Origin of the sequence: Micromonospora sp. NPDC049801 (assembly GCF_040656575.1) — a bacterium.
Taxonomy (GTDB): Bacteria; Actinomycetota; Actinomycetes; order Mycobacteriales; family Micromonosporaceae; genus Micromonospora.
Genome location: NZ_JBFAMS010000012.1, coordinates 170,218 through 227,888, shown reverse-complemented (window position 1 = coordinate 227,888; position 57,671 = coordinate 170,218). Strand labels below are relative to the sequence as shown.

The window sequence follows — 57,671 nt, the reverse complement described above, 5'->3', positions numbered from 1 at the left end:
CCCGCCACGTGATGCGCAGATCGCCGGGATCGGCGCCGACCGCGACACGGTGCAGGCCACCAGGGGCGTACGCGGCAGCAGAATCGACTTTGCCGGGGGGCACTAGGTGCGGGGCGCGGTGCAGCACCGCCTCAGCGATCGCGTCGCGCAAGGCCTGGGCTGAGACGGGTGCCCGGCCGCAGGCCGGCATGCACAGGTAGACCGGTGGGCATCCGGGGAGCTGCACCAGGATCATCGGATGGTCACAGCTGTGGCAGGCCAGCAGCCCTGGCGGTACCGGGGCGGCCGGCACCGCTCGTGCCCGCGCCACCCATTCGTCGATGGTGGCCGGTGACAGCCCGCGCTCTCGAGCCACATCTTTGATCGCCGGTGGCAGGCCGTGCTCGACGGCACGCTTCAACGTCGCGGCCACCGCATCGGCAACAAACGCCGGCGTCCACGAGGCAAGCGGCGGGGTCCTCGACGGCATGGCGCACTCTTTCTTCCTGCTCGTGGGTATGCCCGACGGTGGTTCGTGGGATGTCATGCGGCTGGGCGGGTCGACGAGTCCCAGTTCGGTTCGACGCGCGGATGCAGAGGTGGTGGCGGCGGTTCGTCATTCGATGCGCCGGGGGGTTCCCACCACCGATGAGACGAGTGGGTGTGGGTGAGATAGAGGAAGTAGTTCTCGACGTGCCAGCCGGTGGGCGTACGGCGGGCATATTCGTAGGCGAGGACCTCGCCGGTGCTGGGGTGCAGGATCAGGAGATCGCGGTCGTTGTTGCCGGTGGCGGTGATGCCGATGCCGCTGCGACCGGCACGGTCGATCACCCGCGAGTAGTAGGTAATCGGCTGGGTGTCGCGCAGAACGGCGATCGTGGTGGCGCGTTCGACGCGCCGTGGGCTGTACCAGTTGGCGAGCGAGGCAATTCCCCGCAGCACCGCCTGGGGCTCGGCGATGTCGCCATAGCGGCGGTTTATCCCGTCGCGCACTGCCCCGCTGTCGGTGAACGCACTACCCGGTTCGACGAAGAGGATTTCGCCGGGTAACCACCAGTCCTTGGTCACCTCGACATACCCGCGGGGGTAACTGGTGAGAAGCTGCGCGCCCGACCGGTCATCGGCGCGCCAGCGGATGATGTCCCGCACCATGATTGGGTCGCTGCGCCAGAGGCGAAGGTGGATCACGTCGTACGTGCCCGCCGTGAGATCGCAGCTGCTGGCGGAGACCTGGCCGATCAGCTGATGCAGTCGTGTCGCGGGCGGGTGGGGGTACCACAGCCGGGTCGGCCCCGCGATCCGCGTGCTATCGACCACCTGTTGCAGCTGGGCGGTGGACGCGTTGCGTGGTGTCGTGCACGGCCCTGCGTCGGGACGGGCTGATCCGGCAGATCGGATGGCACAGCCCGGCAGCGGACTACCGGCCAACAGCAGAACCGCGATCTTGACAGCGGTGTGGCCAAGCAGCGTGCGAGGTCGCAGGGCGCCTGCGAACCGGGAAGCCGGCGTCCGGGTGTCGGCCAGCGGTCCCGTTGTCGCACTGACCGGCCGGAGGCACCTCGGGCGGTCGGCGTCGATGCTTGTCATGGCCACCTCGCCTGGGTGCAGACGGCGCGATGGTTCGAGCTGGTGGGCGTCCCCGCGGTGTCGGTGATGCGGGCGCGGAGAGGATCGCCGCTGGGCAGGTACCTGTTGGCGATGGTCGTGGCGGCGGCGAGGCAGCGGTGGGCAACGTCGGGCCATCCGCAGTCGCGGTAGAGGAACGCGAGTTCGGTGAGCGTGGTCAGGCTGACTGGTGCGTCGGGGCCGTGCCGGTGCGCGGCGGTGGTGTAGACGTCGGCGAGGTCCCGGATCGCCTGGTCACAACAGCCGACGCGGTGGCGTGCCCGGGCCAGGCCTGCGCGGGCGTACAGGGTCCGCTCGTGGCTGGCGCCGAGGTGCGCGGTGGCGAGGTCGACCAGGTCGCGGTAGGCGGCCACGGCCTGGTCGGCGTGCCCGTTCACGGCGGCCAGGGGTGCCAGCAGCGCCGCCGCATCGAGTTGTTCGGCAGGTGGGGTGGCGCGGTGGGCGAGCGTGCGGGCGTAGACGGCCCATTGGTAGGCGTCCGTGAGGTCGCCGAGCGTCTGCCGCGCCACGGCGTGGTCGATCGCCCTACGCGCGGGCGTGTGGTGTGGCCCGCACGCCGGTTCAAGTACCCGGGGCCTCGGCGTCCGCGTCGGCATGTCCGTTCAAGCTCCTATTCATGTTCGGTCTTGGGGAAAGGGCTGGTGTGGCCGACGGCGACAGTGGGGGCCTATCGCCGTCGGCCACGTCGGTCGCCGCGGCCCTTCCCTTTCATAGGCGGGCGACCGGCTTGTGCGCCCCAGCGCGGCTCAGCGAGACTGGCAGGCGATAGCGCGCGACGGTGATGCGAAGACGCGGCGTGATGGCTGAGCTGTCGCCTCCGCGTAGGCATCCGGCTCACTGGGGGGCGACGGGCCTCGCGAGCGTCGGGGCGACGGCGGTGGGGTTGGTGGCGTTGAGTTGCCCCGATTCGTGAGCTGGGCGTGGGGCGCGGTGCATCAAGGTCACCGTCGGCCCGTCGGGGAGGGTGAGCGCCGGTCGGGGAAGGTATCCGTGTCGGAGGTACAGGTCCTGGGTGTCGGGAAGGGTCTCGGTCCAGGCGGGCAGGTTGATGCGGTCGAGGCGGGCTTCGTGGTGGGTGAGCATCGCCGCGCCGAGGCCACGCCGCTGGGCGTCAGGGCGCACGGCGAGGATCGCCAGGTGGTGGTGCGGGTCGGTGGGCCGCTGGTTGGTGAGCAGTTGGTCGAGAATGTCGAAGCGCTGCGCGTGGGTGCCGGCGGCGGTGTCGATGCGGCTCCGGTAGTTCGCTGGTGGCGCGATGGGCCGGTAACGGTGAAAGGCGACGGCGGTAGCGCTCAGGTCGTCAGTGATCTGGATGTCGCCGTGGAACATGGCGTGCTCTACCCAGATCGCCGCGACGTCAGCCAGGACGCGGCGGCGCGCGGCCGGGTCGGGCACCAGCCACTGGGCGAGTGCGGTGGGGTAAACGGCATCGGCGATAAGTGCGGCGACCGGGCCTTTGTCCACCCATCGGGCAGAACGGATGCGCGGAATGACGTCCATGGATTCTCCAAGCACGGCGGGCAGATGGATAGCTGCCGGTGGTGTCCGGGGTCAGCGGTATGCGGCGGTGGCGAGATCCCCCACTGCGGCGTCGACCGTCGCGGTGATGTCGCGTACCGGCTGGTGGTGCTGTTCGGCGATGGTGCGTAGCTGTGCGGCGAGCACGGTGGTGTCGTCGGCGAGGTAGAGATGGTTGAGCAGCCCGAGGGTCGTGACCAGCCCGGCGAGAGCGGCGGTGTGGTTGTCAGGCTGGTTGCGGCCGGTGGCGATGTAGTGCAGCCGGGCGCGAGCGACGACCGGCCACTTGACGTCCAGGAGCAGGTAGCGGTCGGTGCGGGCGAGCCCACCGAAGCGGCGGCGCTGCTGGTGGCGCAGGATCCCACCGGCGACCAGGCCAGCGCGGGTGCGCTCGTACAGGCCGTCGGCGAACCCTCGCACCCAGCCGCGCAGGGATGGGGCCGGGCGCGCGTATCGGATCGAGGAGAGCGCGCTGTCGGCGATCAAGTCGCCGACCGGCTCGTGCAGGCGCAGCCACAACCGCCGCTCTGCGCCCGGCTGGCCGTCGCCCTCTCCGGGGTCGAACGCGACGCGACCGGCGAGGAACAGGTCGATCAGGACCGCGCCGGCGAGGCCGAGGGCAAGGGCCTGACGGTGGATATGCAGCTGGCCGGTGTCGTCGTCGTGCCCGAGCAGGAACAGGTCATCGCGCAGCGGCAGGCGCGGGATCGACGCGGTCATCGGCGGGGCTCCTACCGCAGCCCGGCGGCCCGTTGCCGCAGCCGGGCGTGCACGCCGTCGTGGACGGACTGCGGCTGCGGGAGCAGCCCCTTGTCCACCGCGGCGAGGACCGTGTAGTTGGGATCGCAGACGTTCCCAATCGGTGCCCGGCCTGCCTGCGACACCAACTGGTAGGCATCGATTTCGTCCAGCTCGGTGAGCTGACTCGTCCAGGCGACGAGGTCGCGGTGAGCGATCCGGTAGGCGTCCTCCAATGGCCGGGCGCAACCGATCGACATGATCTCCCGATCGGTCTCCAAGCGGGGCCACACCGCCGGAACGCCCTTGATGACCTCGACAACCAGGGTGGTGGTCGTGGCAATTTCCACCCCGACCCCGCAGGCCTCCCCCTCGCCCTGGCGGGCGTGTCCGTCGCCGAGGGCGAGCATCGCCCCGTGCACGTTCACACCCAGGTACAGGGTCGATCCGGCGCGCAGCTCAGCGGTATCCAGGTTCCCACCGTGGATGTCGGGGACGATCGTGGAGCGGGCCTCGAACCCGCCGGGCGCCACCCCGATAGTGCCGATCATCGGGTCAAGCGGCAGGTCGATGGAGTGGTCGCTGGCCGTCGCGTGGAAGCGGACCGTGCCGGCCTGCCGGTCGATGTCGTACACCCACACCCGCTCCTGCAGCGGCGGCTGCAGGGTGGCGGTGTGGGACGTACCGGTCAGCGCCCCGAAGTGCGGGAACGTCGAGGAGACGCCCCAGTCGCGGGCGGGGGTGATGGCGGCGAGGTGGACGGCGAGGGTGTCGCCGGGTTCGGCGTCCTCGACGAAGAACGGCCCGGACACCGGGTTCAGGTACGGCATCCGGCACACCTGCGACGGCAGGTCCGCCGGCCCGCGGACGAGGCCGCCAAAGCAATCCTCGGTGTACACCTGCAGGATGTCGCCGGAGCGGACGTGGGCCACCGGCATCCGGCCGCCGAAGGTGTAGGCGAGTTCGTCGCGGGCGGGACGGTACGTGATCGTGTCCATGGCGGTCACACCCGTTCCACGTGGCGGGCCTGCGGCTGCGCGGGCGCCAAACCCGACAGCGCGGGCCGGCGGCCAGCCAGGTACAGGCCGGCGAGCACGACCACGCCGAGGGCGAGCCACGCCAGACCGAGGCGCTGCGCGGCGATGTTCGCGTTGACCACCACGTAGGCGAGGATCGCGAACCCGATCCCGGGCATGACCAGGTGCGCCCACCAGTTCCCGCTGCGCTGGCGGATGAGGTGGTGCACGACCACGGAGACGTGCAGGACCAGGAACGCGACCATCGCCCCGAAGTTGATCAGCGACGACAGCAGCGTGATCCCGTCCGCGCGGGTGGCCATGTACAGGCCGAGCACCAGGGACACGGCGCCGGTGAGCAGGGTCGCGTTGATCGGCACGTTCCGGCGGATCGACACCTTCGCCAAGAAGGCGGGCAGTTGCCGGTCCCGCGCCATCGCGTACAACAGCCGGGACGTGGCGACCTGGGCGACCATCGAGTTCGGCAGCCCCCACGCGATCGCGGTTGCTACCGCGCACAGGGTCGCCAGCCAGCCTCCGCCAGCCACCTGCGCGGCGTCGTAGAAGGCGGTGCCGTTCGGATCCCCGTCGCTGAGCAGCGAGGCCGGCTCGGGGACGAGCATCGCGGCCAGCCAGGTCTGGGCGATGAACAGCACCCCGGCCAGGATGAGGACGGCGGCCATGGCCCGGCCGATCTGCCGGGAACCGCCCTTGGTCTCCTCGGCCAGCATGGAGATGCCGTCGAAGCCGAGGAAGGACAGCACCGCGATCGACACCGCACCGGCGACAAGCGACCAGGTGAACGTGTCGGAGTTGTAGAACGCGTCCCAACTGAACCTGCCCCTACCCGAGGCAAGAGCCCAACCGGCGACAGCGAGAAAGACCGCCAGGACGACCAACTCACCAACCAGCATCACCCGGGTCACCATCGCGGTCATCCGCATCCCGACAGAGTTGACGACCGTGTTGACCGCGACGAACCCGAGCAGCCACAACCAGACCGGCACCGCCGGGACGGTGGCGTGCATCGCCACCGACGCCACCAGGTACAGCAGACCCGGCACGAGAACGTAGTCGAGCAGGATCACCCAGCCGGCCAGGAACCCGACCGGTGCGCTGATACCCCGGCCGGCGTAGTTGTAGACGCTGCCCGACATCGGGAACGCCTTCACCATCTGCGCGTAGGAGAACGCGGTGAACACCAACGCCACCACACCGACCGCGTACGCCAGGGCCACCATCCCGCCGGAGCCGGCGTACACGCTGCCGAAGATCGCCATCGGCGCGATCGGCACCATGTACACCAGCCCGTACGCGACCAAGTCCCGAAACCGGAGTTGCCGGCTCAGTTCCTGTCGATATCCATATCGGGAGAGGTCATTCTGAAAACTCATCACACTCCTCAAATGTCTGCGTCCTGGCCAATCTCGCGACTCGCAGCTGACTCGTCAGCGAAGGCAACCGCTTCGTCGGACCTGAACCGCTGCTAATGATTTCGACCAGCAAGCGGACAGGTATCTCAGCAACGAGATTTGCTCACCGAGACAGATGAGTCGATAGCGCTGATGCGGACACACGGTGTTGTCCGCATGCAACTGTCCGCGTAGCGTTCGACCACGTACGGTCAGACCTTTCCAACTGCAGCAGTGACGGACAGACAGCACTCAGGAGTACCGGTGGCGCAAACTCCACGACGGCTGACCCCGCACCGATCGGCGCTGCATGGATTCGGTGCCGCGCTTCGGCAGTGGCGCGAGCGCCGCGGGCTGTCCCAGCGCGCTCTGGGCGGGCTGGTGCACGTCAGCGGGGACCTCATCGGCAAGGTGGAGAAGGCCGAACGTTGGCCGTCCGCCCGCTTCGTCGAGTCGTGTGAGGGCGCACTGCAGACGGGTGGTGAGCTGGTCCGCTTTCTGTCAGACCTCGAGAGTGGGCGTCGCCTCACCAGCGTCGGCTACCGCTTGGTCGACGGTGCGGAGGGCCAACTCCGGGCCTCCATCGATCATCCCGACAGGCCCTACCTGCTCCGCTCGTGGCACGAGCAGCTCGCCGGTCTGGCCATTGCCGGAAACCGCACCGGATACGCCGGGATGGCGTCCACCGCCCATGCGCAGATCAGCATCGCGGCCGCGGTCGGGCGGCGGAGCCGTTCAGGCGATCGCCGAGAGATACTCATCGCGCAGGCACTGTGGGCGGAGTTTCTCAGCTGGATCGACGAGCAGGGCGACGCCGCCGAGGCTGACGCCTGGCTGCGACGCGCCCAGCAGCAGGCCGTCGAAGCCAACGCGCCGGCGCTCGCCAGCTACGTCCTGATGAGGCAGAGCCAACGCGCCCTCGAACGCTTCGATCCACGTAATGCCATTGCCTTGGCGCAGCGGGCGCTGGAGGAGGTCCGGCTACCAGGCCGTATCCGCGCTCTACTGCTGATCCGCCAGGCCCAGGCCTACGCGATGGGAGGTGACCAGAACGCCTGTGCAGCCAGCATCGACAAGGCGCACAGGGTCGCCGGCAGCGCCGAATGGGGCTCGGAACTGCCGATCGATGTCGGCGTCCACTGCGACGCGGTGTACGTGGCTGCCCACGAAGCGCAATGCCGTCTGCTCCTCGGCCAACCGGCGGCTGCTGCCGATCTCTACGAGCAACTCCTGCGCCACTGGCCAGCTCAGTGGCGCGTCGACGAGGCCCTTTGGCGATCGGCCCTGTCCACCGCCTACCTCAACAGTGGCGACGTCGAGCGCGCGGCGACGGAGGCCGCCAACGCCCTGACCTTGGCCACTGGTACCTCCTCCGCGCGGGCTCTGCGCTGGTTGAACCCGACGGCGGTGGCCCTGCGCCAGCAGACAGCCATCCCCGAGGCCGCGACCTTCGTGCTCGCCTATCGGCAGGCGACCCTCGAAGCGTGCAACCATTAGCCCGTGGATCTCATCACCACGGCAACGAGCACCGACGAGTCCGAACGAGCAGCGTCCGTCGCGGTCCTCCCAGTCGGGAGTTTCGAACAGCACGGCGCCCATCTCCCGCTGCTGACGGACACCATCGTGGCCTGTGCGATCGCGAAGGCAGTCGCCGAACGCTACGGCCTCTTTCTGCTGCCGCCCGTGACGATCTCCTGCTCCCACGAGCACGCCGCGTGGCGTGGAACGGTCAGTATCAGCGCCACCACCCTCGCCGCCGTGGTCGGTGACATCGCTGACTCCCTACGTGAATCGGGCGTCGATCGGCTCGCCGTGATCAACGGACACGGCGGGAACTACGCCCTTGCCAACATCGTTCAGGAAGCCAACGTCGCCGGACCGAGGATGACTCTGTTCCCCGCTCGGGCCGACTGGGACGACGCTCGCGTTGCCGCCGGCCTGCACAGCACAGCCCACCAGGACATGCACGCTGGCGAGCTCGAAGTTTCGCTGCTTCTGCACGTTGCGCCGGAAGTGGTACGTGATGGCTTCCAGCATGCCGACCACCTAGCGGACGACCGACGTCACCTCCTCACGCGGGGCATGAGTGGCTACACCACCAGCGGCGTCATTGGTCTGCCGTCCCACGCCACCGCGGCCAAGGGCAAAGCCGTACTCGAAGACCTTGTTCGCTCATTCGCCGACCACTACGGCCTCCTGCCGAGACCCTAGGCAGGATCAGGAATGATGCTGGACGAGGCTTTCGTTCGCATCGACATTGCCCCTGGGAGAGCGCTCGGGCGGACGCGGTTGACGAGCCCGCCGTCGTCCGGCCCGCGTGGAAGTTGTCCGAGGAGGACCTGTGAGGCTGGGCGACAGGATCGCTGAAGTGTCGGTGGACGACGCCGTCCGCGCCTCAGTGAGTTATGACCAGCTGCGTACCGGTGATGACGGCCTGTACTGGCTGGAGACTCACCCCGACGCCGGCGGGGGCACGACGGTGACACGGTGGCGGCCCGGCGAGGGCAAACGTGACATCAGTCCGAAGGGCTTCGATGTCGCCAGCGGCGTTCACGCGTACGGAGGCGGATCGTTCGCTGTCGCCGAGGAGACGTTGTGGTGCGTCGGCCGAGATGGCCTCTACCGGAGCCGCCGTCACGGCGACGAACTCGAATTGGTCAGCCATGGATCCCTCGGTGACCTGACGATCGGCGACGGTGAGTTGCTGGCTGTGCGGGAGTCGGAGCAGGGTGACCAACTCGTCGCGGTGTCGCTCACCGGTGATCCGCAGATGCGAACTCTCGTCTCGACCCGGGGGTTTCTCGGCGCGCCTCGGCCGGGTCCGGGTTCGTTGGCCTGGACCGCGTGGAGCGAGCACGACATGCCCTGGGACGCGTGTGAGGTGTGGGCCGCCGCCTACTCACCGCACGGTGGGGTCGAGGACCCAGTGAGGCTCGCCGGGGGCCCTGATGAGTCTGCGGTGGAGCCGCGGTGGGGACCCGACGGGGCGTTGTACTTCGTGTCGGACCGCAATGGCTGGTGGAACCTCTACCGGTGGAACGGGCTCAAGGTGGAGGCGGTGGCGCCGATCGCGGGCGAGTGCGCCGCGGAGCCATGGGAGCTGGGTTACGCGTCTTACGGCTTCCTCGACGACGGTCGGATCGTCGTGGCGGTGCAGGAGGGGCCGCGACACCGCCTCGTCATCATCGAGCCCGACGGCACTATCCGCCCGATCGGCCTCCCGTACACGTCGATCAAGCCGTACCTGGCCGTGCAAGGGACGACGGTGGCGTTGATCGGATCATCGCCGACCGCGGCCCCGCAGGTCGCGCTGATCGACCTGGCTGACGCCGATCCCCAGGTGGAGGTGCTTGCCAGGTCGGAGCACGCCGGACTCGACGGGGCGCGAGTATCGGCGCCGACCGAGCTTCGCGTTCCAGTGGCCAATGGTCGGGAGGTGCTTGCCCTGGTATATCCGCCGACGAGCGCGGCTGCGGACTGGCGGGCACCGGTGATCGTGCGGGCCCATCCTGGGCCTACCGCCTCCTGCCTGCTGCGCCTGGACTGGCAGGCGCAGTTCTTCACCAGTCGCGGGTTCGCCGTCGTGGATGTCGACTATCTGGGTAGCACCGGGTACGGCCGGGTGTTCCGGGAATCGCTGTACGGCCGGTGGGGTCTGGACGATGTCGATGACTGCGCGGCGGTGGCGGTGCACCTGTTGTCGGCGGGGCAGGCGGTGCCAGGGCAGGTGTTCATCCGTGGTGCCAGCGCCGGCGGATACACGGCGTTGCACGCGGTGGCCCAGGACGGCCCGTTCACCGCCGCCACCGCCGTGTCGGCGATCGTGGATCCCGAGCGGTGGGCGAAGACGGTGCCCCGGTTCCAGCGCGCGCACGCGGTGCGGCTACGAGGTGGCGCCGGTCGGGTCCGAGCCGCCGATGTCCAACGGCCAGTGCTGCTCATTCACGGCACCGCCGACGAGGTGGCCGTGGTCGAAGATGTGCGCGAACTCGCCGAGGAGCTAACCTCTCGCGGCATGGCGCCCGAGGTGCTGCTTCTTGCTGATGTCGGCCACTATGTGGCGTCGTCCCGTCGAGCGGGCGCGGCGCTGGAGGCGGAGTTGGCTCACTACCGCTCGGTGATGGCGGATGCAGCCAACGATCGACAGGGGTTACACAGCCGCCAGCGGTAGTCGGTGACGCACGTACTCGCCGAACTCGCGGACCTCGGGCTCACACCGATAGGGCTCGAGGTCGACCTGTACCTCGACGATGCGCTGCAGGCAGCGGTGTGAGGTGGTTCGTGCGGCGTAGTCGACTGCCTCGCGTGCGGCGGCGCAGGCTTCGTCGATGCGGCCGGCGGCGGCCAGCGACGAGGCCAGGAGCGCGGTGTCGATGGCGAGTCGCCGGACATGGGTGGGACTCAGCGCGGTGAGGGCCTCGCCCAGGTGCTGCTGGGTGTGCTGCGGTCGGCCCAGGTCGTGGAAGCAGTGGGCGATCTCGTCGGCGAGGTACGCCGCGTCGAAGTACCGGATCCACGGAGGCTCGTCCTCGGGCTTGCTACGGGCCAGTTGCTTCTCCGCGATGTCGAAGTGGGTCAGGCAATCGCGTTCGCGTCCGAGGCGGGCGTGCGTGCGTGCCACCACCGCGTGCAGTGCGGCTGCCACAGCGGGAGTCGCCTGGGTCTCGCTCCCTCTCACCGCCGTCAGCGCCATCCTGCGTGCCGGCTCGGGGTGCCCGCAGTGCAGCGCGAGGTGACCGATGTTCACGGCGAGCAGGTAGCTGCCGTACGGGCGGTCCTCGGCAGCTTCCGTCAGACGCAGAGCGCGAAGGTAACGGCGCTGGGCGAGGCCGTGGGCGCCAGTGTCAACCGCCTGGTACCCGCAGAGCTCGAAGAATCCCGCCGCCAGCGTGTAGAGATGGCGACCAACAGCGTCAGAGGTGGGGGTATTCGCCAACAGCCGGTTCAGCTCGCCCTCGACGTACCGCTGCACCTGCGCGTGGACTCGTCCGGCGCCGTGGGTGTGGTCCAACTGCCGGAACATCGCCAGAGCGGTCTCCGCCGAATGAAGATCCTCTTCGTCAACATGGTCAGGCGAGCCGAGTCGTCCGGCCACGGGCGGCCGGGGTCCCGCCGCAGCGTTCAGCCAGTCAAGGGCGGCGCTGTCCAGGACGCCGGGTTGGAACGGAACCCGAGCGACCATCTCAACCAGCCCCAACGTTCCTGTCGGGCGATTGGACAGCGCGCTGCTGAGGCCGCCGCCGGCCGGTGAGGGGGTGCTCGGCTTGCCGTCGCTGGTCCGGTTACTGCCGAGCAGCGGTAGCAGGCGCATCAGGGAGCCGCCGGTCACCAGCGCCTTGTCGCAGGCCTCGACGAACTCGCGGGAGGGAAACCGGTCGGCCGTTTCCACCCGACGCACGAGATCGGCACTAAAGCGGATCATGGTTCCGAGCCGCGCCTGCGAGAGGTTGGCGCGCTCGCGCAGTCGGCGCAGTTCGGCGCCGAAGAAGTGGCGCTCGGACAGGGATGGCTGGAGCGCTCGCGGGGTCTGGCCCATGACACCGCCTTTCGGGCTGTGCGTCGCCGATGGCATTGAGCAGCGTGGACATCGCGCACATAGGGTCACCCAGTGTTCAGCGCGGCGCAACCAGGATCGCCGGGGACTGCGCTACATGACCGTCGACCCAGAAGGCGCGCCGCATGCGGACAATGCCTTCGTCCGCATGCTCGGCATTCACGACGGCAACTTTGAGGGCGAGTGTGAGGAGAACGGGGCGCGACCACTCGTCAGATCCGCCCTGGTTCTCCACGACCCTGGGAGGTGCCAGTGGAGCACGAAGTCCGCGTCAACATGCTCGTGCCAACTGCGATCGTCACCCAGATGACCCCCGACCAGGCCGCCGGTCACCGCTGCCTCCTCGGGCGCTGCGGTGAACCGGAAGAGGTGGCGGACACGATCATGTTCCTGCTCTCACCGAAGGCGTCGTACACCACCGGCAGCACGCTGCAGGTCCACGGAGGACTGGGACTGCGATGACGACTACCCACGGCGGCATCACCGAGATCGATTACGCAGCCATGATCCGCGCCCTGAACCAGGTCCACTACGCGGGCGAGACGTCGTTCTACAACAACGCAAGGCTGCGCCCCTGCGAGGAGGCGCTCTACCACCGGCTCGGCGTGGGGGCGCGAATCCTCGATGTGGGATGCGGTGCCGGTCGCGTCGCCCAAGCGATAACCGCATTGGGCGGCGACATCGTCGGCGTCGACATCAACGAGGCGGCCCTGGCCGTTGCCCGGGCCGCGTGCCCGAACGGCACCTTCGTGCACGGCAGCATGAACGCCCTGCCACTACCAACGGACACTTTCGACCAGGTGTGGTGCCTCCGATTCTCCTTCAACGCGCTGGCAACCGAGGCCGAACGTGTGGAGACCCTGCACGAGATGTGGCGGGTGTGCGCCCCGGGAGGCACCGTCCTGGTGGAGACGTTCAACTGGTACTACGCCGGCCGGCTCGGGCTTGTCCGTATCGCCAATCTGCTGGACCTGGCCGCCCGCGCCGCGCGATGGCGGGGGCAGCGCCGCACCGGCTCGCGGCCCCTGCCAGCGCGCGACATCATCTACCTCGCCAACAAGACCAGCGGAGCGGCACCCGGCTACGCCCACCTCACCACCGCCCACGAGCTGTACCTCCTCGCGGCGACATGCGGGATCCGGCAGTACGCGACTGTGACATCGGAGGAGGGTGTCCTGTCGGCCCCCGCGCCCCCGGTACGCGGCAGACACCGCCGGTACTCGATGTGGCTCGTCCTCCGCAAGCCCGGGGAGCGGTCATGAGCTTGTTGAGAGTCGGCGACCACGCGCTGGAGATCCGGATCGCTGAGTCGGCACCACGCTGCCTGCGGCGGTTCGTCGCCCGACTCGCTGACACGGAACTGCCGACCATGCCTGCCGGGCAGGTCATGCAGGTACGTGACGGGCACCGAACCCGGCTGACCGTCGACGTCAGTAGAGGTGAGGTCCTCCTGGAACTGGCCCCAGAGCTGGCTGGCGATCCACCCACGTTGGAGATCGGAGTGCTCCAGGCCGCGGCACGCTCGTTGGCCGTCATGGGGGACGGCGAGCTGACGCTCCTGCACGGGAGTGCGGTGACCATAGACGACGGACGGTCGGCCATAGCGGTGCTCGACGGCGGACGCGGGCAGGGCAAGACATCACTCGCGCTGGGCGTCGCCGCTCACGGAGGCAGCCTCCTGGTCGACGAGTTCGCCTTCACCGCATTCCCCTGCCGTCAGCCCTGCGTGGTACCGATGCCCACCCTGCCCTGGCACGTACGCGCCGACATGGCGCCGCTGCTGGCACCTCACACCGCCGAACGGCTCCTCTACGCGGTGGATCTTCCCACCCCCACCACGACCGGACACCGCCCGCTGCCGCTGAGCCTCATCGTCATTCCGGATCAGGGCCTCGCGGCGGGCGAACTGCGCGAGACGCCTACTCCCGCAGCCCGGGATCTGCTGCGCGCGGCGGTGACCGACCACGAGGCGAAGCTACGCGACCCGACTCTTGACCACGTCTCGATCTTCTCATCGGCTGACGAGGTCACCATCAACCGCAGTCTTCCCGCATTCAACTTCGGGGAGAAGGCACTCGACGCACTTGCCGCTGTACCGGTCATCCGCGTCGGCATCGGCAAGCCAGACGATTTGCCCACCAGTGTTGCCGCGGTGATCCGTCGGACAAGAGGAGATTCGTGATGCGGCAGCCGGCCGCACCACCGATGCTCCTCCTCGCCGGCACCAGCGAGGCCGGAAAGTCGAGCGCAGGCGAGTACCTGGCCGCCCTCGGCTCCCGCCGCGTCAAGATCAGGACAGTCCTCGTGCAACTCAGCTCAGGCCGGCAGGCCTACCACGAGGGCGTGGAGACGCGGGAAGGCTTCGGGTACGACGAGTTCGTCGCGAAACTCCTCGCACTAACCGACCGCGGCGAGGCCCCCTTGGCAGTCGAGAGCTTCATCGATGCCGCTTTGGCTGTGACTGTGAAGCGAACGTGGCCAGCACCATGCTCGATCATCTTCATCACCGCACCAGAACTCGTCCGCGTCAGACGCCTCGCGCGGGCCCGAGGGCTGACCGCCGACGAGGCCCGACGCATCATCCGACGCAAAGACGAGCGGAAACGCGTCCACGAACAGCTTCCGGCCTGGCGCGCGATTGCCGATCACTGGATCGACAACACTGCCAACATCATCACCTTCAGGGCTCGTCTCCGGGACGCGTTCCAGACCATGCAGACATCCTCAGGAGGCATCCAGCCATGACTCGTCGATACGCCTCCGCCGGTGCCGTCGTCGCGACCGACGACCTCAGCTCTCCACAAGTCCTGCTCCTCGATCAGGTCCGAAAGACCGGTGAACGACAGACCGTCGCGCCGAAAGGCCGACTGGAGCCAGGCGAGGCACCACTCCTCGCAGCCAAGAGGGAGGTGGCCGAGGAAGCCGGCCTCACCGACACGCACTACAGCGCGTATCTCGGGCAGGAGGCTTACACGTTCACCGACAACGACGGCACGCCAGCGGCGAAGATCGTCGACTGGTTCCTCTTCTCGACGTCCACCACCACCACAACGCCGGCCCGGGACGAAGGCTTCGTCCAGGCCCGCTGGCTCGAGGCTCCCGCCGCCCGGCAGGCCGCCAGCCATCCCCAGTTCCAGCAGGTGCTGGATCGCGCCCTTGCCGTCATCACCTGGCGTGCCGCTAATCCCCTGCCGTTCAGCCGAAAGCTCAGTTACCTGGTCAACCAGGTGGCGGCAGAGGCCGAGGCCGTCATCGCCGGGCATCCGGATGCCGGGGTGGGGCTGTGCGGATCGGCCGCACGAGGAGACTTCATCGAGGGCTGGAGCGACGTCGACTTCATCGCTTGGAACCTGCCCCCCACCTCGTCCGCCGCCACGTCGCTCCACGAGATCGTCAGTGAAGCGGCCCGACGCCACGGTTCTCGAGCGTCGCTGCACCTCGCCGACAGCCACGGGGGCGACGCCCGTCGCCTCGGTCCGCTCTACGACATGAAGATGCGGGAGGTGCTGCGTCGTGTAGGGCTCGACACCGCCGTGATCGCAGGTGCCACCGCCCCTACGCCGGCCGCCACCTCAGAACTGACCGATCTCGCTGGTGATGTTGGCGTACTGCACGAGTTTGCCGTCGCCCGTCTGGCCGCCAGCCACCACACAGAATCGGAGCGCGAGGACACCGCACGCCGGGTGTTGTCGGTGCTGTCGAGCGCCGGTCGGCTGCTTGTCGCGCATCGAGCGCCAGAGGTCGGCCTGCGGCTTCCCGAGGTGATCGAGGCGCTGCGCGACTGGCCGGGCACCGAACTCAGATCGCTCCTTGAAGACTACGACGCCTACCGCCGTGCAGGCGCAGACGACGCAGCACAGGCCGATCGGCTCGCTGTACGGGTGCCAGGTGCGCTCGTGGCCGTGAGGAGCATGCTCGAAGAATCGGCATCCCTATGATCATTTTCGTCGACGGGATCGACGGCAGCGGGAAGACCACTCTCATCGGACACCTTGCCGCCGCCCTGAACCGCAGCGGCGCCGAAGCAGTCGTCTCCAGCCCACTGTGGCGTTATCTCCCCACGATCGCCGCAGCGGAACAGTTCGCCTCCTGGGTCGTCAGTACCACTGGTCTGGACGTCGCAGAAGCGCTCATCACTGCAATGATTGATCGCCTCGACGACCTCCGCGACCTGAGCGTCGCACAAGACCACGTGCACCTGGTTGATCGCGGACCGAAGACCGTCTACGCATCCGCCCGCGCCCACGCTTACGAACGACGCACGGCAATCGAACCACTTCGGGAACGTCTGGCCACCTCGGTCCGAGCGCTCACCGACGTCCACCCGTGCGTGGCGATCGAACTTGGGGACGGCGTGGAAGCGCTCCGGACGGCCCTTCCGCGCCTCACATCGTCTCAGACCGTGACGCCCGGATACCTGGGGTATTTGCAAGCATTGGCCACAGAGATGCATACCTTCGGCGACTGGCCGGGCCTGCCAACGCAGCGACTTGACATTTCCATGTCGACCGAATCCAACTGCGCGGCGATCCTCGAGTCTCTCCGCCTCCCGAGTCCCAGGAACGGCCGCGCCGACGTAGGAGCAGGAGTGTCCGCAAACAGACGGGACTGGCGGACATGAAGCCAGCGCAAGGCCCGCTGTGATCGACCGCGCCGTGCCGCCATCACTCGACACTTGGGTTTTCCATTCGGCGTCGAGATCGTCACGCTGCGGCAGATCCTCGACGAACGCGTCGACCAAACCGCCGCCGAGGTCCTGCGCCCGCGATCAACGCGGCCCACCGCCTCCTCGACCTCGTCGAGACCGATACCGGCGACGGGCTGACACGGGGCGGTAGGCCCCTAGGAACGCCAGGTAGTTTCAGCTGTCGAGCACTTCTACTGTCATCGATTGGGGATGCCGGCCACGTGTCGCACATCGAGAAGATCACCGGTGAACTCCGCGCGTTGATGACCGGGGTCGAACGCGCGCAGGGGTTGGCAGCCGCCGCCGACAGTCAGGCGCAGGAGGTGGCGTTGCGGGCCGCGGGCGCGGGCTTCGTCGCCGTGGCGGCGGGTGTGGCTCGGGTGCGTAACGCGATCACGGGCATCCAGGGCGGCCTGGGAAGTCTTGCCGGGTCGATCGGTGATGCGACGAAGGCGACCGCGGCGGTGCCGAACGAGGCCACCCCGCAGGAGACGATCGCCGGGCTGGCGCCTGTGCTGAGCGCCGTGGACGCTGCTCGTGAGGCGGCGGCCGCGGCCATCACCGGAGTCGGTGAGGCGCAGCAGCTCGTCGCCGTGGTCCTGCAGGGTGGGCAGCCCGGGCCGCTGTTGCAGGCTCTGGAGGCCATCAAGCAGGTCCTGGTGCTGGTCGTTCAGCGCACCGGCGGGGCCCGGCAGGCCATCGAAGGGGCGATCGCGCAGGCCCGGCAGTTGGGGTCGTCGGGAAACTGACGGGGGCTGGCGGTCATCCACCGGCCAGCCCCGCCCCTGCTACCACCGGCAGCCCATCCCCGACGACCCCCACCCTGGGCGGAACTGTCTTCACAGAGACTGACGCGTCAAACCCGTGGACCAGGCGTCCCACCGGCGTCGTCGGCGGGTCGCCTACCGGACGCCGAACCCGGATCTCCGCGAACGAGAAGCCACGGGAGCGCCGTGCCCTGGAGTTGGAGGACGAGTGTGCCGACAGGGTCGCCGGCAAGGGGTACCGGGTTCACCAGAACCCCACGAGGCAGGAGGTCGCGGACGCGCGACGCGAGACCGGGGATTCTGGGAGGCCGGAAAAGGCACCCGACTTCCTCATCGAGGGGCATGTCTTCGACTGCTACGCGCCCACTGCTCCCGTGCCGGCCCGCGCCGTCTGGAGCGCGGTGTCCAGGAAGGTCGACACGGAGCAGACCCAACGCGTCATGTTGAACCTCCACGACTGGCGGGGCGACCTCGCCGCCCTGCAAAAGCAGTTCCACGACTGGCCCATCACAGGGCTGAAGGAACTGGCAGCGGTAACGCGCGACGGTGCGATCATTCAGATCATCCGGCGAGACTGATGAAGGGGTGCAAATGGCTGTCGAGTACCGGCTGACGCTGGCGGGCAACATCCCACTCAAACAGGTAGCGGAGCTTGCTGCTCCCGGAGCGGTCGAGACGTCCACGGCGTCCGGCGGCACGATGCTCAGTGCCGACCTGAACGACGAGCACGGGTACGTCGTGGACATCACCGGCGGCCGGCACGGCTACTACAGCGCCGAGGACGACGGTGGTGCTCTGTGGCAGTGGGAGCCGGAGACCTACGTCGACGTCAGCTTCTACATGCGCAAGGACACCCTGGTCGACAAGGGCAAGCCCCACATGCTGGCGACCGTGGCCGCGATCCTCGCCGGCAGAGCTGAAGACGCGGCCCTGACCCTCAACGGCGACGTGCTCATGCTGACCCGCGTCGCGGGGACCATCCAGAAGCACAATACCGACGGCTGGTACGACGAAGACTACGACAGGATTCTTCACCTCTGACGGGCGTGCGTCCCCGGCTGGACCCACCACAGCCACTCCCCCGACCAACCCGACCGGAAGTGCCTCAGTATGCGCAGCCACGACCTCACGCCCGGACGGATGATCGGCGTCACCTTCGATCATGGCGAGGACTTCTTCACCGCCCTCGCCGACGCCTGCCGCACCAACGGCATCCGGCACGGCTACATCCCAGTCTTCATCGCCGGGTTCAGCACGGTCGAGATCGTCGGCACCTGCCAGCGTCTGGACGACCCCCAAGCCCCGGTCTGGGACCGGGTGCACCTGACCAACGTCGAAGCGCTCGGCGGCGGCACCATCGCCTACGACGAGGCCCACGACCGGATCTCGCCGCACATCCACGTCAGCGTCGGACTCAAGGAGCACAGCGCGACCGGCCACACCAGTCACCTGCTCGCCGCTACGGTCCAGTTCCTGACCGAGATGCTGATTATCGAGGTCACTGCGCCCGTCATGCGTCGTATCCCCGAGGCGAGCCTCTACGACGTGCCGCTGTTGCGGATCGGCGACAACTGACGCTGGTTATGCTCGAACCTGAAGAGCAGATGAGCGGCTAAGCAGTCGACGACCCATCCGAGCTCAACAGCGAACTGACGGCGGCCATCACCATCATTGGTTCAAGACTGTCGAGCACCAGGTCAGGTTCGTAGGCAGTCAACTCTTGCCGTCCAATTCGGTGAGCGACAACGGCGACATGAAAGTCGGCATGGCGCGCGCAGGCGATATCGTTGGGCGCATCCCCGATGACGATGACGCGCGCAGGATCGAGCTGATCACCGTAGATCGCGGAGTAGCGTCGGGCGACGACTGCCGGAAGCTGAAAGCGATCGCGCTCGTCTGAACCGAACCCGCCGATGCGGAGATCAAGAAACTCATCCAAGCCCGCCACGTGCAGCTTCACCTCGGCGGCCGAACGCAGATTGCCGGTCAGCACGGTCTGGATGAAGCCTCGGTCGTGCAACTCCGCGATGCTCGCCGCAGCACCTGGATACGGCGGCTGGACCTCAGCGAACTCCTGCCGGCCCTCTTGCATGACCGCGGCGATGGCCTGACGGAAGGCGGGTATGCCCGCCTCCGCATCTGACGGGTCGACGCCCGAAGCGATCGCCGTGTCGACGGCGATCGACTCGTCCGTATAGCCATGCACCTTCTTGTCAGGAAAGTTAACCGCGGACTGCGCGAGACCGTACGCGCGAGCGATGGCGCGCGTCAGCCAGCGCAAGTCCGCGGGGATGAGAGTCCCGTCAACGTCCCAGATCACCAAGCCGGCGCTGCGGTGGTTCACAGAACCATCGTCGCACGATGGGCGAGTGAGGCCGATGACGGTACCGAACTGGCTGCCGAGCGTCGGTGGTCCTCATTCGGGGTTGCGCGCGGCGGCTCGATCGCCTACCGGGCATGGCGTCTGACCCACGATGAATCGGAGGCCGATCTCGGTGCCCGCGCGTTCGGGCCGTACGGAAAGAACGCCGCAGCGGTCATGACCGGAACAGATCCAGGTATGGGACCAGCGGACTCGCCGCGGGCCAAGTCCGAGTTCGCCTACTGGTCAACAGGCACCAGTCCCGGGATGCCCACGCCGGAGAACGTAGCGGTGCTGGCAGAGACTCAGGTCTTCTTACGATCTCCTCGCTGGCGGCGAACTGGCCGCCCTCAACTGGGCGAGCCACCCCCCTCGTTGGTCAAGTACGTAGTGCACCCGTTTGAGGCCTGAGGAGCGACACATGCGCGTGATCGCCGGAGATCCGCTTGACGGTTTTCCGTGGTTCCGGCATGTGGGATGCCTCCCCTGATCCTGGGGCTGTGGGCCTTGCGGAAGCACGAAGCCCTCGTTTGCCTCCTGACTGAAGAAGGCGAACGAGGGCTTCGTGGTGGTCAGGCCGCCGCGGCGGTGACGTTCTGGTCGATGAACTGGATGAGCTTGAGCGGGGACCCGCCGAAGTGGTCGCGGACACGCTGCTGGAGCGCACGGACGTCGTGGCCGGGCAGGAAGTCCCGGTCGGTGTCCTCGCCGCAGCTGCAGGCGCAGGGGCGCATCAGGTAGGTCTGTTCTTCGGGCAGGTCGCAGTAGCCCACGGGGTTCTGCGAGCCGTTGGCGACCGGGTCGGGTTGGCCGAGGTACGCCTCGCGCACGGGGTGGCCGGCGGGCAAGGGCTGGCCGATGAGCTCGCCGCGTACGCCGGTCTCCGTGGAGTGCTCGTGGTAGCCGGTGATCTCGGCGACCGCGCGAACGACGCCTTCCCCGACGATGAAAGCGAATCGTTGACGGCTGGCCTTCTCGCGGTTCATCTTCCAGACGCCCCGGCCTGCCTCCCATGCCTCGTCTTCGGTCATGCGCGGGAAGTAGCCGATGAACGCCCTCCCGAGCGGGTCGCCTTGGACAGTCTCGTAGCCACCGAGCTTAAGCCGAATACCCACCTAGCCTCCGATCTATCTGCACCGCCGAACTGTTGACACTAGTCCAGCATCGAACATCAGGTTTGGCAAGTACCGCAGGTGTCTATTGTCGTCGGCATGCAAAAGACGGTCTATTTGCTCTTTGCTGTGGATGCTAGGGGTGTAGGCCTGCGCTCTGCGCACCGTCAAAAAACCATCGTTTTCTGACGACCACGGTCAGACGCCTCGCGGTACCCCTCCGAGGCGTCAAAAACTCCGTCAAAAACCGGCGGGTTCAACAACCCACTAGGCACCCTTTTCTGACACCATGAACAGGTGTCAGACGCTCTCGACCCGACCGAGCTGCTCGCCCCGGCGCCAGCGCATCCCACCGAGATCCGCATCGGCTACGCGCGGGTCTCCACCGGCGGGCAGAAACTCGAACGGCAACTCGACGCGCTGCGCGCCGCCGGCTGCCGCCGCATCTTCTCCGAGACGCAGTCCGGCAAGGACGCCGACCGGCCCGAGCTCACCGCCTGCCTCGCGTTCATGGCCCCCGGCGACACCCTCGTCGTCCCCGCCCTCGACCGCCTCGGCCGGTCCGTGCAAGACCTGATCGCCACCGTGACCGACCTGCGCGGCCGCGACGTCGGCTTCACCTCGCTCTACGAAAACCTCGACACCACCACCCCCGGCGGCCGGCTCGTCTTCCACGTCTTCGCCGCCCTCGCCGAGTTCATCCGCGAACTCATCGTCTCCGGCACCCGCGAAGGCCTCGCCGCCGCCCGCGCCCGAGGGCGCGGCGGCGGCCGACCCACCGTCATCAACGCCGAGCTGATCCGCTCCGCCCGCGACCTGCTACCCAACCCCGACGCCAGCGTCGCGTCCATCGCCCGGCTGCTCGGCGTCAGCCCCGGCACCCTCTACAACCACATTCCCGACCTACGCGAGCTACGTGCCGCCGGCCGGGCCCGCATGGAGCTGACCGCATGACCTGTCCGCTCCTCGCACGGCGCAGGCACGAACGCTCCTCAATGGCCACCGCCGGCCACGGTGGTATCGGCCGCGAGCGCCTTCACCCGACTGAGCGCCTCGTCGACGCCAACGCGCTCGCGGACAGTAGGGGTGGCGCTGCGTGAGCGACCTCGTCAGCCGGACCACCCGCGGGCTCTTCCGTGACCTCATGACCGGAAGCACCGTCGGCGCGATCGGCGCAGCCTTCCAGGACGAACTCTTCGCACCGAACCCCGACAGCACGTACGAAGACAGCAGCGTTCGGCGTGTCACGACGCAGGAGTACCTCGAAGCCATCGACTGGGGCGACATCAACCAGGTCAGCCGGGCGCTGCGAGTCTTCGAGCGCCTCATCCAGGGTTTCGAGCCGCAGTACACGAGCAAGCTCCTCAACTCCCTGCGCCGTGACGGCTACACCGTCGATGAGCAAACAGGCCACATCGCTTCCGGCGGACCACGCTTCGCCCCTTCCTCCCTGCAGAACATCACCGACGCGTCGGCGATCCGCCAGCAACTCACCCGCATCCAGCACGCCGTCCTGGACGACCCTGCCCTCGCCGTAGGCAGCGCCAAGGAACTCATCGAGAGCACGGCGAAAGTCGTACTCAAGGAACGCGGCCAGCCGGTCGACGACAAGGACGACCTCCCTGCGCTCGTCCGAAGCGCCCAGCAAGCCCTCGGCCTCCACCCGTCCTCCAAGGCACCCGGCCCGGACGGCAGCGACGCGATCAAGAAGATCCTCGGCTCCGTCTCAGGCATCGCCATCGGACTGGCCGAACTCCGCAACCGCGGCTACGGCACCGGCCACGGTCCCGCCACCGCTCCAGTCGGCCTCGGCCCCCGCCACGCTCACCTCGCCGTGAACGCCGCGTTCACCTGGTGCCAGCTCATGCTCGACACGCTCGCGGACCCCAAGGCTCCCTGGCGCAAGGAACTGACGTGATCTCCACCGGAAAGGCACTGAAGATCGATGTCGCATCCACTGAAGATCACACGTCGTTCAACATCCCGAACTGCTCGCGATGGCCGGTGGGCTGATGTTTCCGCTGGTCCTGATCGTTGGCTCGGCCACGCGCTGCGGGCCGACGACGCCGGCCTCTGGGCGGCCCTGCTGCTCGCCACACCGGCCGGCCTGTTCGGCGCCAACCAGCTCAGCCAGGGAATCTGGAGAAGCCGTGGCGGCGGACCCAGCCCGGCGGCCTTCGCCGTCACCACCGGTCGTCGGCCACTCCATCCGCCGGGTCTCCCCGTCGGCCATGGTGATGGTGGGCCGGCTGACCTGCGGACACCGGCGGAAGGTGACAGCAGAGGCATGACCTTGCCCAGACCGCAGCAACCTCCGGGTGCCTGAGCGGTGCGGGCGGGTCCGAGCGTGGTTAGTCGGTCGTCTCGTCGGTGTCGGGCCAGAGCCGTACCGCCCGCGCGGCGGCGTCGAGGATCACCTGGCCGTCGACCTCCAGCCGCGACTCGGGCATGTCGTACGCCGGCCACTCGCAGACGAAGGTGACGGGCCCGGACGGCGGTAGTGGCCAAACCCAGTAGTGCGCCTCGTGCCGCCGGGCGTCCGACTCAGCGTTGCCCGGAAACAACAACCGGCCAGGTGGCTCGGCATCCAGCGGCGTGGGCGAGCGTCGATCCATGTTGGTGACGGTGCTCCCGTCGGCGAACTGCACACCCACCCGGAGGAAATCCGCTGGCACGGTCTGCCCGGCCCAGTACCCGATCCGGTGGTGGTGCAATAGATCAGCCCGTCGGTCCGGCGCACGTAGCACCGCGGTCACGCTGAACTCGAAGCCTGCGGGGTAGGCGAGCAGACCGCTGATCGCGACCGCGACGCGATCGGTGTGGACCAGCACGTGGCTTTCGGCCACGACACCGGGGATCACCGCCTCGGGTTTCATCCAGGCGGGACGGGGCTGTCTGATCGGTTCTGGCTCGACGTCCGATGCCGCTACCTGGCGGTCGAAGAAGCCCATATGGCCTACCTTCCCACAATTCCGAGTTCTCGTACGGCCGGGTCTATCTGCCCTCCTCCGACTCGGTGCTTAGCCGGCACCGCCGGCCCCCGACGCATCATCGCGCGGGTAAGCCGCGGCCCGGCCGTCCATCGATAAGGCGGGATGTTTTCGGCGTAGTGCGATCAGTGTTGCCCGCACCTCAGGTTGCTGAGCGGCTTCGGCGAGGTCGAAGGCTTCGGCGGCGTAGGCGTGCGCAACCCGGATCGCACCCAGGTCCAGGGCGAGGGCGCCGAGCAGCCCGGACAGGTGGACGGCGAGGGTGTAGAGCCGGGCGCGTTGTGGTGGGTGCTGCTGCCCGGCCATGAGCTCATCCACACAGGTACGCAACGGCCGCAAGCGCGCCAGGCGGACTGCTGGCGGGAGGCGTTCGTTGTCGGCGATCGCCTTTCGGACCTCGTCTTCGAGGTAGCTGAGTCGGGTGTCTTCGTCGTTGCAGGACTTCAGCGCGGCTCGGCGGGCGTTGATGCTGTTCTCGTCTTCCCAGAGAGCCGATTCGTCAGCACTGGAATCGGTGCTGGCGGCGGGCTGCGGCCGGTGCGGGTTCTTCGCCGACGGGACCGACGGTGGCTGTGGTTGGTGCCGCTGGATTCGCCTGGTGAGGCGGTCGTATTCCTGGGTGAGGGTGCCGTTGGTGTGCAGGGCGGTGTCGCAGCGTGCCCAGAACTCGCGCTCGGGGTATTGGCGGCCGGTCTCGGTGTTGGCGACGGAGCTGCGGCCGTACTGCACGAGCCGGGCGAGGCCCTGCTGGGTGAGGTTGGCTTGCTTGCGCAGCTGTGCGAGGTGGCGGCCGAGTGCGCGCCGTGCCGTCGTGATCTCGTCGTCGGCCATGGTTTGCCACCCCCTGGCGGTGCCGAGATGCGGTCACGGTGCGGGCAGACCGTATCCGCCGCCTCCGACAATTCCTGGGTCGGTTACTGAGGGCTGTCGGGGGTCGGACGGGGTTGGTCGACAGCCGGGCAGCCTAGCGGCTGCGTTGGCCGCCGGTAGGGGTCACGCGCGGCCGACGATGTCGCCGTCTTGTCGGAGTCGGCAGCGGAATCTGCCGACAATGTCGTGGCACGGCGCGGCGGGCGTGTCGGACGGCTGGCGTCCTACGGTCGACTCATGCCCGCCGAACGCCGTGACTTCACCGCCGATCTACCTCGCAAGCGGATGGCCGCAGGGCTGCTCCTGACCGATCCCCGCGGTCGAGTGCTGCTTGTCGAGCCGGCATACAAGGCCTCGTGGGAGATCCCCGGTGGGTGCGTCGAGGCCGACGAGTCGCCCTACCAGGCGGCGGTCCGGGAGTGCCGTGAGGAACTCGGGCTGACCCTGACGCCCGGCCGGCTGCTGGTCATGGACTGGGTGCCACCGCAGCCTGGCCGCACCGAGGGGGTCATGTTCGTCTTCGATGCGGGCACGCTCACGTCCGAGCAGACGGACCGGATCGTCTTGCCGCCGACAGAGTTGCGCAGCTGGTCCTGGTGCGACCAGCCGGCGGCCCATGAACGCCTGCCGGCGCTGCTGGCCCGACGCGTCGCCGCGGCCCGGGAAGCACGCGGCCAAGGGTTCACCAGGTACCTGGAGAACGGGCTGCCGGTCACCTGACCCCCGGCCCTACACGGGCCAGCCGCATCCACGATTCGACTCGTAGCCCTCTGCTGAAGATCCGATCTGCGGGAGGTCGCCTTCGGGCGACCGGCCCGACTCACACACGTCCCGCTGCCATCCATTTGCATAACTTTGAGGATGTTTGTCCATGACGCAGACGACCACCACACAGAACCCCAGTACAGCGGGCCAGCCGGGCATCGCGCGACCGGAGTCGGTCTTGCCGGAGCTACGGGCCACATGGTGGGAGACGGGAGTGCGTGCCCGGGCGGAAGCGGGCGTGTTCACCGTCTTCGCGGAACTCCCCCGGCTTGTCTGGGCCGCTCTGGGCGTCAGTTGGCGTGCAGACCGGCTGCGTACGGGCGTGGTGGCGGTAGCGACGGTCGGCGCCGGGGTGATGGCGGCCTTCGGCCTGTTGGCGACGCAGCGGGTGTTGGTGGAGTTGTTCGCCGGCGGGCCGACCGCGGACAAGGTTTGGGCGGCGTTGCCCGCGCTGGCCGTGCTGGCGGTGGCGGTCGCGCTGCGTGCGGGGATGGGCATCGCCACGGGGTACGCGCAGAACGCGTTGACGCCGCAGGTGAGCCGGGAGGTGGAGCGGGGCCTGTTCGAGGTGTCCACGCAGGTGCGGCTGGAGGCGTTCGACGCCGACGCGTTCGCCGACGACATGGAACGCGCCTCCCGAGGCACCGAGTCGGCGATCGGCCTGGTGCAGTCGTCGATGAACCTCCTCGCCGGGCTGGCCGGCGTACTGGCGGTGGCGGTCGCGGTCGTGGTGATCCACCCGCTGTTGCTGGTGGCGTTGTTGGTGGCGACGGTGCCGAACGGGTGGGCGGCGCTGCGGGCGGGCCACCTGCGGTATCAGACATACACGGCCGGGTCGGTGCGCCGGCGCCGGCTGTGGCTGTTGCAGCGGTTGATGGCCGAGCGGGCATCCGCGCCGGAGCTGCGGTCGTACGGGCTGCGCCGGTTCCTGCTCGACCAGTACGACCGGGTCATGCAGGTCGAGACCGACATCCAGCTCGTCCTGGCGCGGCGGGTCACCACCACCACCTCGGTCGGGGCGATGATCGGAGGAGTAGCCACCGCCGCGGTGTACGTCCTGCTCGGCCTGCTGCTGATCGACGGGCAGATCCCCCTCGCCGCCGCGGCGACGTGCGTGATCGCCGTGCAGTCCGCGCAGCGTTCCCTCGCCATCGTCACCTTCCAGGTCGACCGCGTCTACACCGAGGGTCAGCACTTCAACGACTACACCGGGTTCATGACCCGCGCCGCCGCCTACCTCCCGGGCAGCAGCGGACCGGTGTCCGCGACGGGCCCCGAACGGCTGCAGGAACTGACCGTCAGCGGGGTGAGCATGCGCTACCCCGACCGCGACGCACCCGCCGTCGACAACGTCACCATGACCATCACCGCCGGGCAGACCGTCGCGTTCGTCGGGGAGAACGGCTCGGGCAAGACGACCCTCGCCGCGATGATCGCCACCCTCCGCAGCCCCAGCGAAGGCGTCATCGAATGGAACGGCCAGCCCATGTCGGAGTGCGACATCGACGGGCTGCGAGCCAGGATCGCGGTAGTGACGCAGGAATACCACAAATGGCCGTTCACCGCGGCCACGAACATCGCCATCGGCAACGTTGACACCGATGCCCGGCAAGACCTCATCGAGTCCGCCGCCGCCCGCGCGGTCGCCCACGACATGATCACCGAACTGCCCCACGGGTACGAGACACTGCTCGACCGGACCTTCGCCCGAGGCCAGGACCTCTCCGGCGGGCAGTGGCAACGCATCACCGCCGCCCGCGGCTTCCTCCGCGACGCCGAACTGCTCATCATGGACGAGCCCTCCTCCGCGCTCGACCCCCGCGCCGAGGACGCCCTGTTCCAGGCCATCCGCGACCGCAAGGGCCGGGCCACCACGATCCTGATCACCCACCGGCTCGCGAACGTCCGCCACGCCGACCGGATCTTCGTCCTGCACCACGGCCGGCTCGTCGAGGCCGGCAGCCACGACGACCTCATCGCCACCGGCGGCCGGTACGCCGAACTGTTCGCCCTTCAGGCCGCCGGCTACGACGCCACCCCGAGCGAGGACAGCCCCATCCCGCAACAGCACCGACCCGCCTCGCGATAGGAAGAACCGTCATGGACCAAGCGGCGCCCACCGGCAACTCCGAGACGATCCTCATCAGCATCCGCGGCAATTCCAGCGCCGGGAAGAGCACCATCGCCACGGCGTTGCGGCGCCGGCACGGCCGCGGCTGCGCGATGGTCGGCCAAGACCATATCCGTCGGATCCTGCTCAGGGAACGCGACAAGCCCGGCGGCCTCGCGCCCGCGCTCATCGCGCAGAACGTCCGCTTCTGCCTCGACCACGGCTACCACGTGATCCTGGAAGGGATCATGCACACCGCCCGCTATCGGAGCATGCTCACCGAGCTGCGTGACGCGCACCGTGGGCGAACGCTCTTCGTCTACCTCGATGTGTCACTTACCGAGACCTTGCGACGCCACGAGACGCGTCCCTTGGCGGCGGAGGTGTCGCCGGAAAACCTGCGCAGCTGGTATACCCCGCGCGACGTCCTCGGCTGGTCCAACGAGCTCGTCCTGCCGGAGACCACCATGCTGGAGCAAGCGATCGAGCGCATCGCCACCGTCGCCGGCCTGCCGTTGACCGGCCGCGACGACGACCTGCTCCCGGCCGTCCCATGACTTCACCCCAGACGTCCAGCGCAGGCAGTGCCGGTCTCGTGGCGGACGGGGCGGATGACGTGTTCGCGGCGCTGGTCGCCCGTGCCGCTGCCGCAGGGGTGGGTACCGGCCGGGTGGTGCACCGTACCGACAAGGCCGTCGTCGCCACCGGCCGCCGCGACGGCCGACCGGTGATCGTGAAGCTGTTGACCACCGACGACCCGTACTGGGTAGGCCGGCGCCAACACGAGCTGCGCATGTACGAACTGTTCACCGATCAGCCACCCCCCGTGCGCGTGCCGCAGGTCCTGTACGCCGACGCTCGCCTGACCGTCCTGACTCAGCTACCTGGGCAGCGCCTGGACGACCAACGCCACCTCACTCGCGACGTCAGCCCGGCCACCGCACAGCTGGTCCTGGACACCCTCGACACCGTCGCCGCCTGGATGCCAGCACCGCCGCTGCCGCAACCTGTCGATTACCACGGCCGCATCGGCGCCGAACACACCGCCGGACTCCTCGACGACGCCGACCAGCACGCCCTACACACCCTCGTCGACCAGCTCGGACCGGACCGGGTCACCGCACACGGCGACCCCCTACCCGCGAACCTGCTCCTCGACCGCGAGCACTGCGCCCTCATCGACTTCGAGCACACCGGCAGCTACCTACCCGGCTACGACCTCGCGCTACTGCACATCATCGGCGCCGCAGCCAGCCCCACCCTCACTGCCGCGATCGCCGAACATGTGCACACCGCCGACATCACGACGGCCTACTACGTCAACCTGCTCCTGCTGACCTGCAGAGAGATCCGCCTGCACACCGTGCTGCCAGCAGGCGACTCGACCACGTCCCGGCTCGCGTACCTGCGACAGCTACTCAGCCAAGCACGCCGCGACGTTCAGGCACTGATGCGATGGGCATGAACCGGACGACCGCCATCCCGCGGGCCCACCGCAGCCCCGCAGACGGCTCACAGGCACCTCCCCCGCTGAGCCGTGACTTCCACCGGCTGTGGGGCGCATACTCGGTCAGCCACCTGGGATCCGCCGTCGGGGCGGGCGCGCTGCCGCTGGTCGCGATCCTGCTGCTGGACTCATCGGCTCTGCAGATCTCCCTGCTCGCGGTGATCTCCGGCCTCGCTTCGGCGGTCATCGTCCTGCCCCTGGGCCCTTGGGTGGAGTTCCGGCGCAAACGGCCCGTGATGATCGGCGCCGACCTGCTGCGCTTCGCGGCCCTGGCCAGCGTCCCCATCGCCGCCGCGCTAGGCGCCCTGACGTACGAGCAGTTGTGCGTCGTCGCCGTCGTGCAGACCGCCGGCACCATCGTGTTCGGCGCCGCCAGCGGCGCACACCTGAAGCACCTGGTCACCGTCGATCAACGTGTCACCGCCAACAGCCGATTCGAGACCTCCCAGTGGACGGCGAACAGCCTCGGCTCACCCATCGGCGGTGTCCTCGTGTCCTGGCTCGGCGCTACCGCGTCCATCACCGTCGACGCCGCGAGTTTTCTGATGTCCGCGCTCGGGATCCGCCGCCTGCGCAGCCCCGAACCGCCGCCACCTGCGCGGCAACCCGCCCCGAGGCGGGGCCGGGAAGCCATCGAAGGATGGCGGCACATCCTTCACCACGCGGGCCTGCGGGCACTGTTCGTCAACGCCGTCGTCTTCGGCGGCGCCATCACGGCCAGCACGCCCATCATCGCGGTGTTCATGCTCCGCGACCTACACCTGGCGCCCTGGCAGTACGGCCTGGCCCTCGGACTGCCCTGCCTCGGCGGCATCCTCGGCTCCCTCACCGCCGGCCCCCTCACCACCCGATACGGCCTCCGCAGGGTCCTGCTCACCACCGGCGTCGCCCGCACCCTCTGGATGGGATTCATCCCCCTCGCCCCGCCCGGCACACCGGGCCTGATCATCATCACCCTCGCCGACACACTCCTGCTGTTCATGGCGGGAACGTTCAATCCCACCTTCGCCGCCTACCGCATGAACCACACCAGCGAGCACTGCCTGTCCCGCGTCCTGACCGCCTGGTCCATCACCAGCAAACTCACCCAACCCCTCTTCATCGCAGCCGCCGGCATCCTCGCCGCCGCCACCGGCCCCCGCACCGCCCTCACGGCAACCGCCGCCCTCACCCTCACCAGCGCCGCGATCCTGCCATGGAAGACCACCCCGAACAGCCCGCCCCACACCCCCGCCGCGAACCCGCCCAGCGGACGTCGCCTACTGGCACGTCGTTCCGGTAGCGCGAGCACCGGCCTGTCTACCGCCGTCACGGCCACCGCCACCACACCCAGGGAGAACGCAGAATGAGCGATGACAACCCGCAGCGGCGGGCACCTCGCCGGTACGCCGGCACCACGACTGATTTCGTGCTGGACGGCACCACGGGGCGCCTCACCACGGCCACCTCGTCCGGGCAGCTCACTCACGTCGAGCTGCGCGTCGGCAAACACGGCTCCACCCTGGCCGGCCTAACCGAGGCGCTGTCCACGGCGATCACCACCGGTCTGCAAGCCGGCGCGCCCCCGTCCGAGTTCGTGGCCCCGCTACGGCACACCCACTACACCCCTTCCGGCGCCACCACCGACCCGGACGTGCCGCACGCGACCTCGCTGAGCGACTACCTCGCACACCGCCTCCACCAGCAACACATCAGCACCCCGCCGCACCCAGACGCCGCGCAGCTGCCTGGAGACATTCAAACCAGCACGCAGCCACGACTGCCCACGGCCAGCTGGTTGCCGCACCCCCGCAGCTGACCCGACCTCGATCAACCTGGACCTGCCGGAGGTGAAGAGGGCATGCGCGATGACGAGTTACGCGGTCTGGTTGGCGGGAGCCAGCCGCTGATGCGGGCGCTGCGCACCGTGCGGGACTCGGGCCTACCTGACGCCTGGATCGGCGCCGGTGTCCTCAGGGACCTGGTGTGGGACCAACGCTACGGGCACGGATTCGACTTCTCGCAAGCTCGGGATATCGACGTGGCATTCTTCGACCCCACCGACCTGACCCGCACCAACGACGAGCACGCCACCGAACATCTGACGGCGATCTGGCTCGGACCGCCATGGGAGGCGAAGAACCAGGCCGCCGTGCACACCTGGTACCCCGCCCGATTCGGAGGCGACCCCGTCCCCGCGCTGCGAAGCATCGCCGACGCGGTCGCGACCTGGCCCGAATACGCCACCGCCGTCGCGATCCGTCTCGACGCCGGCGGGCACATCGCTGTCTGCGCACCCCACGGACTCGATGACCTTCTCGACGGCATCTGGCAACGCAACCCGACCCGAGTCAGCCAGGTCGTGTCCGCGCAACGACTAGCGCGGCAACGCCCCGCCCACCGCTGGCCCCGAGTCCGAGTCCTCAGCTGATCACCCGCGATGGACGCCAGGAGGCTCGCCCCAAATGCTCGACGCCCGCCGAATGGACGACTCGTCCACTCTCACGATCGCTGCCGCCCAACCGCCAGTCACCTGCGACGCCACGCTCAACGGCACCGCAATCCGTGCGCTCATGCGCCGCGCACGTCAGCAGGGTGCCTACTTGGTGCAGTTCCCCGAAGGCGCCCTGTCCGGCTACGCCGGGCAGGCCAAGGACCACTTCGCCGGCTGGAACGTCGACTGGACAATGCTACGGCGGGAGCTGGACAAGACGGCCGCGCTCGCGGGTGAACTCGGCCTGTGGGTGATCCTGGGCAGCAATCACCGACTCAGCGGCGAGCACCGTCCGCACAACAGCCTGTACGTGATCTCCGACCAGGGACGCATCGTCGACCGCTACGACAAGCGCTACCTCTCCCACACGGAGATCACCCGCTTCTACACCCCCGGCTTCACACCAAGCGTCCTCGACATCGCGGGATTCAAGCTGGGGCTGGCACTTTGCATCGAGATCAACTTCCCGGAGATGTTCCTCGACTACCTGCACAGGGGCGTGGACTGCGTCCTGTTCTCCACCTTCTCCGAAGACCCGATGTTCGCCGTGATCGCCCAGGGCCACGCCGCCACCATGAGCCAGTGGGTGAGCGTCTCGGTGCCCGCGCAATGCAGCACCGCCATGCCCACCGGAATTATCGGCCCTCACGGCGGCTGGCTCGCCCGCTGCGCACCCGATGGCACAGCCGACCTGGTCTGCGCCACGCTCGACCGTGACGCCCCAGAGCTGCGCATCGCCGTGCAGCACGCCCGCCCCTGGCGCACCACCGCCCGCGACGGCGCCATCTACCGGCAACGGCGCGTGGACGATCCGCGCAGCCACAACCGCACCGAGGGGTGACAGTGGCGCCGAACCAGGCGCCACCCATCGAACAATGTCGCATAGCGACGGTACGGTCACTCCTGGCAGTTTGTTGTGGTGGAGGGAGCTTGCTCGTGGTCAAGCGCAGCAGCCGATCTCGGCGCAGGGAACCGATTCGCCGGCCGATTCCAGCAACACGACTGTCCGCCTCGGCGGACAGGGTCACCGACCTGACCGGGCAGCGCCTGGTCGACGGCTGGCCGGTGACCGAGCAGGTGCGAGTGCGGCTGGCCCGCGGCGCGGATATGGCCGCAGTGCGTCGGCTCACCGCGCTGGCCGGTGTCCATCTCGAGGACGAGGTCGTCGACGACGTGGACGCCGGTGTCGGCGGGGCCGCGTTGCGGGCCGGCTTGGACGGTGGTCCGGACACGTTCATGCGATACATGGCCGAGAAGTTCACCGGCCCGCAGGCCATGGATCCGAGGAGGCTGCTGCCGCCGGCGACGCTGGTGCTGGTGGCCGAGCACGACCAGCGCGGCGTTGTCGGAGCGGTGGTCGCGTACCCGCCGGGTGGTGTGCTCAAGCAGCTGGTCGAGCATCAACGGCGGGCAGGGTTGGGCAGTCAGCAGCTGTTTCAGCTGGTCATGGCTGGCGTGATGTGGATGGTGCGGATCAAGGCGATCGCGGTCGACGAAACGATGCGCGGCCGCGGGATCGGCAGTGCGTTGCTGCATCGCTGCCAGCAGATTTACGCGCACTGCGGCTACATGATCACGTATGGGCAGATGGCCGACAGCCCGGAGCTGGAGCGGTTCTACCGCAGCCACGGCTTCGACGTGCTGGAGCGTGACAGCGGGTTCGACCCGTGGGTGGTCCTCGGGGTTCACGCCGAGATCCGCCCCGACCCGGGTGAGCGCACGTTCGTCCAGCATCAGAAGGCAGGCGCGAATCGGAGGCCCGGTCGGGTGCCGGCACCACGACACAGCAGCAGGACGCCGTTTGACCCGGGCACCCTGGCCCTGCATGACGATCACCTGCCGGCACTGCTGACGCAGGGCTCTGGGGAGTTGCTCGCCATCCAGTTCCTGCCCCTGCTCTGGGTCAAGATGGCCGAGGGGCAGCGCGCCAACGCTTGCATCGACGCGTGTGCGCAGCTGCGGTACGCCTACCAGCAGTTCGGGATCGCCGCCGAGATCCTGCCGGTCGGTGTGGTGATCCACGACCCGGACGGCGGTCGTACCCGGTACGCGACCGACGAGCCGAGCTGGTACGACGACACCACCCTGGTCGGGCACACCATCCTGCTACTGCCCGAACACGACAGACTGGTGGATCCGACCATCGAGCAGGTACCAGAGGTCCGGGCACTGCGACAAGGTCCGGTCATCGGGCGGCTTCCTGAGCCGAACCGGCAGGCGCTGCGTGACGGCGAGACCAGCTTCGCCGTCCAACGCGCTGACCTGCTCATCGAGTACCAGCCGGTCCGGCCCGAGCATCGGGATCGACTGCTGAGCGGGCCGCTGCTGGCACGTAACGACGTCCAGTATCGGCGCGGCGCCGTCAACCTTGCCGCAATGGCCGTACAGGCGTTCCGCGATGCAGGAGCCGCCGATCGCATCCGGCAGACCACCGCCTTCCCCCGCCTAACGGCGCTGCTCGATGCCATCGGCGACGCTCCGATTGGCGTCGACGAAACCACCAGCGATGTGCTGATTCACCTGCCCGGGGGCCCCGTCCGGCTCGACCAAGTCCCGGTCCCCCGATTGCCGTAGGGGGATGACGGTAGTCCCGACTGCGGAATGCCTTCACCGCTCGGTTGACGGCTATGGGACGCGGATCGGGCATCGTCGCATCGACTATTCGCGCGGCGCGTGGACGATTCGCGCAGCCACGAGCGTACTGGGAGTGACAGGGGTGCCGAACTTACGCGGCTTGTACCGTGGCCGACCTCAGTTCCCGCTGATGATCGTCGGTCATGGTCGATTCGACCACGCCCACGTTCCCGCCAGCCTGCGGAAACAACTGATGGAACTAGCCGCCAGCGACACTGCCCATTGGGGTCTGCTTTTCGTGCTCGACGCCCGAAGGCGCCGTTGGACCCTCTTCTCCCCCGACGCGGAGTACGCGGCGCTGTTCGCACCCGCCGCCCACACCCTGAACCTCGACGTCGACGTCTTCACGACGAAGTTCCCCTGCTGGAGCAGCGGATGGCGGATCACCTAAATAGGCCACCTGCGTTCGCCCGGGGATCGCCTCGGGCTCCAACCGGCGTCAGCGGCAGCGTCACCCACACGTGGCCTGACCCGGCGGCTCACAGCGTCCGATGTCGGCGGTCGCCATGCCCGGCGTCATCTCCGCGACCTGCGCGACGACCTCGCCCTGCGGGCTGATGATGTTCGTCGGCCCGTAGCCGATCCGGTCCGCGCCACGCTCACCGGTGACGTCAGCTGACACCAGCCACATGCCGCTCTCCCGGGCCCGGGCGGCGCGGATCGGGGTGTGCCGGTCCTTCCAATGCAGGGCGGAGGCGCGGCGCATCATGTTCTGCGCTGGGACGAGGAGCAGTTGTGCGCCCTGCGCCGCCACCGCCGCGGCCGCAGCAGGTACCCGGGTGTCAGAGCAGATGTTGATGCCGAACAGCACGCCTTTAACCTCGAAGGTTGGGTAGTCCTGACCTGGAGTAAAGAGCGATTCTCCCGGCATGAGGTGGGTTTTACGGTAGACGCCGAGGAGCTCACCGCCGGCCACGACGACCGCTGAGTTGAAGTACTGGCCCGCCCGTCGTTCGATGACACCGAGGACAAGGGTCTGCCCGATCCGGCCCACACGGCGCAGCAGCGCAGCGAACGACGCGGAGCGCAGATCCATAGCGTGGGCGTCCAGGTGCTGCTCCTGCACGAGATAGCCCTGCAGAAAGCACTCCGGGAACAGCAGCAACTCCACATCCCGCTGATCAGCTTCGCGGCCGAACTCCTCGATGCACTGCACCGCCGCGCCGACATCGCCCAGAATCTCCGGGGTCTGACAGGCCCCCACCCGCATCACCTCGGCCACTCCGAAACCCTAGCGAGGTCCGACGACGTTGCTGCTTGCGCGATGACAGTGGGGACGGCACCGCCGCTGCGGGACCTCCTGTGAGACTGGCCGGCGTGGAGGGTCACGGCACGCGCAGACGGGCAGCGTTTCCGCCGCCGGGTTAGCCGGTCTGAAGGCGCTTGTACGACCGGGACCGGTCAGGCCTAGGGCATGGCTGCGGCGTTGTTGGCCGCGAGCCAGCCGGCGGGACTGCCGCAGTCATGGTACTCACCGGTGACGGGGTGGATCAGTACGTCGTTGTCGCGGGCGAAGGCGATGACGGCGTCGGTGGCCTGGTACTCCCCGTTGGCAGCCGGAATCAGCTCCTGGAAGTAGGCCACCGCGTCAGCGGGTAGCAGGGTACGGCTGATGTTGATGTACGCGGTCGGCTCGTCGTAGTCGTGCGGCTTCTCTAGTAGCTCGTCGAGCAGTTCATGACCCTCGGATGCTCGCGGGTGGAGGATGCCGTAGCGGTGGGCCTCGGCGCCGGGCACCGTGGCGGCGGCGAGCGCAGCCGGCACTCCGGCGGCGACCCGGGCCGCGGCGAGGTCGGCCAGGTCCGATCCGCCGTCGTTGCGAAGCAAAAGGTCGTCGCCGGCCACCAGGAGGAAGTCGTCGCCAGCGATGAAGTCAGCGGCGACGATCGCGGGCAGCGCGGTGCCGTAACGGTCGTCGCGCGGCTGTTCGATGAACGTGAAGTCGGCTTGGCTGTGCAGGTCGACGACGGACGCGTACTTGTCCTGCCAGCCGCGTGCGGTGAAGTAGTCCTTCAGGTCGTGGTCTTCGGTGAAGTAATGACGCACCTGGCGGCCGATCTCGCCGGGGGCGGTGACGATCGCGATCTCACGGGTGCCTGCGGCGACGCAGTCAGCGACCGCGTAGGCGACGACTGGTTGGTTGAGGATCGGCAGCATGCACTTGTTGATCGTTTTGCCGATCGGGAAGAAGCGGCTGCCCATGCCGGCGACAGCGATGACGGCCCTCACGTGCTTACCTTTCGGTTGGGTTACACCGGCCGTCAACGTGTAGCGACAGTGAGCCGGGCGGACCAATGCAGCTTACGCATAGCATTGGGTCAATTCGGGCACCTAGTGGAGGCGCGCACGGGCGCAGGCCGCCGGCGACGGCGGCCTCGATCCCTCTGCGTACGAGAACGACGCCTGTCCGGTGTCGTCTACCGAGACTCAGGCACCGAATGCACACCCCGGACTTGACGCAGGAGCTACTTATCGTCCCGGGCCGTCTTCCTCCTCATCGGACGCTTGTGCTGTGCGGCGATATTGAGGATGGCCCTCGTCCATCTGAATGGCCGCGTGCAGTGCGACTGGGTAGCGGGCGCGGCCGGACCAATACATGGTCTGGTGACAGAGCTGAGCGGTGGCGACCGCGAGTGCCTCATGAGAGACACGGTCATTGAGGGCGATGGGGTAGATCTCGGTAGCGGTCATCGAGTACCACGGTTCGGGCATCTCGCTCTTGCGGCGTTCTTCGCGGTTCTCGGAGATAACGGACCGTTTGGCGTCCCACCTGGTGTACTTCGCGCCGAGCCGGCCCGAGTTGCCACCGTCGTAGTTGCGCGGCACGTTGCACAGGACCCAGACCGGCGTGCCGAAGTCCGTCTCAATCTCGTAGAGAGCGTTGGTCGTCTCGCCTTCTCGTACGGCGTCTTTTGTGCTGAGTACGTGGGTGTAGGCGATCGGTGGGGGCACTCTGTCGTCGGCGATGTTGACGCGGATGATCGCGTCGGGGCGTTCATCGTCTTGCAGGCTGTAGCCCGGCAGCCACCGCTTACTCTTCCATTCTCCGGGTTGGCTGCCCTGCTTGCTGTTCTGCAACCCATCCCAGATGCGGCGGGCGCTGTCCTCGTCGACGGTGACGACGTACGGCCGGCCATCGAGGTCCTCGGCGAGGTCCTGCAGTGCCTGTTCGACGACGTCGCCGACGTCGTCCCAGCGCTGACGGTACGACTTCTTGCCGCCGGTCTCCTGCGGGTATTCGGTCTCGTGGAACTGGTTCTGGGCTTGGCGGTAGGGCTGCCATGAGGCGACAGTCGAGCTCCAGCCGAGCAATTGCCACACGTCGCCTGGCGTCGGCGGCGGGATCAACGCGGTCGCGGTCACGACCGTTCTGGGAGAGCTCTTCTCACCCTTGCGTTTGTTCTGCTGGCGGATGTGGAAGCCGACGTGGGCGATACGGTCGGCCCCGTACCCCGCGTGTCGTTTCTCAGGACGCAGGGCGTTGGCGATGCGGTCGTCGATGATGCCGAGCGAGCGGTAGAGGTCGAGCAGCGCCATCTCTGCCGGGTGGTCGGGGTCCTTTGGCTCGATGATGCCGTTGGCGTTCCTGCCGAGCAGGTACTGGCTAGCGATGTCCTTGCTCGCCAGAATCATCTTGCTCTGTGGCTTCGCGTCCGCTTCCTCCAGTTCGGCGGGTTTGAGGCCTGGGATGTCCTCGGTGGTGGGGATGTGGGTTTCGCACCAAGCACCGATCAGGACGTCGCCGCTGGTGTCGAGTGCCGCGGCGGCGGGGTTCAGTGCCTTGGTCCGGCCGTTCGGGCTACCGTGCGCCAGGAAGTTCGCCGCGAGGTGGAAGACGGCGGTGATCGTCCCGCCGAAGAGATCGATCTCTTCGCCGTCGTGCGGGTCGAGGCCCTCGGTCTCGAGGCCGTACGTCTTGGCGAGGGCAGCGATCATCCGCAGCCGGGTTTCGTCGCGGTACCAGAGGCAGACCAGGCGCAGCTTGGTGAAGCCGGCCGCTTTGACTGCGGCGGCGATGGAGGCGGGCTCGGGAAACGCGCTGCCCTTGCCGCGCAGAGCCTTCTTGGACCCGGTGGCTTCGCGTTCTGCCTTGCGGCGGTCCAGCTCCGCCTTGGGCACCCGCTCGGGGTCAGTCGGTCGGTGCGGCAGAGCCATGGTGGTGGCGCGCGCGATGAGTGGCTCTGCCCGGCCCTCAAACCGGCCCAGGACGTGCTCGTTGAGGACCCGCAGGTGGTGCATGCCGGTGCCGACGCCGATGGGGAACGGCCGGCTCTTCGGCAGTACGGGCCAGATCTGGGCAGGGCGTTCACGGGAGAAGCTCAGGGTGGGCCTGCGGTCCTTGCCTGCCTCGGCGATGGCTTCGGCGCGCATGCGCTGTTCGGCCTGCGAGCGGGTCGCGATGGCCTGCAGGACGGAGTAGTCCATCTCGAGGCGTCCGAGCGCCTCGAGCGCGTAGCGGCTGATGGTGCGGGCGCCGCCGCCGCCGTGCAGGCCCACTTCGAGGACCGGGCGGTTGTCACCGGGCTGGACCGCCAGCACGGTCCTGCTGTAGATCAGTGAGTCCGAGATCCGGGTCACCCGGGAGGTCACCATGAGTACGGGGGTGGCGATGTTCGGCACCGTTTGCAGCGTGAGGGCGGTACGTGACAGTGCGTACCGGCCGCCCTGGTCATTTTCCCAGGGGTCGTCGAGAGCGATCAACCCGCCGGTGACGTCTGGCCGCAGTGGGATGGCAAGGCCTTCGCGGACCGTCCAGGGGCCGGCCAGCTTCTGCGCCAGGCCCCAGGCGATGGTGCGGAACACCCAGTTCGGGGCGACGGGCTGATTGCCGGTCTGCGGCCGGACGTGCTCGGCGAGGTAGACCTCGCTCTCCGGAGTGTCGGCGATCTTCTGTGCCAGCTCCGGCGGCTGCCGCAGGTCGATTTCGTGGATCGCTATACCCTGGGCCAGCCCGTGGGTGAGGGTGAACACCCGGCACAGGAGCTTGTCGTCGATCCGCTCCCGTGATGCGAGGAACGGCTGGGGCCCACCAGGCTCGAAGTAGACGTATCCGCCGGTGAGGACGCTGAGCACGGTGGTGGCGATCGAGTACGGGGCCTGGGCGGAGTCGTTGCCGTACCGCCTCTGGCAGGCGCGGTCGAAGTTCTCCCACAGGGTGCGTGTCTCGGCGTCCAGGTTTCTCAGGTACACGCGGTCGTTGCCGACGAGGTCGGGGGTGCAGCGGTACGCGAGCGTGTCGAGATAGCGTCCGGGCTCGCGGTGGTGTCGGGTCACTCGTCCTCTTCTCGGAAAGCGTCCAGCACGGTGGGCTCGTTGGGGTCGATTCCGGCGTACGACAGGAATGCGTTAAGCGCTTCGCCGTACAGGTCGTTCATCTGTTTGCGCACGTCGGGCGGCCACTTCGCGTGAATGCGGCGCAGGATGGTGTCGAGGTCAGCGCTCCAGGTGTCCTCGTGGAACGCGAAGTCGACCATGTGCAGGACGGCTTCGGTACCGCCACGGCGGGCCCGACCGGCGAGCTGGATGAGGTCGACGATCATGCCGGCGACCACTTCCTCCTGCAGGGATTTCTGCATGGAGGCGAACTGGCTCGCCGAGCGCAGCAACAGCCTCAGCCTCTCCCACGCGGCGTCGCGGGCGGCGGCGAGCGCGGCGACGGGATCACTGCTTCCACCGGCGGGGAGGGCGCGCATGCCGGCTGCGTTGATGCTCCCGTACATCTCGGACGGCTCGTTCAGCAACGCCAGGGGCCGCACGCACAGGTAGACCGACCGCACCGCGGAGCGGATGCCCTTGACGATGTTGAGGCCACGCGCGATCAGCGACAGCGGCACGACCAGGATGTTGCCCCGGTCCGGGAAGGTCTCGAACTCTTCCTGGGTCAGCCGGACGGCGAGGTTCTCGCGGGGCAGGTCCGGATTGAGGCTGTGCCGGTCCTCGGCGCGCACGGCCACGCACAGTCCGGACCGGTAGTTCCCGGACTGGGCGATGCCGCGGGCGAGCAAGGCGCACTGCTCGTAGGAGTTCGCGACGACGAGCACGTGGGCGCGGTCGGAGTCCTCGCGAGCTGCCCGTTCCAGCTCCCGGCGGATATGCCGGTCGTACAGCTGGTCGCCGAGCTCGATCAGGGCGTCTCGTTTTCGGCTGGTGTGCAGTCCCGAGACTTTGATCGGTTCGCCGAGCAGCGGGTGCCCTTTGCCGTAGTCGACACGCCGTTTCCGGGCGCGGATGGAGCGGGCTTGTGCGTCGGTCATCCACCAGCGGACCGGGGCGTGGACGTGTTCGCGGACGGCCTGCGGGAAGAACGCCGTCGCTGACAGCCCCATGACGGGCCGTTGCGTTCCGGCCAGGCTCAGCGAGACGATCCCGCCGAGTTCGGCGGTGAACAGGTGCGGGTCGCCGCCGATGGTCTGGGCGACCAGCTCGGCGCTCTTCTGCCTGTCATCGAGGCCGGTGACCCGGTAGCCGGTCAGGGAGCGGCCGAGCATGCCGATCGGCATCACGGTGGTGATCGCCGAGTGCTGGAGCTGCTCGATGATCTTCTGAGCGGAGCGCAACCCGGACGACCGGAAGCGCTGCGCGTTCTTGCGGACCTCTGCGAGCGCCTCGTCGAGTTCGATCATCACCGCGCGGGTCGCCAGCAGGTTGATGATCTGGGCTCGGCGGTGCCCGTCCTTGATGACGTCGCCCAACAACTCGTGTAGTTCGAGCTTGACCGCGTCAAGCAGGCTCTCGCCTCGTGGTCCTACCAGTGCGCTCAGGCCCCGTTGGACGTCCGCCCACACCGGTTCGAGCGCGCCGCTCGCGCGTCCGTGCCGGTCGGCATGCTGGTAGCGCTCAGGCATCAGCGCGTTGATCCGCTCGACGATCTCGGTGGGTATGCCCGCGTCGCCGATATCGGAATCGGGCCACAGCAGTCGGGCCAGTGTGCGGTCGCGGCCACGCGCCATGTGCCAGCGGCTGCTGGTCTGATCGGGAATGCGTTCCTCGGCGCGCTGGTCCTCGGCAGCGTGCAGTTTGAGCGCGTTGCGGCAGATGCTGAGCAGCAGGAACTCAGCCATGAGCCGCACGTGGCTGACCGACGGCAGCAGCACGTTCTCGTCGTCGATGGGCAGCCGCTTCGCGTCGGTATCGATCTCCTGAGGGGCCGAGGTCCAATGACGGCGCGAGTGCAGTTTCACGTCGCTGGCGCAGCGTTCGATGGCCCTCGACTGGAACTGATCCACCTCGTCGATGAGCACGGCATGGCTGGTACGCAGCGCGAACTCGGCAGCCGTCAGGGTCCGCACGGGGCGGCCATCGAGATTGACGCCGATCCGCAGGGTGCCCTGCAGGAAATAGAAGTGGTTCATGACGACCACGTTCGCGTCGCACGCCTCGTAGACCGGGGTGAACTTGCTACAGGTCGGGATCCACGGGCAGGCCGAGACTCCGACGCCCTGACGGCCGAGCGAGAGGCAGGGTTCACGTCCGGGCGGGTAGTCGCCGGTGGACTCGGTGAACTCGCGTTGCGCGCATCCGTAGGCGAGCGGGTCGATGTCGCGTTCTCCGCGTAGACCCCAGTCGCCGGGCGATTCGGGGTCTTCGTCGATCAGCGAAGCGTGCTTGACGGCCCGCTCGCGCATGCTGCTCGAGGACATCAGGTGCGCGCACGTCGGCGTGTGGTCCAGGTCCTGTTGCTCTCGGAGATAGGCCAGGTCGCCCTGGATGTTCGAGGTCATCGCCAGGCAGGACTTGATGTCCGGCTGCACGAGCGTGACTCGTAGGTTGCGCAGGGCGAACCAGCTGGCCATGACCCGGACCAGCACGCTCTTGCCGGTGCCGGTGGGAGCGTGGAAGATCTCCAGGCCGACGGCCGACATTGTTAAAACTTCACGGGGCGAGACGACGTCGGTGGTCTGCAGCACGTCGACCAGGCCGGTGAGCGTGGTGTGCAGGAACCGCTTGTCCGGCGGGAAGCGTTCGTCGATCTGGGCGGCCAGCGTCAGGAGTTCGTGCGTGGGAATCTGCAGCTCGGGCGTGTAGGGGACGGTCGACACGTGCGGCAGCTGGTCGAGGGCGAACGGTTCGGTGAAATGCGGATAGCGCGGGATCCGCACCCGCCCGTGGATCTGACCGCCGTCCTTGACGTAGATCGTGGGGGTACTCCACGTTCCGGGGCCCGCGAAGTCCGGCGGCTTCGGGCGGACGCTTGGGCGCCGGAACCGGGCGGTCTGGCGATCGACGTAGTCCAGCAGGTTCCCGCCAACGCGAGGAAACGCGGCGTCAGCCCTGAACGGGTTGTTCCCGGCGAGCTCAAAGGCTGCGATGGGTGCCTGTTCCTCGTCCGGACCTGGATCGGAAGGGGTGAGGGCGGTGCGGGCGGCGACCGAGAAGGCACGATGCTCGGCCAGGTCGGCTGGGGCGATCGATCCGACCAGCGCGATCCGCTGCTTCTCGTCGCGGGTAAGCCTGCTCCAGCGGTCCCACACCGTGTATTTCCCGGACAGCAGGAACGCGGCGTCGGCGAACCCGGCGGCGTCACGTGCGTCACCGGGGATACGGCGTGGGAAATAGTGGGCTGCCAGTGCCAGGGCGGCGTGCACCACGCTGGTCTGCACGGTCGGGTCGCTCATGCCCACCTCACCCCCGCTTGCTTGCAGACCAGCTCACCGAAGGCCGAGGCGGTGGCCACCTTCATGTCGTACTTCTGGCACACCTCGGACAACAGGGGGACCTGCCCGGCCCGGTAGTCCGGGACCACGAGCCATTCGGCGCCGCCGCGGTCACCCTCCTGCGCATGGATGAGGCTCGCGAGCGTCGTCGCCGAGGTGTAGTCCTTGACGTCGACCTTGAAGGACGTCTTGGTGCCAGGGATCGTCACCTTCAGGTCGTAGGCGTCCAGGGCCGGCCACAGGTTCACCTTCAGCCCGCGTTCGACCAGTCGGTCCCGCAGCGCCAGCTCCGGAATCCCTGGCACTGTGGTGTATCGCCAGATGCCCCGGGCCAGCGCCTTGTGGTTCTCCGCCGGCATCGGCTGGGGAACAACATCGATGTCGGGAAACAGCACCGCTTCGCGGGTGGCGGGACGGTCCGGGCGTGGTTCGGGAAGGAGTTCGGCAGCAGAACCGTCATCGCTCGGACGGAACAGGTACGAGGCCCCCATATCGGCGTGCGGGGTGTGCCAGCATCGGGCCGACCCCACCAGCGCACCGGCGCTCTTCGCCAACGCCAGCCGCATCGGCCACCGGCAGATAGGACACTCGTACCACCAGCCCTGGTGGATCGAGGCGTACGGGATGTCGGTGTAGAACTCGACCACGGTCGGCGGCAGCCGCAAGTCCGCCAGCTCATCGGTCGGCCCGGACGGATATCGGATCAGATCCGCACGCCCGTTTTCGTAGACCGATTGAACGCCCTGTTTGCTCAGCGCCAGATACACAGTCTCCTGCTCCACCTCCTCCCGCAGCTCGCGCACACCCGCGAGCATGTCCGAGCTGCGATCGAGTTTGCGCAGAGTGTGCAGCAGCATCCTCTGCTCGAAGTCCAGATCGAAGGCGTCCTCCGTGACCTGCCCGTCCTGATCCATGACGAGCAACCCCTTGAGATCGACTGGCTCCACCCCCTCGGGCAGTAGCTGCGCAAGGTCACCCGAAAGAGCCTGCCGGAACCAGCCGAACGGCAACGGGCTTCCCGGGCCGCGGGCAGCCAGCACAATCCCGTGGCACTCCATCAAGGTCTCCAGCCGCCGCTCCGGCTTCCACCCAGCAGCAGTGAGAGCCTTCGCGGCATGCAGGGCCGCCTTGGTCACGAGGTAGCGAACATGAAGATCACTTAACGTGCGCGCGTCGTCATCGACAGCATGGGTCACGAAGGCGGATGTTAGACCCACCCTCTGACAAGACGAGGTCCCGAAAGCGGTCGAGGTCAGTGTCAGAAATCAGACGACGAGGCGTTCGAGTCCGGGGCACTCCACGCGCGGATACCGCTGACGATAGGTGTCCGCGAACTCGACGACGTGACGCCGGCCGAGATCAGTTAACTGCCAACGGAACTCCACCACGTGCGTTCCGCCGGGAGCCAGCACGGGCACTGCCTCGATCAGCCCTCTGCTCGGCGGGCCACCGGCCGCGTTGCGATAACCGACGCCAAGAAAGAACAAAGATCTGCCCGCCAGCCGGTCCTCCGGCAGGCCCTCGGGCTCGGCCGCCGCGACCCGGGCCAATACGCCCCACAACCACTCCGACAACAGATGCGGCTCGTGATCCACTTCGACAGCCTCATCCAGACCCGCCCGGGCGGCAGCCCGTCCGCGTCGGGTGATCTTGACAGCAATCCGAACGACCTCACCGGCATCCGGATGATCGATGACATCCTCGGTCACGATCACCAGGCCCCGGCGAGCGAGGGCGTGCAGGGTCCGGCCAGCGCCCGGGTCATGAACCCCACGTCGGCGCAGCCGCTCCTGGAGACGCGTATGACCAGGCTCTGACGACGCCGCTTTCAGGGCCAGCGGCAGCTGACGCCACTCGGCGGCAGGCGGCACCGGTAACCGCTGCAGCCGACGCATCCACATCTCGGTCTCGGTCATCCGGTCGTCGCGCATGATCTCGCCCAGATACACGCGCTGCCGCTCATTGAGCGATGCCCACGCCTCGGCAGCGGCCCGAGACGGCCCCCTGCGTCCTCCGCTTTCCACCGCCGGCGCAGGATCCTTCGGTCGGGTGCGCATCCACGCGTCCAGAACCATCCGGGTCGGCACCCGATAGATCTTTGCCAGCGGCGGCAAGAGGCGACCGGTCATCACCGGCTCCACCCAATCCCGGCCGGCCATCGACTCACCGCATTCGAGCGCAGACAGCGCCTCCGCCGACACACGCAGATCCTGACCGGCGTGAGATGCCTTCAACAACTCCGACGTGCGGGCCAGCGTCAGCCCGATCAAGAAGCGCAGATCGGCAAGCGTCTCCTGGCCTGGCACGATGTCGATCAACTCATCAGGGCGGCAACTCACTGCCTCGGCCAGGCGTTCCACCTCAGCCGGAGTCGCCGCAAGCAGACCTTCCTCAAAGAGGAACACCTTCCGGGCGGACAGCCTTGCGCGTACGGCCGCATCGCGCCGCGCCAAGCCACACGTCAACCGTCGTGCAGCCAGAGCCCCCGGAATCAGCCGACGGGCCGCAGGCACGATCATGCCGGCGTCGACAACCGTCGTCACGCCGCCCACGTCGGTCCGACATCCGCAGACCTAGCCTTCATAGCCATCGCAACCGTCCCCACCAGCGACGATAACCCGTTACGGGCCAAACTGCAGGCGACCTAGGGGACCGCCCTTGACTCACAGTCTCCAAGTATCGAACACATGTTTGATCGTTGCATGGATGTGTCGACTAGTCGAGCGGTGCAGTGGTGGAGACACGCCTAGCCGTCAGTACCGGATTCAGCGCTTGTACCGCTCGCCGACAACCCACAGGCAGCGTGCTGCTAAGCCTCGACGGCTCAGACCCAGAGCGCGCCGTTGTTGAGCCGCTCGTGCCACTGATCGAGCCTGAGGTTCTGCTCCTCGCTGGTGATCTCGACGTAGCCGTCGTGGTCGCCGATCCACCAGACATCGTCGTGGCGGACGAACATGTGGTGTCGGTCTCGCGGGGAGAGGCGGCTGGCCCGCTGTTGCTCTTCGTGCCGGCGCATCTCGTCGTGGCTCATGGTCCGCGGTACGCGGGGCGGGGCGCCGGCGCTGATGGTGGTCGCGGGTTCGGGGTTGGTGTTCATGGCTGGCACTCCCTTCACAGCTCGATACGAGGGGCGTTGTGGTTTGGGCTGTTCTCGAGAGGCGGTTCCAGCCCGGCAACCGAGCCACCAACTTCCGCGGAGCGGGCGGTAGCGGCGGCCTCGGCTGCGCTGGCGCTGCGGGTGAGCGTGACCGTGACGTGTTCGGAGACCAGGTCGTGGCCGATGGTGACGGCGGTCCCGACTGCGACGGCAGTGACCTCCAGCCGGGCGAGGTGGGTGTAGTGGCCCGGGGTCTCTGGAAGCCGATAGTGCGGGGCCCAGAGTGATTGGACCTCCCGTGCACGTTCGACGTTCCAGGCGAGGATGACGGCGTCGATGGGGTCGTGGTCATAGGCGATCGAGACCGCGAGTTCGTAGGTGAGGCGCCGTTCGTCTGTCGTGAAGACGTCGGAGGTCAGCCAGGCGGCGACGTCGCGGGCTTGTTCGGGGTGCTGTAGAAGGTCGGCGATGATCGCGTCTTCGGGGTGCAGGTCGGCGGCGGCCAAGGCCACGACTGTGGGTAGGGACAGGGCTTGGTCCGGATCGATCGTGCTGGCGGGGGCGAAGATCTCCGCTTGGGCGGTGAGGGCTTGGCCGAGGCGGGCGAGGGCGTCCCGGGCGACCGGATCGGTGGTCTGTGTCGCGGCGGTGAGGTAGGGCTCGGCGAAGTCAATGGTGTCGCGGTCGAAGGCGGCTTGGATGACGATCTGGCTGTAGGCCCGAACCCGCTGGTCATCCGGGGCGGCGGCGGCGAGAGCGTCGAGCAGATTGGTGTCGACGTCGGGCCGGTCGACGATCGCGACGACAGCGGCAACAATCCGTCCGGGGTCGCCGCCGGTGGCGGGGATGTCCAGGATGGCGCCGTAGATGGCCCGGTGGGCGGGGTGGCTGAAGTCTTCGCTGATGAGGTTGTCAGTGATGAGGGGCTGGTTCGGATCGGCGAGGAGGGCACCGAGAACGCCCTGCTCCGCGCGCATGATCAGGTCACTCATGGCGGGTCCTTACTGCTTCGTGAGCTGGTCGCGGACGGTGTCGGCGGCGCGCATCCGGGCGCTCGTTTCGTCGAGGTGGGCGTGGTGGTCGGGGTCGGTACACCGAAGCCACGTCGCGCCGTCGCTGCTGCGGGTCCACCACGCGCCGGCGAGGTGGGCGTAGTAGGGCATGCTGCGGCTGTGTGGCCGGGCCTCGCCCTGGTCAAGGGCCGTGGCCATCTCCGCGTCGGCGAGCATGTCGGGCAGGCTGCTGGCCGGGCCGAGGGCAGGGCTGGAGGCCATCAGCGGCGGCCCGTGGGCGTGCCAGCGCTGGGCAAGGTCGGGGTGCGCCTCGCTCAGCAGAGCGGCACTGGTGTGACCCGCCCGGCAGGTCGGTGCCCAGAAGTTGCCTGCGGCAGCGAGGGTTTGGCGCAGTTCTCCGTGCCAGGAGCGGGGAGAATGGGCGGCAGCGCTGTCGCGGCTGGTGTAGAGGACGTCGCGCCAGAACTTGAGGCTGCGGAGTTCTTCGACGAGCCCGGGATGCTGTGGCCAGCACAGCGGCAGTCGCTCCTCGCGGGAGAGTTCGTAGAGGTCGTGGATCCAGGTGACCCAACCGACCAGTGCCGTCCACTCGGCGCTCTGCTCTTCGGTAGTGAGGGCGTGCCACTCTCGGATCGGCCGTACAGGAGCGTCTGTTGCCGCAGCGGCCGGTGGGTCGATGGTCATCGCGGGGTCTCCGGGGTGTGGCCCATCAGGGTGCGGGCGTGGCGAACCGCGTCCGCGTACTCCTTGGCGTGTCGGCTCTCGTAGTGCCGGGCCATGCGGGTGAGGACGGCCGGGGTGGTGGCATGGATGACCAGCGCCTCCCGGCGCTGCTCGTTGAGGGTGCGGATTGCTTCGGGGGACATGGTCTTGCGGTCGGTGACGGTGGTCTGGACGGTGACGCCACGGTCGTTGCGCTGCGGGACGAGGAGGGTTTCGCGGTAGGTGCCGGCGAGTTGGGAGAAGTCGTCGAGGTCGTCGCCGGCGAGGCCGCCGAGGGCGATCTTGATGGTGGAGTTGGCCCAGAGCATTCGGCGGCCCACGGCCCGCCAGCGTTGTTCGGCGGCGGCGAGGTTCTGCAGGACGGCGGTGACGAAGATGCCGCTTCCTGCGGCGTAGGACATCAGCTGCGGTAGGTCCGGCAGCGGGACGACGTTGGTGACCTCATCGAGGATCAGGCCCAGGGGCGGGTCCAGTCGGCCGGTGGGGGCGCGCAGTGCGAGGCGTTTCGCAGTGGTGGTGATCTCGTCGACGAAGGCGGTGACGAGTGGAGCGAGGGCTTCGGCCTGTTGTTCGTCCACGAGCAGGTACACGGTGTCAGTGCCGGAGCGCAGGAACGCCTCGATGTCGAAGGACTCGTGGACCGTCCCGGCGAAGACGTGGTGGGCCGCTTCGCCGAAGAGGCAACTGGTGCCGGTCTGGACGGTGGCCCACAGGTTGGACCGGGTGGTGTGCGGCTGGCGGTAGAACCCGTCGAGCATTTTCAGGACTCCGTCGCGGGCGCCGTAGGCATCGCGCAGAAGCTTCACGGGCTGGTCGTTGGTGTCGTCGGTCGACCAGGCCAGGATGTCTGTCATGGTCCGGCCGGTGAGGGCGGCGGTGTGCAGCCAGGCGGCCATCAGGTTGGTGGCGGTCATGCCGAAGAAGCCGGCGTTGGTGGCGTCGGTGCCCTCCTGTTTTCCAACCTGGATCATCACGCCGGCCCGTTTGCGAGCAATGTCGTACCGGTCGCAGCCGGCGATGGGGCTCCAGGCGATGCGGTGCGGCCACGTGAGGTCGCCGGTCAGCTCCATCACCCACGCCGTTCCGGCCCGAAGCGTGGCGGTGTTCTCCAGGACGTCGGGACGTACGGAGGTGACGACGGCGGCGCCGGGGAAGCCACGCAGCCACGGGATGATGACCTGGCTGGTCTTGCCCTGTCGGGGCGGTGCGACCAGGAGCACGGAGGATTCCAGGCCCGCGTGCAGGCGCATGGGTCCGGCGTCGCCCAACGGCACCGCGACATCCGTCAGCTCCGGTTTGTGGTCCAGTCCGGGCCGCAGGCGTGGAGCCGCCCGCAGAACGGCCTCGGCGGAGAGGGTGCGCCGCAGCTGCTGCCGCGATGCCATCCCCCGGGCTTGGCGTCCGTCTCCCCACCGCTGCCACAGCAGCACTCCTGCTGTTGAGAGGGCGCCGGTGACGAGCACCGCGGCGGTGTAGAAGCGGATCGGGCCCGGCAGCTGGCCTTGGGCGGGTGGTGGCCAGGCCAGTCGAGGGTCGCTGAGGTGCCGGGGCAGGGCGAGAGCGATGCCATACGCGTCGGCTGGGGAGGTCGCCGGCCAGTGCAGCGCGAGCAGCCCGGCGACCTGCCCAGTCATCCAGATGCCGATCATGGTCCCGGCGGCCACCGCGACGACGGCTCCCACCACCCAGTCAGAGCCGTTGGTGAGACTCCCGCCGAGCCGCGTGGTGTTGCCGCTCATCTACACCGCCATGCGTTCGTTGGTGTAGAACAGCTGCCGTTCCTGCGGGGTGAGGATGGTCTGCACGATCTGGCTGGGCTGCCGGCCGATCTTCCACAGCGCCCGGCCGACGTGTTCGCCCGACCAGGAGGCGATGTGGGCGCACTCGGTGTCGGTGAGCCCGATCTGGTCCTTGGTCATGGCCAGCGGCGCGGTGTCCTGCCGCAGACAGACCCGTACGTCACAGGAGGCGATGAGGTTGCTGGCGATGGTGACCTCTTCGCTGCCGGCCGGGCCGACGGCTTCGAAGTCGGCGAGCCGGTGGGTGCTGAGCACCTGGATCGTTCCTTGGGCGCGGGACAGCCGCAGGTCGGAGTCGACCTTGCGGATCATGGCGGGGACGCGCATGGCCCGCCAGAGCTCGTCGCGGATGACCATGCGGACGGGCCCGTCGGGTTCGTCGATGGCGGCCTGTCCCCAGGAGGAGACGCAGGCCAGGGTCATGGCGACGGTTTCATCGCCGCGGCCGTCGATGCGGGACAGGTCGACGGTCTGGATAGGGGCGTCGAAGTCCAGGCGGATGGTCGTCGGCCCGTCGAACAGGCCGCTCAGCGACCCCTGGACCATGTTGCCGAGGGCGTCGGCCGTCGGGCGGATCATCTCCCGCAGTTCCCCGGTGTCGTCGCCGCGGACCCGCAGTTCGGAGGCCATGTCCGGCAGTGGGTCGCGTAGCAGCGCCCAGACGGCAGGGATGGTCGGATCGGTGAGGTCGCTGTCGCCGGTGGCCTCGCCGGAGGCGTGCTTGATGGCCAGGGACAGGGCCGCCTCCTCGGTCGGGGACAGTGCCCGACCCAGGCGCATCACCAGCAGCGATGAGAGCAGGGTGATGCGTCTGCGGTGGATCTCGTCCAGCCGCTCGCGGAGCTTCTCCGTGTCGCCGGGAAGGTTGCGGCCGAGGGGTCCGCTGTCGAGGGGGTTGAGCCGGTTGCCGAGGCCTGGCCCGAGCTCGAGGGGCTCGACGCCGAGGTGGCGGGCAAGGGTGGCGTACTCGTTCTTGATGTCACCGAGGACGAAGGCGCGCACGCCGTAGGCCATCAGCCGGTAGCAGAGCAGCTTGATGGTGGCGGACTTCCCGGAGCCGGGTACGCCGGTGATGAGGAAGTTCGGGTTGGTGATCAGTTGCAGGCGCAGCCACTCGATGGGGTGGCAGGAGAAGCTGCCTCCGGACTGGGTGTCGATGCCGATGTAGGTGCCGGCCGGGGGCATCGTCTGCCCGTACAGCCACGGGTAGAGGCCCTGCATCTGGCCGGTGGAGGCCCGGAAGACGGGGATCTGCGGGGCGCGGGCTGCCTGCCCGGCGAACGGCCGCGACCATCCGCGCCGCGGCGGCGTCGGTTCCGGCCGGGTCCGCCCCGGCTTCGAGGGGGTCGCGGCGGGCGTGGTCGGGGTCGGGAGGTCACCGAGGAGGTCGCTCAGGTCGGCGACTGGCAGGTTGTTGCGTCGGGTACGCCGCAGCATCGGGCTCACCACCGCTTCCGGGGCAGGCCGAAGCCGAGTGGGAGGGCGCCCATCACGAAGCCGGTGTCGTGGGCGTACCACATGCGGCGCAGTTCGATGCGGGCTGCGGCGGCGTCGGCCTCCAGTGCCGCGCAGGCGTCCTCGGTCTGGACTGGGTCGGTGACGGTCACGGTGACGTAGCCGGTGAACCGGACCAGGCCATGTCCGGCGGCGAGTTCGGCGTCCTGCGCCTCGGCGCGCGCCAGGGCCTGCCGCTCGTGCTCGGGCACGATCTGCTGGGTGCGGTGGCGCATCCCCACGGCGACGGAGCGGCGGGTCCGCTCCCCCATCACCTTGCGGGACGCCTCGCGCGGCCCGAGGGGCTCGATGTGCATCGAGTACGCCCGTCGGTGCACGCCGTCGCCGAGGAGCGGGGCGAGGACGGTGGAGTAGACCTGGTTGCGGGGCCAGTCGTGGATCCAGTACGTGACGGAGTGGGCGCCGTCGTGGGCGTAGCTACCCGGGGAGCTGAGCGCGGCGGCGGGGCCTGCGACGGCCGGGTCGACGCCGGCGGGCAGGCCGCCGGCACCCGGGGTGGTGGCGTTGGCGCGGCGTTCGGCGAGGTGCCGGCCGGCGTGCGGGTCGTAGGCGGTGCGGATGACCTCGGCGAGGTCGCGGGGGCCTAGCCAGGACTCGATCTGCAGGTCCGCGCCGGCGATCGACGCGGTTAGGGCTCGCAGGTGCCGGGTGAGGATGTCCGCGGCGGCGGCGCTGCCCCCACCGGCGCTCTTGATCGCCCCGGCCGCCCGGCGGTGGTCCATCGTGAACGCCAGGTACGCCTCCCGGCCGCTGCTGGACAGGGCGGCGGCGGTGAGCAGATCGCTGGTGACCGCGACGGCCTCGGCCGGGGCGGTGGCGGCGACGTGGTCGACGTGCCAGCGGCGCAGCTCCGCTCCGGACTCTGGGACGATGCGCTGCAGCGCCTGCACCCGCACGATCGGGTTCCCCTCTGTGCACAGCCCGGCCAGCAGCGCGCCCCAGCCGGCGACGCGTTGGTCCCGGCGGGCGGAGTCGACCAGGCTGATTCCGGAGTAGCGGACTCGCGCGACCGCGGTGTAGGTGCGGTCCAGACGGTGGTACGCCACCGCGAGCGGCTGCCCCGACGGACCCTGCGCCTCCAGAATCGTCAGCGGTGCCAGGACTCCGGGCAGGTCCATCGGTTTCGCGGCCATCGCGTCGGCCGGGGCAGGAGCGAACGCGGCGGAGAGGAAGCGGTGGCGGCTGCGGGAGCGGCCCCAGTGATAGGAGGTGAACGCCATTACCCACTCGTCGGTGGTGCGGCCTCCGACGCGCAGGAACGCCAACGTCGCCAACACGACGGCGAGCGGCCAGAGTAGTGCCCCGGCGGCGGGGCGGGCGGCGGCGAGCGGCCAGATCCCCGCAAGGACGGCGCCGGCGAGCATCGTGACTCGCTGCAGGGTCATCCCGAACAGGAATGCGACCTTCTCGTGCTGCCATCCGAAGTAGCTGCGGGTGCGGTGCTCGGCGGTGGGGGTGGTCACCGGTCGGCCTCCTCGGTTGGGTTGGCGGATGGAGAGTCGTGCGGGGCTGGCGGCGCTGGATCGGGTACGCCCGTCCCCCTTGGTTGGGTCGGAGGCGCGGCCGAACTCACCTCGCTGGCCGAGGGTCTTGGCGTCGGGTTGGTCTCGGGGGCTGGTGGAGGCGTGTGGAGCGGCGGCGGCACGGCTTCGGCCGCTCGACTCGGCGCAGATGTCGGAGCGGGTCCGGTCATGTCACCGGAGGAGGCCGGGATTCCAGGGTTCGCTTCAGCCGTTGCGGTAGAGCTTCCGGTGGGGCCGGTTGATGCGGCGGAGCGGCCAGCGGTGCCGGTGAGGGCGCCAGTCCAGCTGCCGGCGTACCGGGAGTAGCCCGCCGGGCGGGCATGCGGGTTCGCACCGTGTACGCCAGCGTGCCCGGCGGTTTGTTCCATCCGCCCGGCCAGGGAGTTGACCGCCCGCTGGGCCAGGTCGACGCCGGCGGCGGCGACCGCGATCGGCGCGGCGACCGCCCCGAGTGCCGCGGTCGCGCCTCCCGCCGCGCCGGCGCTACCACCTGCCGCGCTGCCAGCGGCGCCGCTCTTGCCGGCAGCCGAGGCGAGGGTGCGTGCCTCACTGGCCTGGCTGAACTGAGCCGGGTTCACCCCGCTCGGCGGGCCGCTGGCGTTCGCCCTACCAGCGGCGAAGCCCAGCATCCCGGCGAGCCCGCCACCGGCGGCGGCCTGCACGGTGGCGAAGGTGAAGAAGCGGGCGATGACCGGCCACGCGACGACGGCCATGAGCAGCACCAACATGCCGGTCAGCAGGGTGGTCACGTCCTTGGCGCGAGTGGGGTCGGTCGGGTCTCCGAGAACGCCGAAGCCGATCGCGAAGACCAGCGCGATCACCGGCTTGAGGATGATCAGCTGGATGGTGGCGCCGCAGAGCTTCGACCACCAACTCTGCGTCGTCTCCGACATGTTGCCGACGGCGGCGATGGGCGAGGTGGCCAGCAATACCGCGATCGCGGCGTTGCGCAGTAGCAGCTCGAACCACAGCACCAGCGTGAGCGCGATGCCGACCAGCGCGAGGATGAGCATCAGCGACCCCGAGGAGCCGGTGACCGAGCCCATCTGGAACAGGACGGTGAGTTTGGCCTTGAGGCCCTCGTTGCCGCCCAGGGATCGGTTGATGATGCCGCGGCTGACTTCGTCGGCGGCGATCAGGGCGGCGTTGGCGACGACCATCGTGACGAGGAACGCCAGCACCGCCTTACCCGCGCCGACGAGTCCCTGTGCCAGCGGGGAGCCGTCGCGGGTGGCGACGGTCCGGACGACCTGGAGGAGCAGTAGTAGGGCGGCAATGCCCATCGCCAGCCACCGCGAGATCGCCAGTGGCTGGTCGATGCTCATCAGGTCGAGGTTGGGAAACGCGACGAACGCATCGGCGAAGGTCTTCAGCAGCGATGTCGCGGCGTCGGCGAACGAGCGGCAGACTGACTCCCAGGCGTTGGCCGCAGCGCCGTCGATGATGCCGCCCGGGGTGCAGCCGCTGATCTGGCCGTTGAGCGGGTCGCAGGCTGCGGCGTTCACGAGGTGATTTCCTGCCAACCTCGGGCGGCGGCCTCGACACTGCCGGGCGGAGCCGCAAGGCTGGTGTAGTCGGTGGCGTCCGCCGGGTCCGGCGGGAGGACCTTCCAGTCGGTGGCGGCCCAGTGCAGCCGGATCGGGTACACGCCGATGGTGGAGGCGACCTGCCGGCCGGGCGCGGTGGTGGACAGGTAGCCGAGGACCAGCACGGTCGTCGTGTCCGGTGTGGCGTCGCGAAGCTGGTAGGCGGCCGGTCCGAAGGTGAGCGACGCGCCCAGCGGCACCGGCCCGATCGTGGACACGCCGAGGGTTCGCCGCAGGTTCATCGCCCCCTCGGCGAGGTAGTCGCTGGCGTCGGCGAACGAGGGGTCGGCGATCACGGTGGCGATCGTCCGCGCGCGATCCGGATCCAGGTTCGACAGCACCTGCGTGAGGTATTCCGTGCCGGCCGTCACCGCACCCGCTGGTGAGTGCGGGTGCCCCACCGCGATGCCCTGCACCATCTGGCTACCGGCGCCCAGCTGAACCGGCCCGCTCGGAACTGACGTTGAGGATCCGGTGGCCGTGGGCGCCAACGCGCCCGGCATCGCCGTTGTGGCGTCACCGCGATGGGGTTTCAGCACCCAGACGATCAGCCCGGTGGCCGCGACCAGGGTCGCGAGTGCTCCGCAGGCGATGACGACCCACCGGGCACGGCGCGGTCCCGGGTCGATGAAGTCGTTCACGGCTCAGCTCAGTTCGCTGCGCCGAAGACGGTGTTGACCAGGGGGATCGCCATGGCGGTGACGATCACCCCTCCGAGCGACCAGATGAAGGCGCTCTTGCCCATCTCAGCGGTGCCGGGCCGGTTGGAGAGCTTCCCGACGGCCATCAGGCCACCCGAGGCGAGGGCGGCGATGGCGCACCCGATCAGTGCACCCCACTTGACGTACGACAGCAGCAGCGAGATGCCGTTGCTGCCACCCGTCGGGTCAGCCGGAGCCGGGTTGGGCACGTCGGCGAGCACGGACAGGGCGGAGGAAAGGGTGTGCATGAGGAACTCCTTGCAGAGCGGAGGGACATGCCGCCGCGAGCCGACCAGGAGTGTTAGCAATCGCGTACAGCAGGGTCAGACTTTAAGCAGCCCGCCGTCCGCAGGGATAGACCCGACTGGGTGACAAAGGTCATGTGGCAACTTGCGTCTGCGATTGCTGTCATTGCAGGCTTGACCGACGCGCTTACAGGAAGGCCAATGCCGGGATGACGACCGACGACAGGACCCACCGCGTCGCCGTGCGCCTGGATCACCTGTTCCGCACGGTCTACCCCGCGACGCTGGGCCGCCCTTACAGCTACCGCGAGGCTGCGGCGAAGATCGCCGAACTGGCTGGTGGCGAAGCGGTGATCTCTCCGGTCTACCTCCAGCAGATCCGCACCGGCCAGCGCAAGACCCCGAGCCTGGACAAGCTCGCCTGGGTAGCCCGACTGTTCGGCGTTCCGGTGACCTACTTCGGCGATGACGCCACCGCGGAACGTGTCGACGCTCAGTTGGAGATCGTCACAGAGCTGCGCGACGATGGTGTGCGGGAACTCGCCCGGCTCGCGGCCGGGCTCTCCGCGGAGGCACTCGAACCCATCAAGGCGCAGCTGCGCTACGCCCGCCGCATTGAGGGTCTGCCGGAGGCCGACAGCGATGGGACACTGCCGTCCAATCGAGTGTGAAATGCCCCTGACCTGCGGCTTCAGCTTGACGCAGGACTACCGCAGCCCACTAGCCTGACTCATCGCACACAGCCGGATCGCCCTGTGGCCCGGCTCGTCAGTCGATGGGAGAGGCAATGCGCCGACCACGGGCCGCCGGACCCGAGAGTCAGGCACATCTACGCGATCTGCGGCGGCGGTGCGAGCAGCTACTCGATGACAACGGCATCGTGGTCCCGTCTCCCTTTGACCGGCACGCTCTCGCCGCCGCCATCGCCCGGCACCGACGACGGCCCGTGACTCTGCGCGACCTTCCCGTGCCCTCGCGGTCGGGCCAGCACTCCGGGCTGTGGGTGCACACCGCCACCCAGGACCTGATCTTCGTGGACCCCACCCGCAGCTCGTGGGAGCAGGACCACATCACGGCGCACGAGGTCGGCCACATGCTGTGGGGCCACGAGGCATCCGACGTCGACCTCGGCGAGATCCTGCTGCCGGACCTCGACATGACCGTCGTACGCGCCATGCTCGGCCGACACGACTTCACCAGCGACCAGGAGCGCGAAGCCGAGATGATGGCCACCGTCATCATCGACCGTGCCGGCCGTGCCGCGCCTGGCGCACCCGCCGGGCTGTCTCAGGTGGCATCCGCCCTCGCGCTCGACGATGTCTGAACCCTCCGCCGCGGAACTCGTCGTGGTGGCCGCGTTGTGGATCGTGTCAGTCGCTCGGGTACACGCCCTGCGCAGCGGGCCCGCTCACCGTGCGGTGTGGGCGGCCATCACCGGGCTGGCCGTGTCGATGACAGTCCGTGTCGAGCCAATCGCGCACGCAATCGACCAGCTCGCTGGCGTACACGGCGCCGGCGTCCTGGTGAAGCACGTAGCCGGACTCGTGGCGGTGGCGGCCCTGTTCGACCTTGCCGTCCTGGGCACGGCCACCCATGTCCGGCGTCGCGCTTCCCTGGCCGGCCTGGCGGTCACCGTCGTCATCATGACCTGCCTGTTCTGGACGATGCCCCGCGTCGACTCCGAGGACTTCGCTGACCAGGCGGCCGGCAAACCCATCGCCACGGCGTACATCCTGAGCTGGACGGTGTATCTCGGCGTCGCGATAACCCTGTCCGCCCGGCTGTTCCGCCGCGCCCACCGGGCCAGCCGACACCGCGTCGTACGCGCCGGTCAACTGGTGCTCGTCGTCGGATGCAGCATCGGCACCGGGTACGCCCTCTATCGGGCCGCCTACTTCGGCGCACGTCTCGCCGTCGGTCCACCCAGCCGCGGTGACATCTTCTACGTCGACCTCTCCGACGACATCAAGTACCTCGCCATGCTGCTCATCACGGCCGGGCTCACCATCGCCGGTGCGCCCGGAACGCGAGCCAACCTGAGAGCTCGCCGGCATCTACGGACACTCGACCCGCTCTGGCACGATCTCGTGCCTGCCGACCACCGCCTCGATTCACCCGGGCTCAGTCCCCGCGAGCGGCTCTCCCGTCACGTCGTCGAACTCCACGACACGATCCACGACCTGTACCGCCGTACCGATGAACAACTCGTCCATCGCGTCCACGACCGTCTCGTTACTGAGGGGCTCATCAGCCAGGATCTCGCGGCAGCGACCGAAGCCAGCCTGCTCCGCATCGCCCAGGCGCTGCTGCCCACGGTTACGCCCGCTGCCCCCTACGCCGCGCCGCCCACGTCACCGGACCCGGCCGAGCGGCTTGCCCGGCTGCTCGACCTCGCCCACGTCTGGGACACCACGGCGGTCCGGGACGCCCTGACCCACGCAAGCACCGCACCGGAGCCGCACCGATGACCGCCACCCTCACCACCGAATCCCGCACTGCCCGCCGGGTGACCGACTGGCTCGATCCGAAGACCTGGATCATCGCCGTCAGCCTCATCACCGGCTGGACCTCCGGCCGGTGGGAGGGCCTCGGATGGGGCATCGTCAGCGCGGTGTTCGCCGCAGTCATCCCGGTCCTGCTCATCAAGCGCGGCGTCACCGCCGGGCGGTGGGCAGACCGGCACCTCGGCGTACGC

55 protein-coding genes and 1 pseudogene (2 of these 56 only partly in view) are annotated in these 57,671 nt (G+C 68.6%); 29 read left to right on the top strand and 27 right to left on the bottom strand.

Going from position 1 to position 57,671, the window contains the following annotated elements; translation table 11 throughout:
* From AB0I89_RS22255 to AB0I89_RS22225, 7 genes are all read right to left on the bottom strand, one after another.
* Positions 1-469 carry the 5' portion of a hypothetical protein gene (locus AB0I89_RS22255; protein ID WP_357129801.1) on the bottom strand. Its footprint begins 635 nt before the window's first position, so 469 of the gene's 1,104 nt are visible here — the first part of the coding sequence; the start codon lies at positions 467-469; its stop codon lies off the left edge, out of view.
* A 53-nt stretch (positions 470-522) separates the two neighbouring features.
* Positions 523-1,296: a hypothetical protein gene (locus AB0I89_RS22250; RefSeq protein ID WP_357129798.1), complete on the bottom strand. Its 774-nt coding sequence runs from the start codon at positions 1,294-1,296 to the stop codon at positions 523-525.
* A 266-nt stretch (positions 1,297-1,562) separates the two neighbouring features.
* The gene (locus AB0I89_RS22245; RefSeq protein ID WP_357129795.1) at positions 1,563-2,114 is read right to left on the bottom strand and encodes a hypothetical protein; all 552 of its coding nucleotides are present in this window, start codon (positions 2,112-2,114) and stop codon (positions 1,563-1,565) included.
* A 325-nt stretch (positions 2,115-2,439) separates the two neighbouring features.
* A complete protein-coding gene (locus AB0I89_RS22240) occupies positions 2,440-3,105 on the bottom strand; it encodes a GNAT family N-acetyltransferase (RefSeq protein WP_357129792.1) in 666 nt (221 codons plus the stop codon).
* A gap of 51 nt (positions 3,106-3,156) precedes the next feature.
* Positions 3,157-3,843 carry a GPP34 family phosphoprotein gene (locus AB0I89_RS22235; protein ID WP_357129789.1) on the bottom strand — a complete coding sequence of 229 codons (687 nt, stop codon included), beginning with the start codon at positions 3,841-3,843 and terminating at the stop codon, positions 3,157-3,159.
* Positions 3,844-3,854: 11 nt separating this feature from the next.
* Positions 3,855-4,868 carry an acetamidase/formamidase family protein gene (locus AB0I89_RS22230; RefSeq protein ID WP_357129787.1) on the bottom strand — a complete coding sequence of 338 codons (1,014 nt, stop codon included), beginning with the start codon at positions 4,866-4,868 and terminating at the stop codon, positions 3,855-3,857.
* Positions 4,865-6,271: an APC family permease gene (locus tag AB0I89_RS22225; protein WP_357129784.1), complete on the bottom strand. Its 1,407-nt coding sequence runs from the start codon at positions 6,269-6,271 to the stop codon at positions 4,865-4,867. Before AB0I89_RS22225 ends, AB0I89_RS22230 begins: the two co-directional genes overlap by 4 nt.
* Positions 6,272-6,553: 282 nt before the next feature.
* On the opposite strand from AB0I89_RS22225, the gene AB0I89_RS22220 reads away from it, so the two are divergent.
* The 3 genes from AB0I89_RS22220 (at position 6,554) to AB0I89_RS22210 (ending at position 10,460) form a co-directional block, all read left to right on the top strand.
* Entirely contained in the window at positions 6,554-7,786 is a 1,233-nt protein-coding gene (locus tag AB0I89_RS22220) for a helix-turn-helix transcriptional regulator (protein WP_357129781.1), read from the top strand.
* A gap of 3 nt (positions 7,787-7,789) precedes the next feature.
* Positions 7,790-8,500, top strand: coding sequence for a creatininase family protein (locus AB0I89_RS22215; RefSeq protein ID WP_357129778.1), 711 nt, complete (start codon positions 7,790-7,792; stop codon positions 8,498-8,500).
* Positions 8,501-8,630: 130 nt separating this feature from the next.
* Entirely contained in the window at positions 8,631-10,460 is a 1,830-nt protein-coding gene (locus tag AB0I89_RS22210; protein ID WP_357129774.1) for a prolyl oligopeptidase family serine peptidase, read from the top strand.
* Here AB0I89_RS22210 and AB0I89_RS22205 read toward each other — a convergent pair.
* The gene (locus AB0I89_RS22205; protein WP_357129772.1) at positions 10,440-11,825 is read right to left on the bottom strand and encodes a helix-turn-helix transcriptional regulator; all 1,386 of its coding nucleotides are present in this window, start codon (positions 11,823-11,825) and stop codon (positions 10,440-10,442) included. The genes AB0I89_RS22210 and AB0I89_RS22205 overlap by 21 nt on opposite strands.
* A gap of 282 nt (positions 11,826-12,107) precedes the next feature.
* Here AB0I89_RS22205 and AB0I89_RS22200 point away from each other — a divergent pair.
* The 10 genes and pseudogenes from AB0I89_RS22200 to AB0I89_RS22155 all read left to right on the top strand — a co-directional run.
* Positions 12,108-12,305: pseudogene (locus tag AB0I89_RS22200) on the top strand (SDR family oxidoreductase); the annotation flags it as partial.
* A complete protein-coding gene (locus AB0I89_RS22195) occupies positions 12,302-13,105 on the top strand; it encodes a class I SAM-dependent methyltransferase (protein ID WP_357129768.1) in 804 nt (267 codons plus the stop codon). The pseudogene AB0I89_RS22200 and the gene AB0I89_RS22195, both read left to right, overlap by 4 nt.
* A gap of 107 nt (positions 13,106-13,212) precedes the next feature.
* Positions 13,213-14,025: a hypothetical protein gene (locus AB0I89_RS22190; RefSeq protein WP_357129765.1), complete on the top strand. Its 813-nt coding sequence runs from the start codon at positions 13,213-13,215 to the stop codon at positions 14,023-14,025.
* Positions 14,025-14,588: a hypothetical protein gene (locus AB0I89_RS22185; RefSeq protein ID WP_357129762.1), complete on the top strand. Its 564-nt coding sequence runs from the start codon at positions 14,025-14,027 to the stop codon at positions 14,586-14,588. Before AB0I89_RS22190 ends, AB0I89_RS22185 begins: the two co-directional genes overlap by 1 nt.
* On the top strand, positions 14,585-15,781 hold the full coding sequence (locus AB0I89_RS22180) for an NUDIX domain-containing protein (protein ID WP_357129760.1): 1,197 nt from the start codon (positions 14,585-14,587) through the stop codon (positions 15,779-15,781). Before AB0I89_RS22185 ends, AB0I89_RS22180 begins: the two co-directional genes overlap by 4 nt.
* Complete coding sequence (locus AB0I89_RS22175; RefSeq protein WP_357129757.1) at positions 15,778-16,464, top strand: hypothetical protein; 687 nt, start codon at positions 15,778-15,780, stop codon at positions 16,462-16,464. Before AB0I89_RS22180 ends, AB0I89_RS22175 begins: the two co-directional genes overlap by 4 nt.
* Positions 16,465-16,751: 287 nt before the next feature.
* Positions 16,752-17,279: a DUF6244 family protein gene (locus tag AB0I89_RS22170; protein ID WP_357129754.1), complete on the top strand. Its 528-nt coding sequence runs from the start codon at positions 16,752-16,754 to the stop codon at positions 17,277-17,279.
* Between the two features lie 209 nt (positions 17,280-17,488).
* Positions 17,489-17,875 carry a hypothetical protein gene (locus tag AB0I89_RS22165; protein WP_357129860.1) on the top strand — a complete coding sequence of 129 codons (387 nt, stop codon included), beginning with the start codon at positions 17,489-17,491 and terminating at the stop codon, positions 17,873-17,875.
* Positions 17,876-17,888: 13 nt separating this feature from the next.
* Complete coding sequence (locus AB0I89_RS22160; RefSeq protein WP_357129752.1) at positions 17,889-18,338, top strand: SitI3 family protein; 450 nt, start codon at positions 17,889-17,891, stop codon at positions 18,336-18,338.
* A 69-nt stretch (positions 18,339-18,407) separates the two neighbouring features.
* Positions 18,408-18,872, top strand: coding sequence for a DUF296 domain-containing protein (locus tag AB0I89_RS22155; protein WP_357129749.1), 465 nt, complete (start codon positions 18,408-18,410; stop codon positions 18,870-18,872).
* Between the two features lie 37 nt (positions 18,873-18,909).
* Here AB0I89_RS22155 and AB0I89_RS22150 read toward each other — a convergent pair whose 3' ends face one another.
* Together AB0I89_RS22150 and AB0I89_RS22145 are read right to left on the bottom strand one after the other, a co-directional pair.
* Positions 18,910-19,641 carry a haloacid dehalogenase-like hydrolase gene (locus tag AB0I89_RS22150; protein WP_357129746.1) on the bottom strand — a complete coding sequence of 244 codons (732 nt, stop codon included), beginning with the start codon at positions 19,639-19,641 and terminating at the stop codon, positions 18,910-18,912.
* A gap of 590 nt (positions 19,642-20,231) precedes the next feature.
* Positions 20,232-20,774 (bottom strand): hypothetical protein, encoded by a 543-nt coding sequence (locus AB0I89_RS22145; protein ID WP_357129743.1) that lies wholly within the window; start codon positions 20,772-20,774, stop codon positions 20,232-20,234.
* A 294-nt stretch (positions 20,775-21,068) separates the two neighbouring features.
* Here AB0I89_RS22145 and AB0I89_RS22140 point away from each other — a divergent pair, with 294 nt between their 5' ends.
* Both AB0I89_RS22140 and AB0I89_RS22135 read left to right on the top strand, forming a co-directional pair.
* Complete coding sequence (locus AB0I89_RS22140) at positions 21,069-21,725, top strand: recombinase family protein (RefSeq protein ID WP_357129740.1); 657 nt, start codon at positions 21,069-21,071, stop codon at positions 21,723-21,725.
* A gap of 142 nt (positions 21,726-21,867) precedes the next feature.
* Entirely contained in the window at positions 21,868-22,689 is an 822-nt protein-coding gene (locus tag AB0I89_RS22135; protein WP_357129737.1) for an abortive infection family protein, read from the top strand.
* A 433-nt stretch (positions 22,690-23,122) separates the two neighbouring features.
* Here the strand turns inward: AB0I89_RS22135 and AB0I89_RS22130 are convergent, their stop codons facing one another.
* Both AB0I89_RS22130 and AB0I89_RS22125 read right to left on the bottom strand, forming a co-directional pair.
* A complete protein-coding gene (locus AB0I89_RS22130; protein WP_357129734.1) occupies positions 23,123-23,617 on the bottom strand; it encodes a hypothetical protein in 495 nt (164 codons plus the stop codon).
* 174 nt (positions 23,618-23,791) lie between these two features.
* Complete coding sequence (locus AB0I89_RS22125; RefSeq protein WP_328654474.1) at positions 23,792-24,592, bottom strand: helix-turn-helix transcriptional regulator; 801 nt, start codon at positions 24,590-24,592, stop codon at positions 23,792-23,794.
* 276 nt (positions 24,593-24,868) lie between these two features.
* On the opposite strand from AB0I89_RS22125, the gene AB0I89_RS22120 reads away from it, so the two are divergent.
* From AB0I89_RS22120 to AB0I89_RS22075, 10 genes are all read left to right on the top strand, one after another.
* Positions 24,869-25,351 carry an NUDIX hydrolase gene (locus AB0I89_RS22120; protein WP_328654475.1) on the top strand — a complete coding sequence of 161 codons (483 nt, stop codon included), beginning with the start codon at positions 24,869-24,871 and terminating at the stop codon, positions 25,349-25,351.
* A 151-nt stretch (positions 25,352-25,502) separates the two neighbouring features.
* Positions 25,503-27,485, top strand: coding sequence for an ABC transporter ATP-binding protein (locus tag AB0I89_RS22115; RefSeq protein WP_357129729.1), 1,983 nt, complete (start codon positions 25,503-25,505; stop codon positions 27,483-27,485).
* A gap of 11 nt (positions 27,486-27,496) precedes the next feature.
* On the top strand, positions 27,497-28,063 hold the full coding sequence (locus tag AB0I89_RS22110; RefSeq protein WP_328654477.1) for a kinase: 567 nt from the start codon (positions 27,497-27,499) through the stop codon (positions 28,061-28,063).
* Entirely contained in the window at positions 28,060-28,971 is a 912-nt protein-coding gene (locus tag AB0I89_RS22105; RefSeq protein ID WP_357129726.1) for a phosphotransferase, read from the top strand. The genes AB0I89_RS22110 and AB0I89_RS22105 overlap by 4 nt, the downstream gene beginning before the upstream one ends.
* Entirely contained in the window at positions 28,968-30,362 is a 1,395-nt protein-coding gene (locus tag AB0I89_RS22100; protein ID WP_328654479.1) for an MFS transporter, read from the top strand. Before AB0I89_RS22105 ends, AB0I89_RS22100 begins: the two co-directional genes overlap by 4 nt.
* Positions 30,359-30,811 carry a hypothetical protein gene (locus AB0I89_RS22095; protein WP_328654480.1) on the top strand — a complete coding sequence of 151 codons (453 nt, stop codon included), beginning with the start codon at positions 30,359-30,361 and terminating at the stop codon, positions 30,809-30,811. Before AB0I89_RS22100 ends, AB0I89_RS22095 begins: the two co-directional genes overlap by 4 nt.
* A gap of 42 nt (positions 30,812-30,853) precedes the next feature.
* Positions 30,854-31,423 (top strand): nucleotidyltransferase family protein, encoded by a 570-nt coding sequence (locus tag AB0I89_RS22090; protein ID WP_328654481.1) that lies wholly within the window; start codon positions 30,854-30,856, stop codon positions 31,421-31,423.
* 34 nt (positions 31,424-31,457) lie between these two features.
* Positions 31,458-32,327 carry a carbon-nitrogen hydrolase family protein gene (locus AB0I89_RS22085; protein ID WP_328654482.1) on the top strand — a complete coding sequence of 290 codons (870 nt, stop codon included), beginning with the start codon at positions 31,458-31,460 and terminating at the stop codon, positions 32,325-32,327.
* A 95-nt stretch (positions 32,328-32,422) separates the two neighbouring features.
* Positions 32,423-34,060: a GNAT family N-acetyltransferase gene (locus AB0I89_RS22080; RefSeq protein WP_357129720.1), complete on the top strand. Its 1,638-nt coding sequence runs from the start codon at positions 32,423-32,425 to the stop codon at positions 34,058-34,060.
* 253 nt (positions 34,061-34,313) lie between these two features.
* The gene (locus AB0I89_RS22075; RefSeq protein WP_328654484.1) at positions 34,314-34,511 is read left to right on the top strand and encodes a hypothetical protein; all 198 of its coding nucleotides are present in this window, start codon (positions 34,314-34,316) and stop codon (positions 34,509-34,511) included.
* A gap of 60 nt (positions 34,512-34,571) precedes the next feature.
* On the opposite strand, the gene AB0I89_RS22070 is transcribed toward AB0I89_RS22075, so the two are convergent.
* The 15 genes from AB0I89_RS22070 to AB0I89_RS22000 all read right to left on the bottom strand — a co-directional run bounded on the left by AB0I89_RS22070 (position 34,572) and on the right by AB0I89_RS22000 (position 54,979).
* On the bottom strand, positions 34,572-35,342 hold the full coding sequence (locus AB0I89_RS22070; protein WP_357129717.1) for a carbon-nitrogen hydrolase family protein: 771 nt from the start codon (positions 35,340-35,342) through the stop codon (positions 34,572-34,574).
* Positions 35,343-35,527: 185 nt separating this feature from the next.
* Positions 35,528-36,349 (bottom strand): sugar phosphate nucleotidyltransferase, encoded by an 822-nt coding sequence (locus AB0I89_RS22065; RefSeq protein WP_328654486.1) that lies wholly within the window; start codon positions 36,347-36,349, stop codon positions 35,528-35,530.
* A 240-nt stretch (positions 36,350-36,589) separates the two neighbouring features.
* The gene (locus AB0I89_RS22060; protein WP_328654487.1) at positions 36,590-39,394 is read right to left on the bottom strand and encodes an RNaseH domain-containing protein; all 2,805 of its coding nucleotides are present in this window, start codon (positions 39,392-39,394) and stop codon (positions 36,590-36,592) included.
* Positions 39,391-42,735, bottom strand: a complete 3,345-nt coding sequence (locus AB0I89_RS22055; RefSeq protein WP_357129712.1) for a hypothetical protein — start codon at positions 42,733-42,735, stop codon at positions 39,391-39,393. The genes AB0I89_RS22060 and AB0I89_RS22055 overlap by 4 nt, the downstream gene beginning before the upstream one ends.
* On the bottom strand, positions 42,732-43,970 hold the full coding sequence (locus AB0I89_RS22050) for a hypothetical protein (RefSeq protein ID WP_357129709.1): 1,239 nt from the start codon (positions 43,968-43,970) through the stop codon (positions 42,732-42,734). The genes AB0I89_RS22055 and AB0I89_RS22050 overlap by 4 nt, the downstream gene beginning before the upstream one ends.
* 69 nt (positions 43,971-44,039) lie before the next feature.
* Positions 44,040-45,317 (bottom strand): hypothetical protein, encoded by a 1,278-nt coding sequence (locus AB0I89_RS22045; RefSeq protein WP_357129706.1) that lies wholly within the window; start codon positions 45,315-45,317, stop codon positions 44,040-44,042.
* 281 nt (positions 45,318-45,598) lie between these two features.
* The gene (locus AB0I89_RS22040) at positions 45,599-45,871 is read right to left on the bottom strand and encodes a hypothetical protein (protein ID WP_357129703.1); all 273 of its coding nucleotides are present in this window, start codon (positions 45,869-45,871) and stop codon (positions 45,599-45,601) included.
* Positions 45,872-45,885: 14 nt separating this feature from the next.
* Complete coding sequence (locus AB0I89_RS22035) at positions 45,886-46,848, bottom strand: DnaB-like helicase N-terminal domain-containing protein (RefSeq protein ID WP_357129700.1); 963 nt, start codon at positions 46,846-46,848, stop codon at positions 45,886-45,888.
* 24 nt (positions 46,849-46,872) lie between these two features.
* Entirely contained in the window at positions 46,873-47,568 is a 696-nt protein-coding gene (locus AB0I89_RS22030) for a hypothetical protein (protein WP_357129697.1), read from the bottom strand.
* Positions 47,565-49,346, bottom strand: a complete 1,782-nt coding sequence (locus AB0I89_RS22025) for a type IV secretory system conjugative DNA transfer family protein (RefSeq protein WP_357129694.1) — start codon at positions 49,344-49,346, stop codon at positions 47,565-47,567. Before AB0I89_RS22025 ends, AB0I89_RS22030 begins: the two co-directional genes overlap by 4 nt.
* Positions 49,347-50,843 (bottom strand): type VI secretion protein, encoded by a 1,497-nt coding sequence (locus AB0I89_RS22020; protein WP_357129691.1) that lies wholly within the window; start codon positions 50,841-50,843, stop codon positions 49,347-49,349.
* Between the two features lie 5 nt (positions 50,844-50,848).
* On the bottom strand, positions 50,849-52,384 hold the full coding sequence (locus tag AB0I89_RS22015) for an SCO6880 family protein (RefSeq protein ID WP_357129688.1): 1,536 nt from the start codon (positions 52,382-52,384) through the stop codon (positions 50,849-50,851).
* Positions 52,381-53,949: a type IV secretion system protein gene (locus AB0I89_RS22010; protein WP_357129685.1), complete on the bottom strand. Its 1,569-nt coding sequence runs from the start codon at positions 53,947-53,949 to the stop codon at positions 52,381-52,383. Before AB0I89_RS22010 ends, AB0I89_RS22015 begins: the two co-directional genes overlap by 4 nt.
* The gene (locus AB0I89_RS22005; protein ID WP_357129682.1) at positions 53,946-54,671 is read right to left on the bottom strand and encodes a hypothetical protein; all 726 of its coding nucleotides are present in this window, start codon (positions 54,669-54,671) and stop codon (positions 53,946-53,948) included. Before AB0I89_RS22005 ends, AB0I89_RS22010 begins: the two co-directional genes overlap by 4 nt.
* An 8-nt stretch (positions 54,672-54,679) precedes the next feature.
* Positions 54,680-54,979, bottom strand: coding sequence for a hypothetical protein (locus tag AB0I89_RS22000; RefSeq protein WP_328654499.1), 300 nt, complete (start codon positions 54,977-54,979; stop codon positions 54,680-54,682).
* Between the two features lie 206 nt (positions 54,980-55,185).
* Between AB0I89_RS22000 and AB0I89_RS21995 the strand changes: the two genes are divergently transcribed.
* The 4 genes from AB0I89_RS21995 to AB0I89_RS21980 all read left to right on the top strand — a co-directional run.
* Positions 55,186-55,647 (top strand): helix-turn-helix domain-containing protein, encoded by a 462-nt coding sequence (locus AB0I89_RS21995; RefSeq protein WP_357129679.1) that lies wholly within the window; start codon positions 55,186-55,188, stop codon positions 55,645-55,647.
* 116 nt (positions 55,648-55,763) lie between these two features.
* Positions 55,764-56,300 (top strand): hypothetical protein, encoded by a 537-nt coding sequence (locus AB0I89_RS21990; protein WP_357129676.1) that lies wholly within the window; start codon positions 55,764-55,766, stop codon positions 56,298-56,300.
* Complete coding sequence (locus AB0I89_RS21985; protein WP_357129673.1) at positions 56,293-57,444, top strand: MAB_1171c family putative transporter; 1,152 nt, start codon at positions 56,293-56,295, stop codon at positions 57,442-57,444. The genes AB0I89_RS21990 and AB0I89_RS21985 overlap by 8 nt, the downstream gene beginning before the upstream one ends.
* Positions 57,441-57,671, top strand: the 5' portion of a protein-coding gene (locus AB0I89_RS21980; protein WP_357129670.1) for a phosphoesterase PA-phosphatase. It continues 363 nt past the right edge of the window; 231 of the gene's 594 nt are visible here — the first part of the coding sequence; its start codon is at positions 57,441-57,443; its stop codon lies beyond the right edge, outside the window. Before AB0I89_RS21985 ends, AB0I89_RS21980 begins: the two co-directional genes overlap by 4 nt.

Coding starts and splice junctions, on each gene's coding strand:
- AB0I89_RS22240 (WP_357129792.1), bottom strand. CDS start 3,105: ATGGACGTCATTCCGCGCATCCGTTCTGCCCGATGGGTGGACAAAGGC.
- AB0I89_RS22235 (WP_357129789.1), bottom strand. CDS start 3,843: ATGACCGCGTCGATCCCGCGCCTGCCGCTGCGCGATGACCTGTTCCTG.
- AB0I89_RS22225 (WP_357129784.1), bottom strand. CDS start 6,271: ATGAGTTTTCAGAATGACCTCTCCCGATATGGATATCGACAGGAACTG.
- AB0I89_RS22205 (WP_357129772.1), bottom strand. CDS start 11,825: ATGGGCCAGACCCCGCGAGCGCTCCAGCCATCCCTGTCCGAGCGCCAC.
- AB0I89_RS22195 (WP_357129768.1), top strand. CDS start 12,302: ATGACGACTACCCACGGCGGCATCACCGAGATCGATTACGCAGCCATG.
- AB0I89_RS22190 (WP_357129765.1), top strand. CDS start 13,213: ATGCCTGCCGGGCAGGTCATGCAGGTACGTGACGGGCACCGAACCCGG.
- AB0I89_RS22185 (WP_357129762.1), top strand. CDS start 14,025: ATGCGGCAGCCGGCCGCACCACCGATGCTCCTCCTCGCCGGCACCAGC.
- AB0I89_RS22180 (WP_357129760.1), top strand. CDS start 14,585: ATGACTCGTCGATACGCCTCCGCCGGTGCCGTCGTCGCGACCGACGAC.
- AB0I89_RS22175 (WP_357129757.1), top strand. CDS start 15,778: ATGATCATTTTCGTCGACGGGATCGACGGCAGCGGGAAGACCACTCTC.
- AB0I89_RS22160 (WP_357129752.1), top strand. CDS start 17,889: ATGGCTGTCGAGTACCGGCTGACGCTGGCGGGCAACATCCCACTCAAA.
- AB0I89_RS22155 (WP_357129749.1), top strand. CDS start 18,408: ATGCGCAGCCACGACCTCACGCCCGGACGGATGATCGGCGTCACCTTC.
- AB0I89_RS22125 (WP_328654474.1), bottom strand. CDS start 24,592: ATGGCCGACGACGAGATCACGACGGCACGGCGCGCACTCGGCCGCCAC.
- AB0I89_RS22120 (WP_328654475.1), top strand. CDS start 24,869: ATGCCCGCCGAACGCCGTGACTTCACCGCCGATCTACCTCGCAAGCGG.
- AB0I89_RS22115 (WP_357129729.1), top strand. CDS start 25,503: ATGACGCAGACGACCACCACACAGAACCCCAGTACAGCGGGCCAGCCG.
- AB0I89_RS22110 (WP_328654477.1), top strand. CDS start 27,497: ATGGACCAAGCGGCGCCCACCGGCAACTCCGAGACGATCCTCATCAGC.
- AB0I89_RS22105 (WP_357129726.1), top strand. CDS start 28,060: ATGACTTCACCCCAGACGTCCAGCGCAGGCAGTGCCGGTCTCGTGGCG.
- AB0I89_RS22100 (WP_328654479.1), top strand. CDS start 28,968: ATGAACCGGACGACCGCCATCCCGCGGGCCCACCGCAGCCCCGCAGAC.
- AB0I89_RS22095 (WP_328654480.1), top strand. CDS start 30,359: ATGAGCGATGACAACCCGCAGCGGCGGGCACCTCGCCGGTACGCCGGC.
- AB0I89_RS22090 (WP_328654481.1), top strand. CDS start 30,854: ATGCGCGATGACGAGTTACGCGGTCTGGTTGGCGGGAGCCAGCCGCTG.
- AB0I89_RS22085 (WP_328654482.1), top strand. CDS start 31,458: ATGCTCGACGCCCGCCGAATGGACGACTCGTCCACTCTCACGATCGCT.
- AB0I89_RS22075 (WP_328654484.1), top strand. CDS start 34,314: ATGGAACTAGCCGCCAGCGACACTGCCCATTGGGGTCTGCTTTTCGTG.
- AB0I89_RS22055 (WP_357129712.1), bottom strand. CDS start 42,735: ATGAGCGACCCGACCGTGCAGACCAGCGTGGTGCACGCCGCCCTGGCA.
- AB0I89_RS22040 (WP_357129703.1), bottom strand. CDS start 45,871: ATGAACACCAACCCCGAACCCGCGACCACCATCAGCGCCGGCGCCCCG.
- AB0I89_RS22035 (WP_357129700.1), bottom strand. CDS start 46,848: ATGCGCGCGGAGCAGGGCGTTCTCGGTGCCCTCCTCGCCGATCCGAAC.
- AB0I89_RS22030 (WP_357129697.1), bottom strand. CDS start 47,568: ATGACCATCGACCCACCGGCCGCTGCGGCAACAGACGCTCCTGTACGG.
- AB0I89_RS22025 (WP_357129694.1), bottom strand. CDS start 49,346: ATGAGCGGCAACACCACGCGGCTCGGCGGGAGTCTCACCAACGGCTCT.
- AB0I89_RS22020 (WP_357129691.1), bottom strand. CDS start 50,843: ATGCTGCGGCGTACCCGACGCAACAACCTGCCAGTCGCCGACCTGAGC.
- AB0I89_RS22000 (WP_328654499.1), bottom strand. CDS start 54,979: ATGCACACCCTTTCCTCCGCCCTGTCCGTGCTCGCCGACGTGCCCAAC.
- AB0I89_RS21995 (WP_357129679.1), top strand. CDS start 55,186: ATGACGACCGACGACAGGACCCACCGCGTCGCCGTGCGCCTGGATCAC.
- AB0I89_RS21990 (WP_357129676.1), top strand. CDS start 55,764: ATGCGCCGACCACGGGCCGCCGGACCCGAGAGTCAGGCACATCTACGC.
- AB0I89_RS21985 (WP_357129673.1), top strand. CDS start 56,293: ATGTCTGAACCCTCCGCCGCGGAACTCGTCGTGGTGGCCGCGTTGTGG.